The sequence below is a fragment of the Rhodanobacter sp. B05 genome, from assembly GCF_002001085.1.
Lineage (GTDB): Bacteria > Pseudomonadota > Gammaproteobacteria > Xanthomonadales > Rhodanobacteraceae > Rhodanobacter.
Genome location: NZ_MUNU01000015.1, coordinates 114,388 through 172,058, shown reverse-complemented (window position 1 = coordinate 172,058; position 57,671 = coordinate 114,388). Strand labels below are relative to the sequence as shown.

The 57,671-nt window shown below is 64.7% G+C and carries 47 protein-coding genes and 1 tRNA gene (1 of these 48 running past the window's edge); 23 read left to right on the top strand and 25 right to left on the bottom strand.

The window, feature by feature from the left end; all coding sequences use genetic code 11:
* Positions 1-1,236: the 3' portion of a prolyl oligopeptidase family serine peptidase gene (locus B0E47_RS09520; RefSeq protein ID WP_168171040.1), read on the top strand. Its footprint begins 867 nt before the window's first position; the window shows 1,236 of its 2,103 coding nt (coding positions 868-2,103); the start codon falls outside the window, past its left edge; its stop codon occupies positions 1,234-1,236.
* Positions 1,237-1,279: 43 nt separating this feature from the next.
* Here B0E47_RS09520 and B0E47_RS09515 read toward each other — a convergent pair whose 3' ends face one another.
* From B0E47_RS09515 to B0E47_RS09495, 5 genes are all read right to left on the bottom strand, one after another.
* A complete protein-coding gene (locus tag B0E47_RS09515) occupies positions 1,280-2,227 on the bottom strand; it encodes a MurR/RpiR family transcriptional regulator (protein WP_077514238.1) in 948 nt (315 codons plus the stop codon).
* 8 nt (positions 2,228-2,235) lie between these two features.
* Entirely contained in the window at positions 2,236-3,546 is a 1,311-nt protein-coding gene (locus B0E47_RS09510) for a peptide MFS transporter (protein WP_139351410.1), read from the bottom strand.
* A 49-nt stretch (positions 3,547-3,595) separates the two neighbouring features.
* Positions 3,596-4,621, bottom strand: coding sequence for a dipeptide epimerase (locus B0E47_RS09505; RefSeq protein ID WP_077514018.1), 1,026 nt, complete (start codon positions 4,619-4,621; stop codon positions 3,596-3,598).
* 57 nt (positions 4,622-4,678) lie between these two features.
* A complete protein-coding gene (locus tag B0E47_RS09500) occupies positions 4,679-6,712 on the bottom strand; it encodes a serine hydrolase domain-containing protein (protein WP_077514017.1) in 2,034 nt (677 codons plus the stop codon).
* Between the two features lie 259 nt (positions 6,713-6,971).
* Positions 6,972-8,309 carry a M48 family metallopeptidase gene (locus B0E47_RS09495; protein ID WP_217318912.1) on the bottom strand — a complete coding sequence of 446 codons (1,338 nt, stop codon included), beginning with the start codon at positions 8,307-8,309 and terminating at the stop codon, positions 6,972-6,974.
* Positions 8,310-8,405: 96 nt separating this feature from the next.
* Between B0E47_RS09495 and B0E47_RS09490 the strand changes: the two genes are divergently transcribed.
* The 6 genes from B0E47_RS09490 to rapA all read left to right on the top strand — a co-directional run bounded on the left by B0E47_RS09490 (position 8,406) and on the right by rapA (position 20,196).
* The gene (locus tag B0E47_RS09490; protein WP_077514015.1) at positions 8,406-9,089 is read left to right on the top strand and encodes a DUF502 domain-containing protein; all 684 of its coding nucleotides are present in this window, start codon (positions 8,406-8,408) and stop codon (positions 9,087-9,089) included.
* Positions 9,090-9,260: 171 nt separating this feature from the next.
* Positions 9,261-11,387, top strand: coding sequence for a M13 family metallopeptidase (locus B0E47_RS09485; protein ID WP_077514014.1), 2,127 nt, complete (start codon positions 9,261-9,263; stop codon positions 11,385-11,387).
* Positions 11,388-11,684: 297 nt separating this feature from the next.
* Complete coding sequence (locus B0E47_RS09480) at positions 11,685-13,802, top strand: M13 family metallopeptidase (RefSeq protein ID WP_077514013.1); 2,118 nt, start codon at positions 11,685-11,687, stop codon at positions 13,800-13,802.
* 298 nt (positions 13,803-14,100) lie between these two features.
* Positions 14,101-16,443, top strand: coding sequence for a catecholate siderophore receptor Fiu (locus tag B0E47_RS09475; protein WP_077514012.1), 2,343 nt, complete (start codon positions 14,101-14,103; stop codon positions 16,441-16,443).
* A 145-nt stretch (positions 16,444-16,588) separates the two neighbouring features.
* Positions 16,589-17,269 carry a Fe2+-dependent dioxygenase gene (locus B0E47_RS09470; RefSeq protein WP_077514011.1) on the top strand — a complete coding sequence of 227 codons (681 nt, stop codon included), beginning with the start codon at positions 16,589-16,591 and terminating at the stop codon, positions 17,267-17,269.
* A gap of 80 nt (positions 17,270-17,349) precedes the next feature.
* Positions 17,350-20,196, top strand: a complete 2,847-nt coding sequence (gene rapA, locus B0E47_RS09465) for an RNA polymerase-associated protein RapA (protein ID WP_077514010.1) — start codon at positions 17,350-17,352, stop codon at positions 20,194-20,196.
* A gap of 121 nt (positions 20,197-20,317) precedes the next feature.
* Here the strand turns inward: rapA and B0E47_RS09460 are convergent, their stop codons facing one another.
* From B0E47_RS09460 to B0E47_RS09445, 4 genes are all read right to left on the bottom strand, one after another.
* Complete coding sequence (locus B0E47_RS09460; RefSeq protein ID WP_077514009.1) at positions 20,318-20,965, bottom strand: rhomboid family intramembrane serine protease; 648 nt, start codon at positions 20,963-20,965, stop codon at positions 20,318-20,320.
* Between the two features lie 207 nt (positions 20,966-21,172).
* Entirely contained in the window at positions 21,173-21,895 is a 723-nt protein-coding gene (locus tag B0E47_RS09455) for a C40 family peptidase (protein WP_077514008.1), read from the bottom strand.
* 211 nt (positions 21,896-22,106) lie between these two features.
* Positions 22,107-22,814: a YggS family pyridoxal phosphate-dependent enzyme gene (locus B0E47_RS09450; RefSeq protein ID WP_077514007.1), complete on the bottom strand. Its 708-nt coding sequence runs from the start codon at positions 22,812-22,814 to the stop codon at positions 22,107-22,109.
* 16 nt (positions 22,815-22,830) lie between these two features.
* On the bottom strand, positions 22,831-24,255 hold the full coding sequence (locus B0E47_RS09445) for a M20 family metallopeptidase (RefSeq protein WP_077514006.1): 1,425 nt from the start codon (positions 24,253-24,255) through the stop codon (positions 22,831-22,833).
* Positions 24,256-24,471: 216 nt separating this feature from the next.
* On the opposite strand from B0E47_RS09445, the gene B0E47_RS09440 reads away from it, so the two are divergent.
* The 13 genes from B0E47_RS09440 (at position 24,472) to B0E47_RS09380 (ending at position 35,580) form a co-directional block, all read left to right on the top strand.
* Complete coding sequence (locus B0E47_RS09440) at positions 24,472-24,819, top strand: helix-hairpin-helix domain-containing protein (RefSeq protein ID WP_077514005.1); 348 nt, start codon at positions 24,472-24,474, stop codon at positions 24,817-24,819.
* An 89-nt stretch (positions 24,820-24,908) separates the two neighbouring features.
* Positions 24,909-25,388, top strand: coding sequence for an SET domain-containing protein-lysine N-methyltransferase (locus B0E47_RS09435; protein ID WP_077514004.1), 480 nt, complete (start codon positions 24,909-24,911; stop codon positions 25,386-25,388).
* A 12-nt stretch (positions 25,389-25,400) separates the two neighbouring features.
* Positions 25,401-25,940 (top strand): GNAT family N-acetyltransferase, encoded by a 540-nt coding sequence (locus B0E47_RS09430; protein WP_077514003.1) that lies wholly within the window; start codon positions 25,401-25,403, stop codon positions 25,938-25,940.
* A 179-nt stretch (positions 25,941-26,119) separates the two neighbouring features.
* The gene (locus B0E47_RS09425) at positions 26,120-26,809 is read left to right on the top strand and encodes a response regulator transcription factor (protein ID WP_077514237.1); all 690 of its coding nucleotides are present in this window, start codon (positions 26,120-26,122) and stop codon (positions 26,807-26,809) included.
* Positions 26,806-28,203, top strand: a complete 1,398-nt coding sequence (locus B0E47_RS09420; protein WP_077514002.1) for a sensor histidine kinase — start codon at positions 26,806-26,808, stop codon at positions 28,201-28,203. Before B0E47_RS09425 ends, B0E47_RS09420 begins: the two co-directional genes overlap by 4 nt.
* A 162-nt stretch (positions 28,204-28,365) precedes the next feature.
* Entirely contained in the window at positions 28,366-29,823 is a 1,458-nt protein-coding gene (locus B0E47_RS09415; RefSeq protein ID WP_254422878.1) for a TolC family protein, read from the top strand.
* Positions 29,823-30,953, top strand: a complete 1,131-nt coding sequence (locus B0E47_RS09410; protein WP_077514000.1) for an ABC transporter permease — start codon at positions 29,823-29,825, stop codon at positions 30,951-30,953. The genes B0E47_RS09415 and B0E47_RS09410 overlap by 1 nt, the downstream gene beginning before the upstream one ends.
* Positions 30,954-30,958: 5 nt before the next feature.
* The gene (locus B0E47_RS09405; RefSeq protein ID WP_077513999.1) at positions 30,959-31,711 is read left to right on the top strand and encodes an ABC transporter ATP-binding protein; all 753 of its coding nucleotides are present in this window, start codon (positions 30,959-30,961) and stop codon (positions 31,709-31,711) included.
* Positions 31,708-32,673 (top strand): HlyD family efflux transporter periplasmic adaptor subunit, encoded by a 966-nt coding sequence (locus B0E47_RS09400; RefSeq protein ID WP_077513998.1) that lies wholly within the window; start codon positions 31,708-31,710, stop codon positions 32,671-32,673. The genes B0E47_RS09405 and B0E47_RS09400 overlap by 4 nt, the downstream gene beginning before the upstream one ends.
* A gap of 62 nt (positions 32,674-32,735) precedes the next feature.
* A complete protein-coding gene (locus B0E47_RS09395) occupies positions 32,736-33,572 on the top strand; it encodes an alpha/beta fold hydrolase (protein WP_077514236.1) in 837 nt (278 codons plus the stop codon).
* A 2-nt stretch (positions 33,573-33,574) separates the two neighbouring features.
* Positions 33,575-33,952, top strand: a complete 378-nt coding sequence (locus B0E47_RS09390; RefSeq protein WP_077513997.1) for an EamA family transporter — start codon at positions 33,575-33,577, stop codon at positions 33,950-33,952.
* The gene (locus B0E47_RS09385) at positions 33,949-34,359 is read left to right on the top strand and encodes an EamA family transporter (protein WP_077513996.1); all 411 of its coding nucleotides are present in this window, start codon (positions 33,949-33,951) and stop codon (positions 34,357-34,359) included. The genes B0E47_RS09390 and B0E47_RS09385 overlap by 4 nt, the downstream gene beginning before the upstream one ends.
* 9 nt (positions 34,360-34,368) lie before the next feature.
* The gene (locus B0E47_RS09380; protein WP_077513995.1) at positions 34,369-35,580 is read left to right on the top strand and encodes a DegT/DnrJ/EryC1/StrS family aminotransferase; all 1,212 of its coding nucleotides are present in this window, start codon (positions 34,369-34,371) and stop codon (positions 35,578-35,580) included.
* Positions 35,581-35,728: 148 nt separating this feature from the next.
* Here the strand turns inward: B0E47_RS09380 and B0E47_RS09375 are convergent, their stop codons facing one another.
* The 12 genes from B0E47_RS09375 to uvrB all read right to left on the bottom strand — a co-directional run bounded on the left by B0E47_RS09375 (position 35,729) and on the right by uvrB (position 50,948).
* On the bottom strand, positions 35,729-36,892 hold the full coding sequence (locus B0E47_RS09375) for a hypothetical protein (RefSeq protein WP_139351409.1): 1,164 nt from the start codon (positions 36,890-36,892) through the stop codon (positions 35,729-35,731).
* A 235-nt stretch (positions 36,893-37,127) separates the two neighbouring features.
* Positions 37,128-37,955, bottom strand: a complete 828-nt coding sequence (locus B0E47_RS09370; protein WP_077513993.1) for a hypothetical protein — start codon at positions 37,953-37,955, stop codon at positions 37,128-37,130.
* 56 nt (positions 37,956-38,011) lie between these two features.
* Positions 38,012-40,759 carry a type VI secretion system ATPase TssH gene (tssH, locus tag B0E47_RS09365; RefSeq protein ID WP_077513992.1) on the bottom strand — a complete coding sequence of 916 codons (2,748 nt, stop codon included), beginning with the start codon at positions 40,757-40,759 and terminating at the stop codon, positions 38,012-38,014.
* Between the two features lie 102 nt (positions 40,760-40,861).
* Complete coding sequence (tssG, locus tag B0E47_RS09360) at positions 40,862-41,884, bottom strand: type VI secretion system baseplate subunit TssG (RefSeq protein ID WP_077513991.1); 1,023 nt, start codon at positions 41,882-41,884, stop codon at positions 40,862-40,864.
* A complete protein-coding gene (gene tssF / locus B0E47_RS09355; protein ID WP_077513990.1) occupies positions 41,848-43,731 on the bottom strand; it encodes a type VI secretion system baseplate subunit TssF in 1,884 nt (627 codons plus the stop codon). The genes tssG and tssF overlap by 37 nt, the downstream gene beginning before the upstream one ends.
* 6 nt (positions 43,732-43,737) lie before the next feature.
* A complete protein-coding gene (tssE, locus tag B0E47_RS09350) occupies positions 43,738-44,241 on the bottom strand; it encodes a type VI secretion system baseplate subunit TssE (RefSeq protein ID WP_077513989.1) in 504 nt (167 codons plus the stop codon).
* Between the two features lie 20 nt (positions 44,242-44,261).
* Entirely contained in the window at positions 44,262-45,053 is a 792-nt protein-coding gene (locus B0E47_RS09345) for a type VI secretion system accessory protein TagJ (RefSeq protein ID WP_077513988.1), read from the bottom strand.
* 200 nt (positions 45,054-45,253) lie between these two features.
* Positions 45,254-45,742, bottom strand: coding sequence for a type VI secretion system tube protein Hcp (locus tag B0E47_RS09340; protein WP_077513987.1), 489 nt, complete (start codon positions 45,740-45,742; stop codon positions 45,254-45,256).
* Positions 45,743-45,869: 127 nt separating this feature from the next.
* Positions 45,870-47,363 carry a type VI secretion system contractile sheath large subunit gene (gene tssC, locus B0E47_RS09335; RefSeq protein WP_077513986.1) on the bottom strand — a complete coding sequence of 498 codons (1,494 nt, stop codon included), beginning with the start codon at positions 47,361-47,363 and terminating at the stop codon, positions 45,870-45,872.
* A gap of 6 nt (positions 47,364-47,369) precedes the next feature.
* Entirely contained in the window at positions 47,370-47,891 is a 522-nt protein-coding gene (gene tssB, locus B0E47_RS09330) for a type VI secretion system contractile sheath small subunit (protein WP_077513985.1), read from the bottom strand.
* An 883-nt stretch (positions 47,892-48,774) separates the two neighbouring features.
* Positions 48,775-48,849 (bottom strand) — tRNA-Val (locus B0E47_RS09325).
* An 80-nt stretch (positions 48,850-48,929) separates the two neighbouring features.
* Entirely contained in the window at positions 48,930-50,948 is a 2,019-nt protein-coding gene (gene uvrB / locus B0E47_RS09320) for an excinuclease ABC subunit UvrB (RefSeq protein WP_077513984.1), read from the bottom strand.
* Between the two features lie 154 nt (positions 50,949-51,102).
* Here uvrB and B0E47_RS09315 point away from each other — a divergent pair, with 154 nt between their 5' ends.
* Positions 51,103-51,663 (top strand): GspH/FimT family pseudopilin, encoded by a 561-nt coding sequence (locus tag B0E47_RS09315; RefSeq protein ID WP_254422877.1) that lies wholly within the window; start codon positions 51,103-51,105, stop codon positions 51,661-51,663.
* A 64-nt stretch (positions 51,664-51,727) separates the two neighbouring features.
* On the opposite strand, the gene B0E47_RS09310 is transcribed toward B0E47_RS09315, so the two are convergent.
* Both B0E47_RS09310 and B0E47_RS09305 read right to left on the bottom strand, forming a co-directional pair.
* Complete coding sequence (locus tag B0E47_RS09310) at positions 51,728-52,609, bottom strand: hypothetical protein (RefSeq protein WP_077513983.1); 882 nt, start codon at positions 52,607-52,609, stop codon at positions 51,728-51,730.
* On the bottom strand, positions 52,602-53,669 hold the full coding sequence (locus B0E47_RS09305; RefSeq protein ID WP_077513982.1) for a GNAT family N-acetyltransferase: 1,068 nt from the start codon (positions 53,667-53,669) through the stop codon (positions 52,602-52,604). Before B0E47_RS09305 ends, B0E47_RS09310 begins: the two co-directional genes overlap by 8 nt.
* Before the next feature lie 68 nt (positions 53,670-53,737).
* Between B0E47_RS09305 and B0E47_RS09300 the strand changes: the two genes are divergently transcribed.
* Together B0E47_RS09300 and B0E47_RS09295 are read left to right on the top strand one after the other, a co-directional pair.
* Positions 53,738-54,010, top strand: coding sequence for a phosphopantetheine-binding protein (locus B0E47_RS09300; RefSeq protein WP_077513981.1), 273 nt, complete (start codon positions 53,738-53,740; stop codon positions 54,008-54,010).
* A complete protein-coding gene (locus B0E47_RS09295) occupies positions 54,010-55,242 on the top strand; it encodes a beta-ketoacyl-[acyl-carrier-protein] synthase family protein (protein WP_077513980.1) in 1,233 nt (410 codons plus the stop codon). The genes B0E47_RS09300 and B0E47_RS09295 overlap by 1 nt, the downstream gene beginning before the upstream one ends.
* An 83-nt stretch (positions 55,243-55,325) precedes the next feature.
* On the opposite strand, the gene B0E47_RS09290 is transcribed toward B0E47_RS09295, so the two are convergent.
* Together B0E47_RS09290 and B0E47_RS09285 are read right to left on the bottom strand one after the other, a co-directional pair.
* Positions 55,326-56,726, bottom strand: a complete 1,401-nt coding sequence (locus B0E47_RS09290) for an aminotransferase class III-fold pyridoxal phosphate-dependent enzyme (RefSeq protein WP_077513979.1) — start codon at positions 56,724-56,726, stop codon at positions 55,326-55,328.
* Positions 56,727-56,781: 55 nt separating this feature from the next.
* On the bottom strand, positions 56,782-57,477 hold the full coding sequence (locus tag B0E47_RS09285) for an MtnX-like HAD-IB family phosphatase (RefSeq protein ID WP_077513978.1): 696 nt from the start codon (positions 57,475-57,477) through the stop codon (positions 56,782-56,784).
* Positions 57,478-57,671: the final 194 nt, after the last annotated feature.

The window sequence follows — 57,671 nt, the reverse complement described above, 5'->3', positions numbered from 1 at the left end:
GATGAGTGGCAGGCCAATGCGTTCCAGTTCGCTGCCGGCAATCGCATCGTGTTCGCCTCGCAGCGGGACGGCTGGGTGCACCTGTACTCGATCGCGGCCGATGGCGGCAGCCCCATGTTGCTCACGCCCGGAAAGTTCTCGTTCCAGGGCAGTGTTTCACTGACTGGCCACGACAAGGCGTTGCTGTATTCCTCGAATGAATCCGATCTTGATCGACGGCACCTCTGGCGCGTGGCCGTGGATCATCCCGGTGCGACTGAGCTGACCCATGGCGCATCGATCGAATGGTCGCCCGTGGTCACTGGCGACGGAGCAGCAGTCGTTTTCCTCGGCTCGACCGCAACACGGCCGGCCATGCCATTTCGACTGACACGACGTGGCCAACAGATGATTGCCCCCGGCGCGCTGCCAGTGGACTATCCGTCGGCGCAGATGATCGTGCCCAGGCAGGTGGTCTTCAAGAGCCTGGACGGGCTGGAAATCCACGGCCAGCTGTTTGTCCCCAGGGGAACGCCGATGCACAGCCCGGCACTCGTGTTCACCCATGGCGGCCCACCGCGACAAATGGTGCTTGGCTTCCATCCGATGGATGCCTACAACTACATGTACGCCGCCAACCAGTATCTCGCTAGCCGCGGTTTCGTGGTGCTGTCGGTGAACTATCGGATGGGCACCATGTACGGCCGTGCGTTCCGACAACCGGCGCACGCTGGTCCGTTGGGGGCGTCGGAATATCAGGATGTCGTGGCAGGGGCAAAGTACCTGCAGTCGCTGCCTTATGTAGACGCGCAGAAGATCGGATTGTGGGGCGGCTCCTACGGCGGCTATCTCACGGCGATGGGCCTGGCGCGCAACTCGGACATCTTCAAGGCCGGCGTGGACTATGCCGGCGTGCATGATTGGACCAGCTTGCTCGGCGGCGCCCCGGGCGTGACCGCGCAGGTGAAGAAGGTCGCCTACGAAGCTTCGCCGGTCGCGTCGATCGCCAAGTGGAAGTCACCGGTGCTGCTGATCCAGGCCGATGACGACCGCAACGTGCCGTTTGCGCAGACGGTCGACCTGGTGCCATTGCTGCGCCAGCATCACATCCCCTGCGAGCTGATCGTGATGCCGGACGAAACGCACGACTTGCTACGGTGGCATTCATGGCTGCGCGTGTTCGACGCCACCGCCAACTTCTTCGAGCGGACGCTGATGAAGGGCGAGACGATCACGACGACACCCGAGGAGCGCTGATCTGACAAGATGCACTCGTCCGCGAAAGCACCGCGCCGGCAAATTACCGCCGCTCGCGACGCGTTGGTTTTTGCGGCGCGGCGGCGCGCTTGTCGTCGACACTCTTCTTCGCGTTGCCCTTCGCCGAGTTGCCGGGCTTGCGCTTCGCCGCCGGCGGAGCTTCGTCATAGCCGACAAACAGCTGTCGCAATGCCGTGACGTCGCCAATGCGCTCGAACATGTCACCCTGCACCCGCGTCACCTCGCTGATCAGGAGGCTCAGCAGGCTGGTGACGGCACCGAAGTTGTGCCAGGCACGATCCGGATCAAGCGGCAACATCAGCACGTTGTCGGTGAGTTGGCGAGCCCAGTAGCACTGGGTGTCGGTGACGATGACCAGCGGAATGCCGCGCGCGGCCACCTCCTCGGCGAGGACGCGGAAGTGCCGCGCATAGCGGCGGAAGTCGATCAGTACCACGCAGCTGTCCGCACCCGAATCAAGCAGAACGTCGGCGTAGGCACCGTCCGATCCGTCGGCATAGCGCGTGCGCGGCTTGACGTGTTGCAGCAGGCTGGCAAAACCAAGCCCGATGAAGCGACCATGGTGGAAACTTGCCACCGATACGCGTTCGGCGCTCACCAGCGCCTTGACGATCGAGGTCCATTCCGCGGTTCTGGCCAGCGAGTAGGCCTCGGTCAGCACACGGATGTCGGTCTGCAGGCTTTCTGCCACGAAATCCGCTTCGCGCGCGCGCGCGGCATTCTTGTACAACGGCAGCCAGGGGGCGTTGCCACGCAGGTCTTTCTTCAACTCGTTGAGGCCCGCGTAGCCGAGGTTGCGCAGGAAGCGCCCCACCGTCATCGGGCTTACTCCGACACGCTGGCCGAGCGATGCGGCCGTCTCGAACGGAATGCCGCTGATGTTGTGTAGAAGATAGGACGCGATCTTCCGTTCGGACGTGGTGAACGTCTCCCACTGGCGCTTCAACTTGTTCTGCAGGTCTTTGATCATCTCGATGCTCAACGTGAAAGCATGGCTTGCGCGCCAACGGTGGCGTGCTTCTCCACATCGCCCATGCGCAGGCAAAGGATGTAGAGAAGCACGGCGGACAACGCCGACACGCCGCCGATCAACACAAAGAACCAGCCGTGCGCGAACTGGCTCCAGAGCGTACCCAGGCCGCCAGCGAGCAGATTGCCAAAGAAGCCCGCGAAGAACCAGGTTGCGATGCTGGTGGCACGAAACCCCTCCGGCGCCATACGCCCGAACAGCGCCAGGCCAGTCGGCAGGATATACAGCTCGCCGATGGTGAACACCACGAACCAGGCAGCCAGCCAGACCCAACTGGCGCGCGTTCCGTGGGCCTCGTTCCATCCGGCGACCAGACCCAGCGCCACATAGGACGCCGCCACGATGGCGGCGCCGAACGCCATGCGACCCAGCAGCGGCGTCTCGATGCCCCGTCGTGCCAGCCGCGCCCAACGCGCCACCAACACCGGCGTGAACGCAAAGACCACCAGTGAGTCGATCGATATGAACCAGGTCATCGGTATGGTCCAGCCGGAGCCCAGCTGGCGATTGATGCCGGTATCCGCCCACAAGGCAATCGTGTTGCCCACCTGCTCGTAGGCGCCGCGGAAGATCACCACGATCGCGGCGATACCGATCAGCAGCGCGAAGCGATCGCGGGCGGCACGATCCATCGGCGGGCGGGCCGCCCGGGCGGCAGGCCCGCGCATCGGCTCGGCCGGCAGATAGCGACGACCGGCCAGATAGATCACCAGCGACAACAGCATGCCGAAACCGGCCGCGGCGAAACCCCAGTGCCAGCCGTACGCCTCACCGAGCGTGCCGCACACGAACGGCGCCATGAATGCGCCCAGGTTGATGCCCACGTAATAAATGTTGTAGGCACTCTTGCTGCGCGCATCGCCCTCCCGATAAAGGCCCTCGATCTGGCTGGCGAGACTGGGCAGGAACAGCCCGTTGCCCAGCGCGATCATGCACAGCGCGGGATAGAACAGGGCCTCCCACGACATCATGAAATGGCCAAGCGCCATCGTGGCGCCGCCGATCACCACCGCGCGTGCCTTGCCCAGCCAGCGGTCGGCGACCATGCCGCCGAACACTGGAGTGAAATACACGAAAGCCGCATAGGCGCCGTAGACCAGCGACGCATACTCCTGGTTCATGTCCAGGTGCTTGGTCATGTAATAGACCAGGATCGCGCGCATGCCGAAGAAGGAGAACATCTCCCACATTTCGGTCAGGAACAGGATGGTCAGGCCACGCGGATGGCCAAACCAGTCCTTCTCTGTCGATGAGCTCATTCCGAATGACATCACGCGGACGCGTCTCCTTGCTGACCGGACAGAACCACTATGATGCGAGCGGCGACGGCCCACCCCAAAGATTCTCGGGACACCAGATCATGCCGTCCTCATACACCACCGGCGGCGAATAATCGGCACGCAAGTTGATCGGACCATCGAGATCCACCACATCGCACAGCTGGCCGACCATGAACGACGGCGCCATCGCCAGCGACGAGCCGCCCATGTTGCCAACCATAAGCTCGAAACCCAGCTCGCGCGCTTCGTGAGCAATGGCCAGCGCTTCCGTGAGGCCACCGCACTTGTCCAGCTTGATGTTGATCACATCGACCCGACCGACCATCTTGGCGAGGTCAGCGCGGTCAAGCACGCTTTCATCCGCCGCGAAACGGATCGGCCGCTCCAATCCGTCTAGCCAGGCCTCGTTGCCGACCGGGAATGGCTGTTCGACCACATCCACGCGTGCCTCCACAAAGGTGGGCAGCAGGCGTGCCAACGACTCGCGGGTGAAGCCCTGGTTGGCATCGACCATCAACCACACGTCCGGGCGCGCCTTGCGCACGGCAAGGACCCGTTCGGCATTGTCGTCGTCGTCGGTGAGTTTCAGCTTGATCGCACGCGCGTCCACAAACTCACTTGCGCGCTTGGCCATCACCTTCGGGGTCTCGGCGCCAATGGTGTAGGTGGTGAGCAGCGGCTTCGGCACATTCAGCCCGGCCAGCTCCCACACCGGCTTGCCGGTACGCTTGGCCTCGAGGTCCCACAGCGCGCAATCAAGCACATTGCGTGCGCCACCGGCCGGCAGCCATCGCTGCAGCTCTTCGCGCGTGAGGCCGGCCTCGATCAGTTCACGCAATGCCTCGATCTGGGCCAGCATCGTGACCGGCGTGTCCTGGTGGTAATACACGCCCTGCGCTTCAGCGCAACCCACGTGGCCGTGTTCATCGGACAGCTCAACAATCAATGCATCGAACGCGGTAAACGTGTAGCCGGTGATATGGAACGGCGCGTTGATCGGCCAGCTCTTGAGGCTGGCCCACAGGCGCAGCCGCCCGCTCCCATGGGTATTCATGATGACTCCTGCGGAGGAAATGTGCGGCGGCAGCCCGCCGCCGCACGAATGGCTTTGTCAGAACCTGGTGTTGAAGCTGATCATCCGGAACGCCACGATCAGCCAGGCCAGGTAGACCGCGGAGCATGCCAGCAAGGTTTCGCCAAGCAGCACCCAGCGGCTGCGCCGCGGCGCCATCCAGCTGCGCACCGCGTGGTACACGATCAGCACCACGCCCACCAGCGCCAGTACGCCCACCGCGTAGAGCAGGTACATCCACGGTGCCGCGGTGCCCTCCAGCAACAGGCCTGGGTCGCTGCCGATGGCAATCATCAGGATCAGCCAGCCGAGCAGCGTGGTGAACAGCATCAGCGTACCCAGGCGGCCCCACAGCCGGCTGCGGCGCTGCCGCGGAGACAGTTCGAGAACGCGCTTGTAGTGGCGACGAACCAGCCAGCCTCCGAACCAGACCAGCAGGGCAAGGAAAGTGAACAGCAGCGCCAGCGTGCCCCAGAGCTTCACCGAACCCAAGGTGTGAAGTCCGCTCACGCGCAGGAAGATCATGACCGGCACCTCTCCATCCGTGGTCCAGTAGCTGATCCTGCCGTTCGCGTCAGTGATGAAGTCCAGCCGGGCCGAACCATTCACCTGCTGGTACTTCAACGGGCCGATCTCGCGCCAGTGCAACGGTTTGCCGGCGGGATTGTCGAAGCCTTCCGCGATGATCGTGCCGTCGGGAAGAGCCTGCACATGGGACTGGGTCATGGCATACAGCATGCTCATGCCACTGACATTGCGGCGACTGGACAGATACCAGCCCGCCACCCTGGCCGCATCGGCCTTGGCCGTGGCTGCCGTGGCCACCTCCTTCACCGGCGCGACCGGGAAATAGCGATCCAGGAAAGCCTCGAACAGCGCCTTGCGGATGACATGCGCACCGCCCGCGTTCCCGGCACTGTTGAATGACATGAAGATGCCGACATTCGCATCGAGCATCAGGTGCAGGTCGGTGTGGAAGTAATCCAGATCGCCGGCATGGCCGACGATGCGCTGGCCGTGACTGTCTTCACGATAGAAACCCAGCGCGAAGCCGTTGAGTCCGGGCGCCTCGGTGCGCTGCTGGGTATGCATCTCCACCGCGGTCGCCTGCTGCAGGATGCGGTTGTTGCCGTAAAGGCCATTTTGCAGCTGGGCGATCATGAAGTGCGTCATGTCCAGCGCGGTCGTGCTCATCGCACCAGCCGGCGCCGGATCGACGATCTCGAACGCCTTGGCCTTGCCGTCGGAGGCGGTCGCGTAACCGACCGCCATCATGGGCTCCATCGCTGCCGGCAGCGGTTGCCGGAACGTGGAGTGCTGCATGTCCAGCGGCGCGTAGATGTGTTGTTCGATGTAGTCGTCGAAGTCCTGGCCGGATATCCGCTGCACGATGTAGCCCGCCAGTCCGCAACCGTAGTTGGAGTAAGCCACCACCTCGCCCGGCGGAAAGATCCGCTCCGGCAGATGCGATTTCAGATAGCGCTCGAGATCGACCGGCTTGCCGTCGGTGGAAATGAGATTGCGGGCGACGTCCTCGAACCCCGGCGTGTGCGTCATCAGGTTGCGCAGGGTGATCGGCTTGCCCTGATAGGGCGGTATCTTGAAATCCAGATAATCGTTGATGTCGCGGTCGAGGTTCAGCTTGCCCTGCTCGACCAGCTGCATCACCGCGGTCCAGGTGAACAGCTTGGAGGTCGAGCCGATCCGGAACAGCGTACGATCAGGCAAGACCGGGGTGCGCTTCGCCAGATCGGCATGGCCATAGCCCTTGGCAAACAGCACCTTGCCGTCCTTGACCACGCTGACCACGCCGCCGGCGACATCGCCGCGCGCCAGCGCCAGTGGCACGAAACCATCGAGGAAGGCGGACAGGTCCTGGTTGGTCAACTCGTTCGTCGACGCAGCTTGCAGATCGCCGGCGGCCACGGCGGCAACAGGCCCGGCAGCCACGGGAATGGCCGGGGCAACCGCCGAGGTGGCAGTGGCTGGCGTCGACGTCGGCACCTGGGCCATGACGGCACCGCTGACCAGGGTGATGGCGAACGCCGCCAGCAATCCGGCGATCCGACTCATCCATCCATCCCCCGCGACGTGATGGCCTGCGCTCGATTGGCGCTGTTGCCGGCTGAAAGCGCAGACGCGGCGCGGCTCCCGCTGCACATGGCGAAGCTGCATGACGTTCCCCTCCGAATGATCACGTGGACGACCTACCGATTCATTGGTACATAGCTATCACGATATTGTCAATGTTATTTTGATAACAAGGCACGGAACAACGCCAGCGGCCGCTGCGCGACGCAGCGGCACGCTTCAATCTCGATGGTTCGCAGGCTCAGCGTGCGCCGGGTGGCGCGATCGCGTCGCCCCGTCGCACATCCGCATCGTCCAGGTGTTCGGCCTTCCAGATCATCGCGCGATGGATGCGCTGCCAGCCGCTGGGGTGGTCGTAGAACAGGAACTCCTCGACCGCGCCCGGATGCATCTTGCGGTATTCGGACAGTTGCACCGCCGCCTGGGCGAAGCCGTCGGGCTGGCGCGCCGCGTTTAGGCCGAATGCATCGGCCTCGGCCTCCATGCTGCGCGTGATCGTGTTGTTCACCGGCGTCATCACGAACATGAAAATCGCGAACAGCGCCATGATCAGCGGCAGCCCCGCCACGTCGCCGACGCCGCGCACATCCCAGCGCGCACCCCAGCGTCGTTCGGCCCAGCCGAAACCCCACTGCACGAAGGCAAAGCCGAGCACGATGATGATGCCGAAGAACACGATGCCCTTGTAAACGTGGTTGAGCACGTAGTGGCCCATCTCATGCCCCAGCACCGCCTCGATCTCTTCAGGCGTGCTGCGATGGAGCAGGTTGTCGTTGAGGCTGATGCGAGTAGTGCCGAACATGCCGCTCACGTTCGCGCTGATGCGCCTGCTCTGGCGCGATGCATCGAACCAGTACACGTCCGAGGCGGGAATGCCGTTGGCGCGCGCCATCGAGAGGATCTGCGCCTTGAGCGGACTGTCCGGCAGTGATTTGTAGGTATTGAAAAGCGGCGCGATGTACACCGGCGCGATCGTGGCGACGAAGATCGCGAACACGATGGCGACGCCGGCGCCCCACAGCCACCAGGTCCGCGTGGCCTTGCGCACCACCGCATAGATGATCACCAGCGCCAGCGTGGCCAGGATCAGCTCGACGATCAGTCCGGTGCCCTGCTCACCCAGCCAGGCGCCGAGGCTCATGTTGGACAAGCCGTACTGGTGTTCGCGGAAATAGCCTTCGTAGAGGCTCCACGGCAAGGTCAGCAAGGTCACGAGCACGATGTACTGCACCGCGTAGATCGCCGTCTGCAGCCAGCGCAGGCGGGTGATGCGCTCGGCAAGGTTGCGCATGCGTGCGGACAGCCGCGTGCCCAGCAGCAACCAGGCCACGCCCAGCGTGATCAGCAGATCCCACAGGATCAGCCAGTAACCGCCTTCGAAATAGGCGTCCGAGTTGGTCCGCTGCGCCGGCGTCAATTCGGCCATGTAGGCATTCGTGGCGGCTTCCACGTCAAAGGGTGGCGCGTGGACCGCGGCCGCCTGAACCGCAGGCGCGAGCGCCGACACCGGCACCGCCTGCGCCCGAACCACGCTCACGGTGAGAAACGCGAGCAGCAGCACGCCGAGCAGCTTGTTCATGAGAATCCCCATCCCCGAGAAAGCCTGCAAGCTAGCGCAACCCCGGGCACGCCGCCAGCCCGTACAATGACGGGGACCCGCACCACGGATTGCCCGATGCCGCCGCTTCGCGTCAAACGCTACCTGCTGACCGGCCTGCTCACCTTCATCCCGCTGTGGGTGACGTGGCTGGTGTTCAAGTTCGTGCTGGGCGTGCTGGCCGGCATCGGCGCGCCGCTGGTCGCCGCGCTGCTCGGCGCGCTGTCGCTGGTCGCGCCGCACGCCGCCGACGCGCTGAATGCGCAATGGCTGATCTTCATCGTGGCGTTGCTGCTCACGCTAGGTGCGCTCTACCTGCTGGGCTTCGTGGCGAACCGGGTGATCGGCCAGCGTTTCCTCAACGGCTTCGATGCCCTGCTCGCGCGCATTCCGCTGGTGCAGACGATCTACGGCGGCACCAAGAAGCTGATGGCAGTGCTGCAGAACAAACCCAGCGGCATGCAGCGGGTGGTGCTGATCGACTTTCCGCGGCGTGGCATGAAGGTGGTCGGCTTCGTCACCCGGGTGATGGTCGAGGAAGGCACCGGCCGCGAGATGGCTGCGGTCTACATCCCCACCACACCGAACCCCACCGGTGGCTATCTGGAACTGGTGCCGGTGGACGAGCTGACCCCTACCGACTGGACCATGGACCAGGCGATGGCCTTCATCATTTCCGGCGGTGCGGTGGCACCCGACAGCCTGCCTGCCCCGCCATCGGCCACGCTGCGCCACGGCGAACCCGAGACCGGCGCCCGATGAGCGCTCGCCGGGGCCGCAGCGGCTCATCCACCCCCTGACCTTTGACACTGTCTGACCCCTGCCGATTGGCCTAGCGTAACCGGCTGTGTCCGCGCCCGGGGGAGCACAGCGCGCAGCCAATTCCGACACCCAACCTGCCCGACGGGCAACATCACCTACCGAGGGATATCCATGACCAAGCAGTATCTGAAGCCCCTGGCCCTGGCGGTCAGCCTGGCCCTGACCCTGACCGCCTGCGGCAAGCAGGAATCGGCAACGACCAGCGCACCGACGAGCAGCGCCAGCGCCGCCCCGGCCACCAGCAGCACCACCGCCGCCAATCTCGACAAGAGCATCTTCGACGTCAGCGAGCTCGGCGACAGCACGTTGGCCTGCCAGGACTTCAACAGCTTCGTCAACGCCAAATGGGTCAAGGCGAATCCGATTCCGGCCGACCAGACCGTGTGGGGCGCTTTCAGTCTGCTGCACGAGAAGAGCCTCGCCGATCAGCGCCAGCTGGTGGAGAACGCGGAAAAGAATGCCGACAGCACCAAGCCCGGCTCGATCGAACAGAAGATCGGCTGGCTGTACCAGTCCAGCATGAACATGGATGCGCGCAACAAGGCCGGCTTCGATCCGATCAAGCCCGAGCTGGCCTCGATCGATGCATTGAAGTCCAACAAGGACCTGCCGGCGTGGCTGAACCAGTCCTTCGCCAAGGGTGACTCGCGGGTATTCGACTTCGGCTCCAGCGCCGATTTCAAGGACGCGAAGATGCAGATCGGCTACACCGAGCAGTCAGGCCTCGGCCTGCCTACGCCGGATTACTACATCGACGCCTCGCACAAGGACGTCCGCGACGCCTACGTCAAATACCTGGCCAAGCTGTTCGAGCTGACCGGGACGCCGGCCGCCGAAGCGGGCAAGCAGGCCGACCTGGCGATGAAGTTCGAGACCAATCTGGCCAAGCACTCCGTGCCGCGCGTGGAAATGCGCAAGCCGGAGAACCAATACCACTTCGTGACCGTGGCTGAAGCGGACAAGGTCACCCCGCACTTCGACTGGAACGCGTTCTTCAAGGCGCAGGGCGTTACCGTCGACAAGGGCTTTTCGCTGTCGCAGCCGAAGTTCTTCGCCGAATTCGACCAGCTGCTGGCCAGCGCGCCGATCGACGAGTGGAAGGCCTACCTGAAGGCCCAGGCCATCTCCAGCTCCGCCACCGCGTTGTCCGAGCCGTTCGTGGATGCGCAGTTCGATTTCTACGGCAAGACCCTGCGCGGCCAGCCCGAGCAGCAGCCGCAGTGGAAGCGTTCGCTGGGCTCGGTCAACAGCGCGATGGGCCAGGCGCTGGGCCAGCTCTACGTGGCCAAGTACTTCACGCCGGAAGCCAAGCAGCGCGCCGAGGAGCTGGTCACCAACGTGCGTGACGCGCTGAAGGCGCGCATCCAGAACCTCGACTGGATGAGCGAGGAGACCAAGACCAAGGCGCTCGACAAGTGGTCCAAGTTCCTGCCGAAGATCGGTTATCCGGACACCTGGCGCAGCTGGGATGGCCTGACCATCAGCAAGGACAACTACTACGCCAACATGGAAGCGGCCGGCAAGTTCAACTACGACTACGACATCGCCAAGATCGGCAAGCCGACCGACCGCAAGGACTGGGGCATGACCCCGCAGACGGTCAACGCGTACTACAACCCCACCGACAACACCATCAACTTCCCGGCCGCGATCCTGCAGCCGCCGTTCTTCGATGCCAAGGCGGATGACGCGATCAACTACGGCGGCATCGGCGCGGTGATCGGCCACGAGGCCAGCCATGGCTTCGACGACGAAGGTAGCCAGTTCGACGGCGACGGCAACAACGTCAACTGGTGGAGCGACGCCGACAAGAAGCAGTTCCAGGCACGTACCGGCAAGCTGGTCGATCAGTTCAACGCCTATGTGCCGCTGGCCGATCACCCCGAGTTGCACGTCAACGGCACGCTGACCCTGGGCGAGAACATCGGCGACCTGGGCGGCCTGAACATGGCCTACGATGCCCTGCAGGCTGCGTTGAAGAAGAACCCGGCCGAGGCGGACAGGAAGATCGACGGCTACACCGAAGATCAGCGCTTCTTCCTCAACTGGGCCCGCGTGTGGCGCGGCGATATCCGCGAAAAAGCGCAGATGGTGTATCTGAACGCCGATCCGCATTCGCCGATGAAGTTCCGCGCGATGGGTGCGCCGTCGAACATGCCGGCCTTCGCCAGCGCGTTCCAGTGCAAGCCGGGCGACGCGATGGTGCGTCCCGCCGATAAGCAGGTGAAGATCTGGTAAGCCTACAACCGCTCACCGTTTGAAAACCCCGGGCCCCGCATGCGAATGCGGGGCCCTTTTTTTCGAGCGCTCCCGCCACCGTGACGGCGCACTTTCGCATCGGCGAAATATCCGTCCTGCCACACGGCCAGGATCATGCCCGTCCCCCCGGCCGTCCCTGACCTTTGACACTGTCTCACCCATGACGTTTGACCTAGCGTGAACCGGTGGAGTCACGGTTGCCGACGCGTCCGTCAGGCCGTGGCCGATCAATCCATCAGACTGCCTGCGGGCAAACCCAAACGGGAGGCATACCCCATGAACAAGACCCCTCTGAAACCGCTGGTACTCGCTGCCTGCGTGGCGCTGGCACTCGGCGCCTGCGGCAAGCAGGAGTCCGCCAGCGCGCCCGCCGCACCGGCCAGCAGCGCCAGCACGCCGAAGGCGGCCGCCGCTCCAGCAGCGCCGAGCGTGTTCGACGTCAGCGAGCTTGGCCCGTCAACGGATGCCTGCGTGGACTTCAACCAGTTCGTCAACGCCAAGTGGGTCGCCGCCAACCCGATCCCGTCCGACCAGACCGTGTGGGGGTCGTTCAACCTGTTGCGCGAGAAGAGCCTCAAGGACCAGCACGACCTGGTCGACGCCGCGGACAAGCATGCCGACAGCGCCACGGCGGGTTCGATCGAACAGAAGATCGGCTGGCTTTACCGCTCCAGCATGAACATGGATGCGCGCAACAAGGCCGGCTTCGAACCGCTGAAACCGTACCTGGCCAGGATCGACGCATTGAAGTCGAACAAGGACATCCCGGCCTGGCTGAACCAGTCGTTCGCCAAGGGCGACAGCGCGGTGTTCCGCTTCGGCGCACGCGCCGACTACAAGAATGCCAGCATGGAGATTGCCTCGGCCAACCAGGGCGGCTTGGGCCTGCCCACGCCGGACTACTACACCGACGTCAAGTACAAGGACATTCGCGACGCCTATGTGAAGTACCTGGCCAGGCTGTTCGAGCTCACCGGCGTCCCGGCCGCGGAGGCGGCAACCAAGGCCGGTCTGGCCATGAAACTGGAAACCGAACTCGCCACGCATTCGATCCCCCGCGTGGAAATGCGCAAGCCCGAGAACCAGTACCACTTCGTCAGCGTGGCCGAAGCGAACAAGGTCACCCCGCACTTCGACTGGAACAATTTCTTCAAGTCACAAGGCGTCACCATCGACAAGGGCTTCTCGCTGTCGCAGCCGAAGTTCTTCACCGAGATGGACAAGCTGCTGGCCAGCGCACCACTGGACGAATGGAAGGCTTACCTCGCCGCTCACACGATCTCCGGCGCGGCCGATGCCCTGTCCGAACCGTTTGTCGATGCCCGCTTCGACTTCTTCGACAAGACCCTGCGCGGCCAGCCCGAGCAGCGCCCGCAATGGAAGCGTTCGCTTGCCGCGGTCGACGATGCCATGGGCCAGGCACTGGGCCAGCTCTACGTGGCCAAATACTTTCCGCCGGAAGCCAAGACGCGTGCCGAGGAGCTGGTCCACAACATCCGCGAGGCCTTGAAGAACCGCATCGAGAACCTGGACTGGATGAGCGCCGAGACCAAGGCCAAGGCAATCGACAAGTGGAACAAGTTCCTGCCCAAGATCGGCTACCCGGACAAGTGGCGCAGTTGGGATGGCCTGAAGGTCACCCCGGACGACTATTTCGCGAACATGGAGGCGGCGCAGAAGTTCGACTACGACTACAACATCGCCAAGATCGGCAAGCCGACCGACCGCCAAGAATGGTTCATGACGCCGCAGACGGTCAACGCGTACTACAACCCCACCGACAACACGATCAACTTCCCGGCCGCGATCCTGCAGCCGCCGTTCTTCTATGCCAAGGGTGACGACGCGATCAACTATGGCGGCATCGGCGCCGTGATCGGGCATGAGTCGAGCCACGGCTTCGACGACCAGGGCAGCCAGTTCGACGGCAGCGGCAACCTCGACAACTGGTGGACCCCGGCGGACAAGAAGCAGTTCGACGCGCGCGCGCAGAAACTGGTCGACCAGTTCGACAACTATGCGCCGCTGCCGGACCACCCGGACCTGCACGTCAACGGCAGGCTGACCCTGGGCGAGAACATCGCCGACCTGGGCGGCCTCAACATCGCCTACGACGCCCTGCAGACCGCGCTGAAGAACCACCCGGACGAGGCGAAGGAGAAGATCGACGGCTACACCGAAGATCAGCGCTTCTTCCTCAACTGGGCCCGCGTCTGGCGCGGCAGCATCCGCGACAAGGCGCAGATGGTCTATCTCAACGCCGATCCGCACTCGCCGATGAAGTTCCGCGCGATCGGCGCACCGTCGAACATGCCGGCGTTTGCCCAGGCGTTCCAGTGCAAACCCGGCGACACGATGGTTCGCCCGGACGACAAGCAGGTCAAGATCTGGTAGTGACATCGCGACAAGGCCTGCGTATCACCCCATCGGGGTGAACCCGGCACGGCATACCTCTGGATGGGTGCACGCGGCCCCGCGCACATGCGCGGGGCCGCGTTGTTTTGGATGCCCGGCCCTGGATGACGCCGGGCTTCTGTACCTCAATTAGTTATTGCAAATCATTCTCATTGGCAATATCTTGTGCATCGCCGCAGGCAATGCCAACGCTCCCTTGCAACAACCCGCCGATCTGGCAGCGGGCGTTTCGACGGTTCGCGCGACGTGCCAGCACCCCTTCATCGACAGGAATCCCATGAGTCCGATCAAGAGCAGGAAGCACCCCGTCCGCCGCGTCATGCCGTCACTTACCCCCGGCCTGCTCGCGACCGCCCTGCTCGGGAGTCTGGCCCTGGCCCAGCCGGCGCACGCCGCCGATGTGACGGAAACGTCCGGCGCGACCGACGCGCAGATCGCGCAGGCAAAGAGTCTGCCCCGCGTCCAGGTGGACGGCTATGCCGGTCCGGACTACCGCGTCGAGACGATCTCCTCCCCTAAATTCACCCAGCCGCTGCTCGACACCACGCAGACGGTCAACATCATCAGCCGCGACCTGATCCAGCAGCAGGGCGCCACCACGCTGACCGAGGCGCTGCGCAACAGCCCCGGCGTGGGCACCTTCTACGCCGGCGAGAACGGAACCACCAGCACTGGCGACGCGATCTACATGCGCGGCTTCGATACCTCCGGCAGCATCTTCGTCGACGGCGTGCGCGACCTGGGCACGATCTCGCGCGACGTGTTCAACATCGAGCAGATCGAGATAACCAAGGGTCCGGACGGCACCGAGTACGGCCGCACCGCACCGACCGGCGCGATCAACATGGTCAGCAAGCAGCCGCTGCTGGACAACGGCATGTCCGGCTCGCTCGCCTACGGCAGCGCGCAACAAAAACGCGCCACCGCCGACTGGAACCAGGCGATCGGCGACACGGCCGCATTCCGGCTCAACGTGATGGGTCAGGACAGCGGCGTGCCCGGACGCGACCACGTGGAGAACAATCGCTGGGGCGTGGCACCGGCGCTGGCCTTCGGACTGGGTACGCCGACGCGCGTCTACCTGGATCTGCTGCATGTGAAGCAGAACAACATCCCGGATGGCGGCGTCTCGACGATCGGCCTGCCGGGCTACACCAGCCCCGATCCGGCGCGGCCGTTTCTGGCCGATGCACCGAAGGTGGATCCCGAGAATTTCTACGGCACCCGCCAGGATCACGACCGGGTGCAGGCCGACATGTTCACCGCGATCGTCGAACATGATTTCTCCGACAGCCTTGCCCTGCACGACACGCTGCGCTGGGGCCGTACGCGGCAGGACTACCTGCTGACTTCATTCATGGCAACCGCGGCCAACCTGCTGACACCGGACCCGGCCGATCCCTCGACCTGGACCGTCGCGCGCAGCAATCCGAATTTCAAGCACCAGGCCAACCGCATCGTCACCAACCAGACGAACCTGACCGCCAGCTTCGCTACCGGCGCGGTCACCCACGACCTCAGTGCCGGCATCGAACTGACCCAGGAAAAGGCCACCACGCTCGGCATCGTCGCCCTCAACGGCAGCACCTGGCCGGCTGCCGACCTGTATCACCCCGACGCCGACGTCGGCGGCCTGCTCTATGGTCCGAACGGTACCTACACCAGCGGCACCACCGACACCGCCGCGGCCTATGTCTTCGACACGCTGACGTTCGGCGAGCACTGGCAGGTCAATGCCGGCGCGCGACTGGACCACTACCGCACCGACTACACCAGCACGGTCGTCTGTGGTGCCAAGAACACACCCGCATGTGGCGTGCTGCCGACCGGCAGCATCGTCCCGGGCATCGATGCGCGCGTGTCCGACAACCTGCCCAACTACAAGCTCGGTGTGCTGTACAAGCCGAGCGCCAACGGCAGCATCTATGCCAACTTCGCCATGGCGCAGGATCCCCCGGGCGGCAATACGCTGACCTTCAGCAGTTCGTCCAGCAGCCAGGACCAGCCCGACCTCGGCCCGCAGAAGGCCCGTACCGTCGAAGTCGGCACCAAGTGGAACCTGCTCGGCGACAAGCTGCTGCTCACCGGCGCGGTATACAGCACCACCGTCAACAACCAGCTGGTGCAGGACCAGGCCGATCCGACCCAGTACTACCAGGTCGGCAAGAAGCGCGTGCAAGGCGTGGAGATCAATGCCGTCGGCAGGCTGAGCAGGAACTGGGCGATCAGCACCGGCTACACCGTCATGGACACCAGGGTGCTCGACGGCAGCCCGGTCACCTCGGACGGATCCAGCGTGCTGGCCTACACGCCGAAGAGCGCCTTCACCGCCTGGACCACGTACCGTCTGCCGTTCAACCTCACGCTCGGCGGTGGCGCGCGATATTCGGGCGAACTGCACCGTGGCACCGATGGCGCGATCGGGACGCCGGCCCATACCGGGTCATACTGGGTGTTCGATGCGATGGCGAGCTACCCGGTGAACAAGCACTTCGCGCTGCAGTTGAATGTGTACAACCTGTTCGACAAACACTACGTCGCCGCGATCAACAAAAGCGGTTACCGTTACATCCCGGGCGTGCCCCAGTCGGCGATGCTGACCGCCAACTTCAGCTTCTGACGTTATGCTTTAGAGCCCTTCTCCCCTTGGGAGAAGGGTGGGAATGAGGGTTCGGTACGAAGCAGGATGCGCCGCTCCGGCCGAACCCTCATCCGTCCCTGCGGGCCACCTTCTCCCGTTGGGAGAAGGGAAAAGGAAGCCATCCATGCTGCTGCACATTCCCGACATTCTCAGTGCCGAGCAAGTCGCGTCGATGCGCGCCGCGCTCGAGGCGACGGACTGGACCGACGGCCGCGAAACGGTGGGTGCGCAGGGCGCGCGCGTGAAGCACAACCAGCAACTGCCCGATGGCTCGCCGCTGCGACGGCAACTGGGCCAGCAGGTGCAGGCCGCGCTGGCCCGGCATGCGCTCTACCACGCGGCGACGCTGCCCTTGCGCATGCTGCCGCCACGCTTCAACCGCTACGCGGACGGCGGCCAGTACGGCTTCCACGTCGACGGCGCGGTGATGGCCTTGCCTGACGAGGGCGGCCAGTTGCGCAGCGACATCGCCTGCACGCTGTTCCTCAATCAGCCGGACGATTATGACGGCGGCGAATTGATCGTCAGCGACACCTACGGCGAGCACGAGGTGAAGTTGCCCGCCGGCGACCTGGTCGTGTATCCGTCCAGCAGCCTGCACCGGGTCGCCCCGGTGACCCGCGGTGCGCGGCTGGCCTCGTTCTTCTGGGTGCAAAGCCTGGTCCGCGACGATGGCCGGCGCCGCCTGCTGTTCGAACTGGACACCTCGATCCAGAGTCTCACCCGCTCCGGTGCCGATGCCGCGGCGCTGCTGCAGCTGACCGGCGTCTACCACAACCTGCTGCGGCAGTGGGCCGAAACCTGAGGCATCGAACACCGGACAATGGTTCCCTCGGCGCCACGCACGGCGGATAATTGTCGACCCCCGACGCCGATGGCTGTGCAATGTTCGTTCCCGGTCAACGCTGGATCTCCTCTGCCGAACCCGAGCTTGGCCTCGGCACCGTGCTGCGCGTCGAAGGGCGCGGGGTGCAGGTGCTGTTCGCCAAGGCCGGCGTGCTGCGGCCGTATGCGATCGATTCGGCGCCGCTGCTGCGCGCGGAGTTCCGCTCCGGCCAGCGTGTCGCCGGCAAGGGCATCGCGTTCCTGGTCGAGCGCGTGGAGATCCGCAACGAACTGCTGATCTACCGCGGCGAAGGGCGTGAACTGGAGGAAGGCCAGCTCGACGACGAGCAAAGCGTGAGCCAGGCCGACGACCGCCTGATCGGTGGCCGCACCGATGCCGTGGCACATTTCGAATTGCGCCTGGAAGGACTCAAGCGCCGCGCCGAGGCGCGCCGGTCGCCGATGTGGGGTTTGGCGGCCGCACGGATCGGGCTGGTGCCGCACCAGCTGCGCGTAGCTGGCATCGCCTCCGCGCGGCGACCGCCGCGGGTACTGCTGGCGGACGAGGTCGGCCTGGGCAAGACCATCGAGGCCGGCATGATCATCGCGCGCCAGCTCGCCACCGGCCGCACTTCGCGGGTGCTGTTGCTGCTGCCCGATACCCTGGTCTATCAGTGGTTCGTCGAGTTGCTGCGCCGCTTCAACCTCAGCTTCTCGATCTACGACGCGGAGCGCTGCGAGGCGCTGGAACAGGCCAGCAACGGATTCGCCAGCAACCCGTTCGAGGATGAGCAACTGGTGATCGCCGATTTCGGCTTCCTGGAAACCTCGCCAAAAAACGCCCAGCAATTGCTCGACGCTCCGTGGGATCTGCTGGTGGTCGACGAGGCTCATCACTTGGCCTGGTCGCCGGAGGAAGCCAGCCCGCGCTATCGCATGGTCGAACAGCTGGCGCTGGCGATCCCCGGCGTGATCCTGCTCACCGCCACGCCGGAGCAACTCGGCCGCAGCGGCCACTTCGCCCGCCTGCGGCTGCTCGACCCGCAGCGCTACCGCGATCTGGACGGCTATCTTGCCGAAGCCGAGACCTACCAGACGCTGTCGAAAATCGCCGACCGCCTGCTCGACGGCGAGGCGCTGGACGACCTGCAGCGTGCCACCCTCGCCGACGCCTTCCACGGCGACGCGGCGCTGACCGCGCAGCTGGCCGACTCGACCAAACCGGTGAACGCGCGCGAACTGCTCGCCGCGTTGATCGACCGACACGGCACCGGCCGCGCGATGTTCCGCAACAACCGCGCCGGCGTGGGCGGCTTTCCGAAGCGCCTGCCCGTCTGGCACATGATCAATGCCGACGGTCTGGAGGAAAGCACCCGTCAGTCCCTGCTGGCCGAATTCCACGCCGACATCCAGCAACCGCCGGCCCTGATCGAGGTGGACTACGCCACCGACCCGCGCGTGGATGCCCTGGTCGACCTGCTCGACGCGCATCCGCAGGACAAGTTCCTGCTGATCTGCCGCAGCCAGGCCAAGGTGCAGGCCCTCGAAGAGGTGCTGCGCACGCGGAGCGGCATCGGCCTGGCGCGCTTCCACGAAGGTCTGGGCATCGTGCAGCGCGACCGCAATGCCGCGTATTTTGCCCAGCCCGACGGCGCGCGCCTGCTGCTGTGTTCGGAAATCGGTTCGGAAGGTCGCAACTTCCAGTTCGCCCACCGGCTGGTCCTGTGGGACCTGCCGCTGGATCCGGATCTTCTGGAACAGCGCATTGGCCGGCTTGACCGCATCGGCCAGAAGCACGCCATCAGCATCCACATCCTCGCCGTGGCGGACAGCGCCCAGCATGTGCTGGCGCGCTGGTACGACGAAGGCGTCGATGCGTTCCGCTCCAGCCCGGCAGATGGTCGCGAACTGCTGCGTCGCTTCGGCGAACCGCTGACCCGGCTTGCCGATGAACATGCCCGCGGCGACGACAATCGCGACCAGGAGCTCGAGGTGCTGCTGGCCGAAACCCGTGCCAGCCACGAACAGATGGCCGAACTGATCCGCGGCGGCCGCGACCATCTGCTGGAGCTCGCGGCCAGTCGCGACCTGCACGCCGACGAACTGCAACAGGCGTTCGCCCGCGAAGACCACGATCCCGCCCGCGATGCCTTCACCCAGCGCCTGCTCGAAACGTTCGGCGTCCACCCCGAGGAACTCGGCGGTCAGGTGCTGCTGCTGGACCCGCAGTACCTTTCCACCGATGCCCTGCCCGGCTTCGCCGAGGGCCCGCAGTCGGTGACGTTCTCCCGCGAAGTGGCGCTGGCGCGCGAGGACCTGCCGTTGCTGCGGCTCGATCATCCACTGGTCGCCGGCGCGCTGGATCTTGCCCTGTCCGGTGAACAGGGCAACGCGGCATTCATGGTCGACGACATGCTGCCGCCGCGCAGCGCCCTGCTGCAGGCGGTGTACCTGCTTGAATGCGTGGCCGATCGCCGCCTCGACGCCGAACGTTTCCTGCCGCCGCTGCCGATCGTGGTCAACGTCGACACCAAACTGGCCGAACGCGCCGATTTCGTGCCCAGCGACACCGCGCTGCGCAAGGCCGGCGACCGCAACATCGAGGTGACGCGCTACCGCAAGTTCCTCGGCAAGCTGGTGCCGCCGATGCTGGCCCGCGCGGAAGCGCTGGCCGGCGCGCGCAGCCAGGCCAGCATCGCTGACGCGCTGACCCTGGCCACCGATACGCTGGATGCCGAACTCTCGCGCCTGCTGGCGCTGCGCGCGGTGAACCCATCGATCAGCGATGCGGAAATCGCCGCCGTCAGCGACGAACGCACGGCCTTGCTCACCGCCTTGCCATCCTCGCGACTGCGTCTGGATGCCGTGCGCTTCGTGGTCAGCGCGGATTTCCTGGCACTGCGCTGATCCGAATCACCGTCGCGACCACTTTGCCGTAGGAGCCCGCTTGCGGGCGATGCTGTGCTCTTGCGATTCCCGATTCCAGTGAGAAGATCATCGCCCGCAAGCGGGCTCCTACGGGAAAACTTCAGCGCATCAGGCGCCGCTTCGGCTTGATCGGCAGCTTGCCGCGCCAGTACTGGATCAGCACGATGCCGCCGACCATTCCGCCAAGATGGGCGAAATGCGCCACGCCGGCCTGGGTGCCGGTGACGCCCATGTACAGTTCGAGCGCCGCGTAGCCGGTGACGAACAACCATGCCGGCATTGGCAGCACAAAATAGAACAGGATTTTTTCGTGCGGGTACAGCATGCCGAACGCGAGCAGCAGGCCGAAGATGGCTCCCGAAGCGCCCAACGTGGGATAGAAGCCATGGGTGAACCAGTGCACCACGACGAGTTGTGCCAGCGCCGCGACGATCGCGCAGACGAAGTAGTAGATGAGGAAGTTGCGCGCACCGAACGTGCGTTCGATGGCCCCGCCAAACATGAACAGGGCGAACATGTTGAGCGCGATATGCATGTAGCCACCATGCATGAACGCATAGGTCACCACCTGCCACGGTCGGAAGCCGATCGACGCCAGGCCGTTCGCGGTCTGGAAAATCTGGTCCGCCCCCCACGGCCACAACGCGAAATATTGCAGCAGCATGTTGCCGAAGAACTGCTGCAGCAGGAACACCACCACATTGGCGATCAGCAGGTTGCGCGTGACGGGAGGCAGATCAAAAGACATCGGTGGTTTCCCTGTGGTCGGACAAGCGTAACGGCGACGGCCCCGCGAAACCATGCAGCAGCCGAGGCAGCGGCGGCCGGCACCCTGCGTTGACCCGGCCTGCGGGGAATCGTTCATCACCGGTCGGCATGACTCGACTGGCAGGCGCTGGGGCAACATGAAAAAGCCGCCCGAAGGCGGCTTCTTGCCGGATCGCAGGAATCGACATCAACCCTTGCTGGCCAGCTCCATCGCTTGCGGACGCTTGGCGCCGGCGAAACGCTTGGCCCAGTAGCCATCGTCCAGGCTGGAAATCTCCACCGACTTGCCGGTGTTCGGCGAATGGATGAAGCGCCCATTCGAGATGTAGATGCCCACGTGCGAGATATGGTGGCGGCCGCGGGTATGGAAGAACACCAGGTCGCCCGGTTTCATGTCCGCCCGCTTGACCTTGATCCCGGCCATGAATTGCGCGGCCGAGTTGCTCGGCAGTTGCAGGCCGATGGCATGGGCGAACACATAGCGGACAAAACCGCTGCAATCGAAACCGGTGGCAGGGTTGTGGCCACCACGCACATAGCGGATGTCGCGCAGGCTCATGGCCGCAGCCAGCAGGGCCTTGCGCAGATCGGTGATGTTCTGTTTGGCAATGCTGGCCGCCGTGGGCTGGTCGCCGTCGGCCTGAACATCGATCCCCGCAGCAGCCGTCGAATCGGACGCCGCCATGCCGGCAAGAAGCGTCTGCACGTTGTCGGGAAGCACCGACTGGCCCAGGCCCGATGCCGGATTGAACGCCGGCAGCGGGTGCAGCAGCGGCGAGGCTACGCTGGCGGCGACGGATGCGCTGATGACTGGCTGGATGGCCGTCGGCGCGTCAGTGGCGTGGAGGGAACCGGAAAGGAGAAACACCGAGGCGAGCACGGCGAACACGGTCAATCGCTTGATGGGCATGCAGGGAAAATCCCCAGATATTCACAGGGTTGGCCGCCTGCAGACGCTGACGACGTGACGAAGCGGTGAAGTTAGCAAATGGGGATCGCCCAGTTGTTGGATCGAGGTTAACTGAACCCCGTCGTTTCAGAAAACCGGGACGCCGGACACATTCCGTACAAGTCATTGATCCATAGCGATTTACGCCGGGACTGACAGCTCCGGTCCGTATTCATGAATCCCGTTGGGGCCGCTTGCCGAAGATCGCCGTGCCGATCCGCACTTCGCTGGCGCCCTCGGCAATGGCAAGCGGAAAATCGCCGCTCATGCCCATCGAAAGTCGTGGCAGATCATGACCTTGTGCCACAGCCTCCGTACGCAATTCGCGCAGCAGGCGGAAGCAGGCGCGTACCGCAGACAGTTCGCTGGACTGGATCGCCAGAGTCATCAGGCCACCTACGCGCAAGGTGTCGTGTCGACGCAGCGCCTTCAGGAAACCAGGTAGCTGTTCAGGCGGCAGTCCATGTTTGCCGGGCTCCGGCGAGGTCTTCACCTGCACCAGCACGTCGATCGCACGGCCCTCGTGCTGCAGCCGCCGATCCAGCGCCTCGGCCAGTTCCATGCGATCCAGCGACTGCACCTCGCTGGCCAGTTGCGCGATGTCCTTCGCCTTGTTGGTCTGCAGGTGGCCGATCATGACCCAGTCGATGCCGCAATCGGCCAGTGACGGCGACTTGTCGCGGATCTCCTGCACCTTGTTCTCGCCGAAACGGCGCATGCCCAGCGCGACCCCGGCGCGGATCACCGCGGGGCCGAAGGTTTTGCTGACCGGCAGGATGCTCACCTCGGCCGGATCGCGACCCGCATCGCGACAGGCCTCGTCGACGCGCCGGCGGATCTGCGCCCAGTTGTCGGCCAACCAGCCGGTATCGGTGTCCATGCGCCGACGTCCGGCCTCAGGCCTTGCTGCCCTGCCGGTGATGTCGCGCGACCACTTCGGCCACCACCATGCTGACCTTCTTGCCGGTGGGGATGTGCAGGAATTCATTGGGGCCGTGCGCATTCGAATGCGGGCCCAGCACGCCGGTGATCAGGAACTGCGCCTGCGGGAATTTTTCGCCCAGCATGCCCATGAACGGAATGCTGCCGCCCTCGCCCATATAGGTCGCCGGCGCACCAAAGTAGTGTTCGGAGGCATCGCTGACCGCCTCGGCCAGCCACGGCGACAGCGCCGGGGCGTTCCAGCCGCTGCCATCCTTCTCCAGCGTGAAGCTGACCCTGGCGCCGTAGGGCGGGTCGGCCTCCAGCAACTGCTTGACGAAGTTGCCGGCCTTGGCGCCGCTGAGCGTGGGCGGTACGCGCAGGCTCAGCTTCACCGCAGTGAACGGGCGCAGCACGTTGCCTGCGTTGTCCAGCGACGGGATGCCGCCGATGCCGGTGACCGCCAGTTGCGGGCGCCAGGTGCGGTTGAGCACCAGTTCGGCCAGGTCATCGGTGACCGGCTGCATGCCGTCGACCCAGGGGAATTTGCTGTAGATATCGGTGCCCAGCACTTCGGCCGATGCCTTCGCCTGCTCGATCCGCTCGGCGGGAATGTCGACATACAGCTCCTTCGGCCTGATCTTGCCGGTGACCGGATCCTCCAGTCGCGACAGCAGCTCGCGCAGGATGCGGAAGCTCGACGGCACCACCCCGGACGCGTCGCCCGAATGCACGCCTTCTTCGAGCACCTGCACGCTGAGGTTGCCGCCGGTCATGCCACGCAGCGACGTCGTCAGCCACAGCTGGTCATAATTGCCGCAACCGGAATCCAGGCACACCACCAGCGACGGGCTGCCGATGCGCGACGCGAGGTGATCGACATAGAACGGCAGGTCGTAGCTGCCCGATTCCTCGCAGGCCTCGATCATCACCACGCAGCGCGCGTGCGGAATGCCCTGCTCGTGCAGCGCCAGCAGCGCGGCCAGCGAGCCGAAGATCGCGTAGCCGTCGTCCGCCCCGCCGCGACCGTACAGCTTGTCGCCCTTGAGCACCGGCGTCCACGGACCGAAGCCGTCGGCCCAGCCGGTCATCTCCGGCTGCTTGTCCAGGTGGCCGTACAGCATCACGGTGTCGTCGCCCTGCCCGGGTACCTCGATATAGATCAGCGGCGTGCGTCCTTCCAGCCGCACCACTTCCAGCGTGGCGCCGGGCAGCTGGCTCAGCTTGGAGCGCGCCCAGCCTTCCATCAGCTTCACCGCCGCATCCATGTAACCGTGCGCCACCCAGTCCTTGTCGAACATCGGCGACTTGTTGGGAATACGGATGTATTCCACCAGTTGCGGCACGATTTCGGCATCCCACAAATCACCGACGAAACGGGACAGGCGGCTGGTATCCATGGAGCACACTCCGGCTTGCGAACAATAGGCCATTGTAGCAGCGCGCCCCGACGGCACCGACACGCAACCCGGCCGACACCCACAATCGCGGGCACGCAATCCGCACGTCCGGGTGCACAGGCATCCGACTGCATGGCGCAGCGCTTTCGCGCATCGTGAGGTCGCGGCATCGACTCGCCGCACCACCAAGCCGTCATCCATTCAAGGAGGAAGACCATGTTCCACAAACTCGCCACACTTCTCATCGTCCTGGCCCTCGCCGCACCGGGCCTGCTGTTCGCGGCCACGCCGGTCAACATCAACCAGGCGGATGCCGCGACCATCGCCAGGTCGCTCGACGGCATCGGCACCTCGCGGGCCGAGGCGATCGTGGCCTGGCGCGACGCGCACGGCCCGTTCAAGAAGGCCGACGACCTGAAACATGTCAAAGGCATCGGCAAGGCCACGATCGAGCGCAACCGCAGTGCGATCCTGCTCGCGGACCCGGCGACTGGCGCGGTCGCCGCCGAAGACAGCGTGGTGGCTCCCAAGCCCCTGCACCACAAGGTGTCTGCGGAGGACTGAGCCGGCGCCGACGCCACGGAAGCGCAGGCAGCGCTCTGGCGCGCCGCCTGCGCTACACTCGCGCGCTTCCGCTGCCCTGACGCCCTGCCATGATCCTGCCGCGTTACCACATCGCGCCGTCCACCATCAGGGGCGCCGGCAAGGGCCTGTTCCTGGACGAAAGCGTGGCCGCCGGCCGCATCATCACCGCGCCGGACGGCATCGCGACCACGTTCCGGCACGCCGAGATCGAGGCATCCGAAGAGCTGCGCGCCCAGTGGCACGCCAGCGCGCGCTGGTTCGAGGATCGCTACACGCTGTCGCCGGACTGGCCGGACGAGTGCTACATCAACCACAGTTTCACGCCGAACGGGCTGTGGCATCTTGGTTTCGTGTTCGCGTTGGCCGAACTGCCGCCCGGCAGCGAGATCACGGTGGATTACCGCCACCTGCTGCCCCCCGGCCAGGCCGAGGATTTTGTCGATTCGGCCACAGGTGAGACAATCAGCGGGTTGTCCTGGCAAGAGAGCCTGGCCAGCAGTACCCGTGCCCTGGCCGAACTGCTGACAGCCACTCAGACCCGGGCGTGATGGCTGATCGTAATGTTTGAGATTCCCACCATTGAAACGGCGCGTCTGCGCCTGACTGCGTTGACCGAGCGGCACTTCGACGACTACGCCGCCATGCTGGCCGATCCGGAGAGCACGCGCTGGGTCGGCGATGGCCAGCCGCTGGATCGCACCAATGCCTGGCGCTCGCTGGCCATGTTGCTGGGCCACTGGCAACTGCGCGGCTGCGGGATGTGGGCGCTGGAACTCAAGGACAGCGGCGAGTTCATCGGTCGCGCGGGTCTGATGTACCCAGACGGCTGGCCGGATCTGGAGCTGGGCTGGATGCTCAAGCCAGGTCATCGCCACCACGGTTATGCCACCGAAGCCGGCAATGCCGTGCTCGAGTTCGCCTGGCACCAGTTGCACGCGCCGCGGGTGATCAGCCTGGTGCGCATCGGCAACGAGGCTTCGGACCGGCTGGCCGAGCGCCTCGGCGGCGAGCACATCGAGAACATGGATTTCTACGGCAGCAACAGCCACGTGTTCGCCTATTATCCGCCGCACCGCGAGCACCGCCGCGCCTACGCCTGAGTGTTGCGGGTCGGTCGGGCCACGATGCAGGCGGCGAATCCGGACCAGGGCGGGGAACTGATGACCAACTGCACGGTCTGCACAGACGCGAAATCGTAGCCGCCGGCGAGACTTGGCCCGCGTCGGTTTGCCGTCGAACGCCACGCCAATCACACTCAGGCGCTGACCGGGAATTCATGATGCGCATTCTGCTGGCCGAAGACGACGCTTCCATTGCCGAGGGCATCTGCGCTTCGCTGCGTCAAGGTGGACATGCGGTGGACCGCGTGGCCGCCGGCAACCTGGCCGACGCGGCGCTGCACGATCACGATTATGACCTGCTGGTGCTCGATCTTGGCCTTCCTGCGCTTGACGGCAGCGAAGTGCTGCAGCGCCTGCGCAACCGGGGCAGCGGCATACCGGTACTTGTGGTGACCGCGCGCGACGGCCTGCCGGAGCGCATCCGGGTGCTCGACCTGGGTGCCGACGACTATCTGGTGAAACCGTTCGCGCTGACCGAGTTCGAGGCCCGCGTGCGGGCTCTGCTGCGGCGGGTCGGCAGCCAGGGCAAACCCGAACTGGTCATCGGCCGGCTGCGGCTGGATCTGCCAGGTCATCGGGCATGGATCGACCAGGCTCCGCTGGAACTGACCGCACGCGAGTTCGGCCTGCTCGAAGCACTCGCGCTGCGACCCGAGCGGGTCACCAGTCGTGCCCAGCTGATCGAGGCGCTGTGCGACTGGGATCAGGAACTGACCGACAACGGGCTGGATATCGCGATCCATCGTCTGCGTCGCAAGCTGGATGGCAGCGGCACCGGCGTACGCACGATCCGCGGGCTCGGCTACCTGCTGGAAGAAGCCAGCGTATCCGCACGTGATCCCGGATGAATCCCGTGCCCGCCGTCCGTCGCCGCCCCAGCCTGCGCCGGCGCTTGCTGCTCGTGCTGCTGGTTCCGATGGCGATCCTGCTGATCCTGGATGCGCTGCTCACCTACGGCGTGGCCTTGACCTATGCCAACCGGGTACACGACCGCGACCTCAGCGACGATGCGGTGATGCTGGCGAAGATGCTTGCCGATCCCAGGCTGGGCACCCAACTGAGTCCGCAGGCGCGCTTCCTGCTCGAATACGACCGCGAAGGCCACAGCTATTTCCAGGTGAACAGTGCGCGGCGTGGCCTGCTCGCCGGCAGCGCCCAACTGCTTCCCGCCACCGCGGCGCCACCGCCGGACAACACGCCGCAGCTCTACAGCACACGCCTGGACAGTCATGCGCTGCGCGCGGCCGCGGTGCGAACGACGGCGCCGGGCGATCCTTCGGACAGCCTGGTCGTCACCGTCGCCGAAACCCTGCACGACCGCCATCAGCAGGCCAACGAAATCCTGCTGCTTTCGATCATGGTGCAGACCACGCTGATCGCCGCCGTGCTGTCGCTGCTCTGGTTCGGCGTCGGCCGCGGGCTGCGCGTGCTCGATCCGTTGACCGCCCGGCTGGCAGCCCGATCCCACGAACTGACGCCGATCGGCGGCCCCGACGTGCCGCAGGAAATCCTGCCACTGACGCGCACCATCGACGCCCTGTTCAGCCGCCTGCGCGGCATGCTCGCCTTGCATGACCGCTTCATTGCCGACGCCGCGCACCAGTTGCGCACGCCGCTGACCGGACTGAGCCTGCACGTCGACCGCGCGATCGCCGACCCGCGACCGGAAACCGTGACGGATGCACTGGCCCACATCCAGCGCCTGACCCAGCGCGCGGCCCGCACCTCGTCGCAATTGCTGGCACTGACCCGTGCCCAGGCTTCACCACTGGAGCTGGGCGAGCCCATCCTGCTCGACCTGGGCAAGCTGATACCCGAGGCGGTATCGCAGCGCGTGCACGATGCGTTGCGCGCCGGCGTCGATCTCGGCTACGAGGGCCACGACCAGGCGATGATGATCCTTGGCGACGCATCCAGCATGCTGGATCTGCTCGACAACCTGATCGACAACGCGATTCGCTACGCTGGCCGCGACAGCATGGTCACCGTGGCTCTGAGCGCACAGGGCGGGGGCGAAGTTTGCCTCAGCATCGAAGACAACGGACCCGGCGTGCCGCCCGACCTGCTGCCACGCCTGAGCGAGCGGTTCTTCCGCCTGGCCGGCAGCAACGAAGAGGGCAGCGGCCTGGGTCTGGCAATCGTCCAGCGCACCGCCGAGCGACACCACGCCAGGGTCATCTACCGACTCGCCGAGCCGCACGGCTTGTGCGTCGAGGTGCATTTTCCGCCGCCATCGGCATGACCATGGCTAACGACCTCCGCCACGCCCCGGCGCCGACTGGCGCAGTTCATGGCCACACCGTCAGAATAGGCAAAGACTTCGACGCGACAATGGCCCCCCTTTTGCTCATCACGAATCGGACGTTGCACAAGCGTCGGATCGTGCCTATGGACAATGCATAGCGTGCCCCTTCGATCCAGCAAACCCCATACCAACGTGCACCTGCGTAATTGCCTGGTGGGCGCGCTGCTGATCGCCCTGGCCGGTTGCGCGGAGCCGCTGCCCCGCCTGTCACCGCCGGTGCCTGCCCAGTGGCAGCATGCGGCGGCCTCGACCCAGGCCAAACCCACCGACCTGCACGGCTGGTGGCATGCCTTTACCGATCCCGAACTCGATGCACTGGTCGATCGCGCCCTGGCCAGCAACCTCGATGTGGCCGAGGCCGTCGAGCGGCTGCGCGCGGTGCGTGCCCTGCATGACCGCGCCGGCGCACGTTACCTGCCCAGCCTGCGCTTCGGTACCAACGACGTGGTTGATCCGAGTGCCAACGCCTCGTATTTCTTTGTCGGCTTCGACGCCAATTGGGAGCTGGGGCTGTTCGGCCGCGGCGAAGGCACTCGCCGCGAGGCGCGAGGCGCACTGGATGCCAGCGTGGCCGATCTGCGCAGCGCGCAGGTGTCGCTGGTCGCCGAGGTGGTGCGCGAGTGGATCGAGTTGCGCACGGCACAGCAGCAGGAGCAGTTGTTGTCGCGAATCAGCCAGGCGCGCCGAGAGGCATGGCAGATGCTGGGCGTGCGCCAGCGACTGCACCTGGTAGCGCCGGGCGCGGTCGACCAGGCGCAGGCGGCCTATGCCCAATCGCAGGCCGCGCTGGCGGCGCCGCGACAGGCGATCAACGCCAGCACGCAACGGCTGGCCGTGCTGCTCGGCAAGAACCAACCCGACCCGGCCTGGTTGCAGCCCGGTCCCCCGCCCGAGCTGGGCGCCTGGCAATTGGAAGATACGCCAGCCGATCTCGTCCGCACACGCCCCGAAATCGCCCGCGCGGAAGCCGCCGTGCTGCAGGCCGCTGGCGAGCAGGCGCTGGCGCATGCCGACATGTTCCCCAAGCTCGGCCTCGGCGGCTCGATCGACTGGGCCACCGATATCGACAACAACAAACCGCACTCCGACACACCCAATGGCATCGTGTCGCTGGGACCGGAAATCAGCATTCCGCTGTTCGACTGGGGCATACGGCTGGCCGCCAAGCACGCCAGGGACCATGAACTGAAGGCGAGTGTGATTGCCTATCGGCAGGCGGTCCTGCAAGGAGTGGCCGAGGTCGAGAGCGCGCTCGGCAGCCTGCAGCAGCAGGAGCAGCGCGAACAACAGGATACCCTCGCCTGGCATGCCCTGGCGCGCGTCGACCATTCCACACAGGCGCGGCAGCGCCTGCAGCTGGCCGGCCCGCTCGATCGCAGCGAGAGCCAGATCGCGGCTGACCAGGCCGCGATCGAACTGGCCGACGCCCGCGCCGGACACAGCCTCGCCTACGTGGCCTTGTTCAAGGCCCTGGGCGGTGCACCCCTGCCGACCGCCGACCAACTGGGGACACCTCCGACGGCCACCAGTGACAGCGACGGCGAGGCGCATCACTGATGGTTGCCCTCGCCCGCAAGACCCTGGTCTACGAATGGCGGCGTTTCCTGCCCGCCATCCTGGCGGTCGGCTTCGCCGGCCTGCTGCAGCTGCTGCAGCTGGCCCTGGTACTGGGTATCTTCGGCAGCACCAGCATGTACATCACCGGTTCGTCGGCCGATGTCTGGGTCGGCTATCCGGGCACCCAGAGCGTGGGTTCTGGCCGTTCGATCGATGCGGACGTGGAATCGCGCATCCTGATGGATCCGGCGGTGACGCGGGTCGAGCCGTACATCTGGGTCGATGGCGACTGGCGTGGGCCGCGCGAGACCGGCGGTGTGTCGGTCTTCGTTTCGGGCATCGACACGGCCACCGACGGCATGATGTTCTCCAGGGTATTGTCTCCGGCCTTGCGCGCCCGGCTGGACGAACCGGATGCGATCGTGGTCGACCGCTCGGCGCTCGATCAGCTCGGCGTGGGCATCGGCCAGACCGCCACCATCAACGGCCACCAGGTCCATGTGGTCGGCATCGGCAGCGGCCTGCGCGCGCTCGGTGGCGTCAATGTGCTGTGTTCGCTGGATACCGCGCGGCGACTGGACAGCGACGCCGAAGATGTCGGGCCGACTTATCTGGTGGCGAAATTGCGCCACCCGAACGAGGCCCGGGCCGTCGCGCGACGCCTGCGCGGCGACCAGGCCTTCGGCCCGTATACCGCCTGGAGCGCCCGTGATTTCGCCCGTCTCTCGGTGCTGTACTGGTTGTTCGATACCGGCGCCGGCGCTGGCGTGCTGTTCCTGGCCGGCATCGTGTTCCTGGTCGGCGCGGTGATCACCAGCCAGACCCTGATCGCCGCCGTGAACGGCTCGGTGCGCGAATACGCCACGCTCAATGCACTCGGCGTGGGCGTGGCGGCACTGCGTCGAGTGGTCCTGGAACAGGCGTTCTGGGTCGGCACGCTGGGCCTGCTCGGCGCCAGCGTGCTGGGCATCGTGCTGATGTTGCTGGCGCGCAGCCAGGACGTGCCGGTGATCCTGAATGTGCCGGCGGCGCTGGCCTGCATCATCCTGGTGATGGGCCTGGCGGCGGTATCCGGCCTCGCCGCGATGCGCAGCCTGCGCCGCGCCGACCCCGCGACCTTGCTGAGGTAGCCGCCATGCATCGCCCGGCCAGCATCGCCGTCACGGATCAGCCCGCCTTGCGCGCTATCGGCGTCAGCAAGGCGTTCGTCTCCGGCCACCTGCGCACCCAGGTGCTGGACGACCTCACCCTGGATATCGAGGCCGGCGAGCTGACCCTGATCTCCGGGCCGTCCGGTTGCGGCAAGAGCACCTTGCTGTCGATCCTCAGCGGCCTGCAGAAGATCGACAGCGGCAGTGTGCAGGCGCTCGGCAGCGAACTCGGCCAGCTCGACCTGCGCGCACTGGAACGCTTCCGGCTGGAGCACACCGGCTTCGTCTTCCAGGGTTTCAACCTGTTCCCCGCGCTGAGCGCGTTCGAGCAGGTCGAGTTGCCGCTGAACCACATGGGCCTGACGCGCGACGAGGCGCGACGTCGCGCCCGGCTCTCGCTGGAGGAGGTCGGCCTGGCGCACCGCATGCGCCTGCGCCCAGCCGAGCTCTCCGGTGGAGAAAAGCAACGCGTGGCGATCGCGCGCGCGCTGGCCAAGGAGCCGCAGCTGCTGTTCGCCGACGAACCCACCAGCGCGCTGGACGCCGCCAATGGCCAGATGATCATCGACCTCCTGCACCGCATTGCCGTCACCCACGGCACCACCGTGCTGTGCGTCAGCCACGACCCGCGCCTGGTCATGCACGCCGACCGGGTACTGGCAATGGAAGACGGCCACATCCTCAGCGACCGGCGCCCCGCCGCACCGGCCATCGACAGTCATGGAACTCCGTCATGAAGGCTTGCCGCATCGCCCCTCTCCCCAACCGCCCGTCGACTCGCCCGGACTGGCGACTCGGCGGCATCGCCCTCGGCCTGTCCCTGCTGCTGGGCGCCTGCTCGCGTGCGCCCGAGGCGACCACCGCAACCGCACCGCCATCCGAGTACGCTGCGGTGGCGCGTGGCCGGGTCGACATCGAGGGCGGCCTGCTGGCGCTGTCGATGCCGCGCGAAGGCACACTGGCCAACGTGACCGTGCACGAAGGCGATCACGTCAAGCAGGGGCAATTGCTGGCCCAGCTCGATATCCGCCCGGCCACGCTTGCGGTGGATGCCGCGCAGGCCCAGCTGGAGCAGGCACAGGCGCAGATGAAGCTGCTCGGCGTCAAGCAGGCTGCCGCCGCGCAGCGCGCGCAGCGCCTGGCGGCGGCAGTCGCGGCCGGCGCCGGCGACGGCCAGAGCGCGGACGACGCGCGCGAGGCCGCAGCCCAGCTTGATGCCGAACAGCAAGGCGCCCGCGCCAGCCTGGACATGGCGCGCCAGAAGCTGGACGAAGCCCGCTACGAGCTGAAGCAGCGCAGCCTGCTGGCCCCGTTCGACGCCGACGTGATCCAGGTGACGGCGCAGGTCGGCGCCAGTGTCTCGCCGTCATCCGGCCCGTTGTTCACCCTGCTGCCGAACAAGCCGCGCATCGTTCGCGCCGAGCTCAACGAGAGTTTCGTCGGCACGGTCAAACCCGGCATGCACGCCGAGGTTTCGGCCAGCACGAACAGCCCCGATGCGCACTGGAGTGCCCATGTGCTGCGCATCGGCAAGGTCTATGGCCCGGCCACGCTGGAAAACGACCCGCAGGTACGTGCCAATGCCCGTACGGTGGAATGCGTGCTGGCGTTCGACCAGCCGCAGAATCTGCGCATCGGGCAACGGGTTACCGTGCGCTTCGACGCCCGTGCGCCCGCATCAGCCACGTCGAAAGACTGAGGAAACCGCCATCCGGCATGCTTTGCCTCAGTGGCAAGTGCATTTCAGGCAAGGGCAGGCGCGTGATCCAGCAAACCGACTTCTTCTTCGAGGGTGGCCGCAGCGGCGTACTGCTGATCCACGGCCTCACCGGCACGCCGATGGAAATGCGCCTGCTCGGCAAGGGCCTGAACCGGGCCGGCTTCAGCGTGCACGGCATGCAGCTGGCCGGGCACTGCGGCAATGTCGATGACCTGCTCGCCACCGGCTGGCGCGACTGGTATGCCAGCGTCGAGAAAGCGGCCGACGACATGCTGGCCAAGGTCGATCATCTGTTCGTCGGCGGACTGTCGATGGGTGCGCTGCTGGCGCTGAAGCTGGCCGCGGATCGTCCGCAGCGGATCGCCGGAGTCGGCGTGTACGGGGCCACGTTCCGCTACGACGGCTGGAGCATTCCCCGGCTGGCGCGGCTGTCGTTCATGCTGCCGTTCCTGAAGGCGCTGGGCATTGGCCGCGGCCGCAGCTTCATGGAACAACCGCCCTACGGCATCCGCGACGAACGCCTGCGCGCCCAGATCAGCGCGGCGATGCTCGGCGGCGACAGTGCGGCGGCCGGCCTGCCCGGCAATCCCTGGTACTCGCTCGCCGAAATGTACCGATTGGCCGCGATCGTGCGGCGCCAGTTGCCGCAGGTGATCGCGCCCTGCCTGGTGGCGCACGCCAGCGACGACGATGTGGCCAGCGTGAAGAATGCGGCCCTGGTGACACGCGAGGTCAGCGCGCCGACCGAACTGCTGCTGCTGGACGACAGCTACCACATGATCACCATCGACAAGCAGCGGCGCACCCTGATCGAGCACTCGGCGGCGTTCTTCGACCGTGTCGTCGCGGGCGACAGCATCCAGCGCATCGCGGCCTGAGCATGCCTGCGAGCGGCCCCATCTCCGCCCTGGTCGCCGGCCTGTGGCTGTTCAACGTGATCCTCGACACGGGCGGTCAATTGGCCTTCAAGGCGGCGGCTGGCGATCACGCGGCCGGCGACGGACTGGCGCGCTGGAAATACATGGCGGCGCGACCGTGGCTGTGGCTGGGCGTGGGCTGCTACATCGTCGAGTTCCTGGTGTGGATCGCGTTCCTGTCGCTGCTGCCGCTGTCCGAAGGCGTGCTGCTTGGCTCCATCAATATCGTGGCGATCATGGTGGCGGGTCGCTTCCTGTTCGGCGAAAAGCTGACCCGCCTGCGCGTGGCCGGCATCCTGCTGGTGACGCTCGGCGTGGCGATCGTGGGACTGGCCGGATGAGGCGTTTCTACCTGTTCGGCTTCCTGCTGCTGATGGCATTCGACACGCTGGCGCAAGTCAGTTTCAAATATGCCGGCAACGGCGCCTTCCCGCCTCAGGCCAGCATCGCATGGCTGCTGCGCGTGTTCAGCCAGCCCTGGGTGTATGGCGCCGTGGTCGGCTACGTCGGCGCGTTCTTCACCTGGATGGCCCTGCTCAAGCACGCCCCGATCGGCCCCGCGTTCGCCGCCTCGCACCTGGAAGTGGTGTCGGTAATGCTGCTGTCGATCTGGCTGTTCGACGAACACCTGACCCTGGCGCGGGTGCTCGGCGCGATCGCCATCGTCGCCGGCATCGTCTGTCTTGGCCTGGCCGAAGACAGGGAGCATGTCGGGGACGCAGGAGATCAGCCTGCCGGCACCGGTTAAGCTGCCCGCATGCTCACGCTCCGCCGCCAGGAACTGCCCCCGACCGCCGGCCTGCCCCTGCGCGCGCGTGACCTGTTTCCCGGTCCACCGAGCCTGGCGGTCGACCTCGCTGCGTTGCTGGGCACGCCACCACTGCAGCTGGAATGTTCCGGTACGGCATGCCTGCTGATCGCGCTGACTGCCCTGCGCGAACTGCAGCCGCAACGCCGTCGGGTGGTGGTGCCTGCTTACACGTGCCCACTGGTCGCCATCGCGGTGCAGCAGGCCGGGCTGGAATTGCAGCTGTGCGATCTGCGCGCGGGACATTACGACATGGATCCACAGGCGTTGCGTGCGATATGCGACGAACGCACGCTGGCGATCCTGCCCACCCATCTGGCCGGCCGCGTTGCCAATGTGGGCGACGCGCTGAAGGTAGCGCGCGAGGTGGGCGCCTACGTGATCGAGGACGCCGCGCAGGCACTGGGTGCGCGTCACCATGGAATCAGCGTGGGGCTGGCCGGCGACATCGGCTTCTTCAGCCTGGCCGCCGGCAAGGGCCTGTCGATCTACGAAGGTGGCCTGCTGCTGGCGCGCGATCCGGCCCTGCGCGCGCGGCTGGCCGAGACGGCAGCGCGCATCGTGCCGCGCCGCATGGGCTGGGAATGCCGCCGCAGCATCGAGTTGCTCGGCTACGCCGCGCTGTACCGCCCGCGCGGCCTGCGCTTGGCCTACGGGCGTCCGCTGCGCCGCGCCCTGCGTCGCGGTGACCTGGTCGCCGCGGTCGGCGACGACTTCGCGTTGACGATTCCACTGCACCGGGTCGGCCGCTGGCGCCAGGGCGTCGGCGCACACGCAGCATCACGTCTGCCTGGATTCATCGCACAGACGACGACCCGGGCCCAGCGGCGGCTGCCACGGCTCCGGCAAATCGAAGGGGTCGAGGTATTCGACGATGCCGCCGGCACACAGGGCGCCTGGCCGTTCCTGCTGTTGCTGCTACCCGATCAGACCTCTCGCGACCGCGCGCTGAAGCAACTGTGGCAAAGCGGCCTTGGCGTCAGCCGCCTGTTCATCCATGCACTACCCGACTATGCCTATCTGGCCGGCATCGTGTCGCCACAGGACGTACCCCACGCACGCGACTTCGCCGCGCGCAGCCTCAGCATCGGCAACAGTCCGTGGATGACGGACGAGGACTTCGAGACGATCTGCCTGGAGCTGGAAACAGCACTAAGTTAAATCGACAGAGCACCCCATGCAGCCGAGCGGACTGGCTCGCGATGCGCTCTGTCCATGCGAATCACTACTTGCCGCTGAAGCAGCGCAGGCCATCTGACCTGCGTTGCTTCGAGTCGGTCAAGCCTGCTTCAAGAATGAAATGCAGCTTTCAACCCAGTCCGAGACGCTGACAAATGTCTACCAACCTGGCAGCCGCGAGATCGTTCAGTTCGTAAATGTGCTTGCACTTTGTCTCATCGGCGAAATCTATCATCACGATGTTTGGCATGAACATCTTCAAGGTACCCGCTGATGAACGCGACATCTTGATGTTGCTCGGCAATGCCTCACCCATGAATACGTCAAACCCGCTCTGCCACACCGACTGCAATCCTCCACGATTCGCGTCGTTCCAGTTGGATGCGTCACGATCGAGAATGCTCTTCTTCATGCCGGTTGTGGTCCAATACATCATGCCCACGGCTTTCGGGTCTGCTGCAGCACATCCCGGGGTTACCTTGAAACCCCCAAACAGGCCTGCTTTCTTGTCTTTTACGCCAGTGAGAGCGCCCGAAATGATCTTTCGCTGCTTGGCTATATTCTCCTGTCGCTTCTCATCGAAATTCTTGTTGTTCCATGGGCTGGTTCCGCCAGCGCCCCAGTACTGCAACCCATGGAAATTCATGTCATAGCCCGCAGGCGGCTTGTAAAGATTCTTGATGGCCGTGATGCCCACCCGTGATTGCGGCGTCTTCAGATCGCTGTAGCCGCTCGGCATGAAAGCACAAATCACCTTGCCGGAAAGCTGCCCGATTGGCGTCGTATTCAAGTTTCCGCCGCCCGTGTAAATGCAATTGTCCAGGGTCGCCCGGCAGAGATCTGCTATGAGGCCCCAATTCGTGCACTTGTCGAATTTCAGGATCAGGAATTCACCTCGCGTATCGGCGGCCTCAACGAATTTCTTCGCGTCCAGAAGCATCTGGCGAAGGCCCATGCCTTCGGTACCCAGACCCATGCGGAGATTGGATACATTGATGTCACCCTTGCCGCTGAAACCGACCACACTGCTCGTCGCCTTGGTCTTGCCAAGAATCGGCTCAGCGGCGTGAAATGCCTTGATCTCCGCCTGTTTGGCACCGTAGGAAGTGTTGCCCGTGGCGAACGCAGCGACCCGGATATCGAAGAAGCGCACACCGGCGTCGGCCTGTCCGTAAATATCCAGGACCTGTGTCTGCGCGTTCCCGCCTCCCGTGGTGATCCCCGCGTCATGACTGCCCGCCACGACGATTTCGTTGAGGCACTTGCCTGCACCCAATGTCAAATACTTGATCATCTTCGTATACCTCATCCCTTTCAGATTATGTCGACCAACTTTCGACTGGAACCGGGGCGAAACAGGGACACGTTCAGTCATTCCATCCAAGCCATGGCGATGCTTGGAAAATAAATGAACCCGCCCCCATGTTTCCATGACCTTGAAACCGGAGGCCTCGGCGAAACGAGGCGGTATTTAGGCGAGCTTCGCCACGAGGCAAATTGAACTGATCGCCTTATTTCGCCATTTTTGATTACGGATAGAACTGTTCGGGAGTACCCAAGACAACACTCTGACCATATATGTCACGTGTAGTCTTGGAGATGATGCCTTTTTGGAGTCTGGCCGAAATTTGCACGGTCGACTGATACCAAAATTGCCAGCCATGTATACCGTGTCGATGACCCCAGACGAAACAGGATGACTCGGGCTTGGCGCTGGTTTCCGCAGCACCAAACTGGACAATCTTCTCATCCCATGAAGTGCGAAACCTCTGCCGAGCCGCCTTGAGATGGACTTCGCTGACATGACCGACATAGTTTGCCTTGCGGACAAATTTTTCGCCGGGCATCGCCGCACCGAACATGCCGTTGACGTGCCCCGTGGCCGCCGCCGAACCTATCGCATCCGCCGTAATCAGCTGGAGTCGAGACGGGGCGACACTGGTGGATACGGGGGTAAACACATTGTTGTATGCGGTCTTGCCATTCCCGTGTGTCACGCGAACACCACCGACTATCGGGTAGACGCGAACATGGCAACCCGTGAGGGTTGCAGTGAAGAACCAGTCCACCGAATTGTCCAGATCAACCGAGATCGCGGCGTCGGGTTCCCAAGGTAGATAGATGCAGCGCTCGCGCCCCGGTATCGCAGCTACTTGAGGCGTGAGGAGCGCCTCACCGTTGAAGGGCTCCATGGTCCAGTCAAGCGTATAGGTTGCAGTCACCAATACGAGATGGTTGCCATTTCCGGCGGCCGGCTTGAGTCCATTTGCGGCGGTGAGTTGACGATCATCCACGCCGATGGGAAGCCTGCTGGAAAATCCGAGTGCATCATCTCTGAAATCCGTCGTAAGGGTCATTGCGCTTCCCGAGATTCAGTTGAAAGCGAGAGGGGTCAAGAAAATTTTCAACCACCTCATCCGAACCCGTACGAAAACTCCCCATCCGTCACCCCCACCTGCACCTTCGCGATCTCCTCACCCGCAATCATCTTGGTGAGGAACGCCCGCGAGATATCCGGCAGCATCGAATTGGTGAGGATCGCGTCGATCATGCGTCCGCCCGACTCGGTCTCGGTGCAGCGCTCGACCACCAGCTTGACCACGTCCTCGCTGTATTCGAACGGGATCTTGTAGCGGGCCTCGACGCGCTTCTTGATGCGGTTGATCTGCAGCTTGACGATCTTGCCCAGCATTTCGGGACTGAGCGGGTAGTAGGGAATCGTCACCAGGCGACCCAGCAACGCCGGCGGGAAAATCTTCAGCAGCGGTTCGCGCAGCGCCTTGGCCATGCCTTCGTGATCGGGCATCAGCTCCGGGTCCTTGCACAAGCCGGCGATCATGTCGGTGCCGGCGTTGGTGGTGAGCAGGATCAGGGTGTTCTTGAAGTCGATCGAGCGGCCTTCGCCGTCTTCCATCACGCCCTTGTCGAAGACCTGGAAGAAGATCTCATGGACGTCCGGATGGGCTTTCTCGACCTCGTCCAGCAGCACCACCGAGTACGGCTTGCGGCGTACCGCTTCGGTGAGCACGCCGCCTTCGCCGTAACCGACGTAGCCTGGAGGCGCGCCTTTCAGGGTGGAGACCGTGTGCGCTTCCTGGAACTCGCTCATGTTGATGGTGATGATGTTCTGCTCGCCGCCATACAAGGCCTCGGCCAGCGCCAATGCGGTCTCGGTCTTGCCGACGCCTGAAGTACCAGCGAGCATGAACACGCCGATCGGCTTGTTCGGATCGACCAGGCCGGCGCGCGAGGTCTGGATGCGCTTGGCGATCATCTCCATCGCGTGGTCCTGACCGATGACGCGTGCGCCCATCAGCTTGGCCAGGTTCATCACGGTCTCGACTTCGCTCTTGACCATGCGCCCGACCGGGATGCCGGTCCAGTCCGACACCACCGAGCCGACCGCCTGCTGATCCACCGAAGCCAGGATCAACGGATGCTCGCCTTGCAGCTCGGCCAACTGGGCCTGCAAATCCTGGAGTTCCTTCAGTGCAGCGGCACGATCGTCACCGGTGAGCGCGGGCTCACCCGCTGGAGGCGCATCCTTCGCTTCCGCCTCCTGCTTGGCCGACTCCTCCAGCGCGCTGCCGGTGCCCTCGACCGGGGCACTGGAGCCACGCAGCTTCGAGCGGATACCGAGGATCTTGTCGACCAGGTCCTTTTCGGTGACCCAGTTCGCTTCCAGGGTTTCCAGCCGCGCCTTCTGCGTCGCCAGCTTCTCATTGGCGGCGTCCTCGCGCGTGCTGACGTTCACACCCACATTCTTTTCGCGCGTAATGATCCCCAGCTCGGTTTCCAGCGCCTGGATCCGCTTGCGGGTGTCGTCCACTTCGGCCGGCACCGCATGCTGGCTGATCGCCACGCGGGCGCAGGCGGTGTCGAGCAGGCTGACCGACTTGTCCGGCAGCTGGCGGGCCGGAATGTAGCGGTGCGACAGTTTCACCGCGGCTTCCAGCGCCTCGTCGAGGATCTGCACCTTGTGGTGCTTCTCCATCACGCTGGCGACGCCGCGCATCATCAGGATCGCCTTCTCCTCGCTGGGTTCGTCGATCTGCACGGTCTGGAAGCGACGGGTTAGTGCCGGATCCTTCTCGATGTGCTTCTTGTATTCAGCCCACGTCGTGGCACCGATCGTGCGCAGGTTGCCACGTGCCAATGCCGGCTTGAGCAGGTTCGCTGCATCACCAGTGCCGGCTGCGCCGCCTGCACCGACCAGGGTGTGTGCTTCGTCGATGAACAGGATGATCGGCCTGGTCGAGGACTGCACTTCCTCGATCACCTGCTTCAGGCGATTCTCGAACTCACCCTTCATGCTGGCGCCGGCCTGCAACAGGCCAACATCGAGCACGCGCAGTTGCACGTCCTTCAGCGGCGGCGGTACGTCGCCGATGGCGATGCGCATGGCGAAGCCTTCGATCACCGCGGTCTTGCCCACGCCGGCCTCGCCGACCAGCATCGGATTGTTCTGACGGCGGCGCATCAGGATGTCGACCAGCTGGCGGATCTCGTCGTCACGACCGACGATCGGATCCATCTTGCCGTTGCGCGCCTGCTCGGTCAGGTCGATGGTGAACTGCGCCAGCGCCTCCTGCTTGCCCATCTGCGCGGGCGACATCGCGCCACTGGCTTCGCCCGGCGCTGAACCGCCGCCCATCCTGAAACCGTCGTTGGCGCTCTGCCCGTCCTCGGGCGAGCCGCCGACCACCTCGGCAAACTTCTCCACCAGTGCTTCGGGCTTGATCTTGTCGAACTCGGCCGAGATGTTCACCAGGACATTGCGCAGGTTGCGCGTGCGCATGCAGCCGACGATCAGGTAGCCGGTACGCACCTGGGCCTCGCCGAACATCAGGGTCGCAAAAACCCAGCCGCGCTCCACCGCCTCTTCGACACTGCTGGAAAGATCGGAGATGGAGGACGAGCCGCGCGGCAACCGATCGAGCGCATCGGTGATGTCGCGCGCCAGGTTCGACGGATTGAGGTTGAACTGCTTGACGATGCGGTGCAGGTCGGAGTCCTGCAGTTGCAATATCTGGTGGATCCAGTGCACCAGCTCCACGTAGGGATTGCCGCGCAACTTGCAGAACACGGTGGCGCTCTCGATGCCCCGAAAAGCGAGCTTGTTGAGCTTTCCGAACAACGCACTCCGGCTGATTTCCGCCATGTCAATAATCCTCTGTGGTAAATGTCGATCTTGGTGTGATGGTGCAAATGCGATCCAGGCCCTCGAATCCGCTTCCCGCGCGACAATCAATCCGGCGGTTGCCTATCCGACCGGCTTCAATACAACCTGATCGGCGTCGATGTCCTGCTGCGGGGAGCCCATCCAGGTGGTCAGGCCCATTCTTCCGTTCTGTCCCAGTCGCGTTGCCGGCACGTCGGCCCTTTTCAGCACCAGCTGGACGTCCCAGGCCTTTTCCTCGCCGATATAGGTCTTGACCGCCGCGACCAGCTGGCTCAGCGCCTCGCCACCGGGCAGGAAATTGTTGAACTCGGCGCGGCTGAGCGGGCCCAGCCGCAGGCGAAAACGCTGCTGGCTGCCCCATACATATTGGCCAGTGACCGTGGTAAGCCCGAGGGACGCCACCTCGCCCGAGGCGCCCAGGCGCAGGAACGAGCTGGGCGGCAGGCGCATCCACTCGGCGACGAATTCGACGATGCCCACCGGGATGCGGAAGAATCGTTCCACCATGCCTTTGAGGCCCTCGGCATTGCGCGCCTGTTGCAGCAGGCGACCGGCAAAGAAGCGCTTGAACTGGTCCGGCAGCGCATCGCGATTGCCCAGATCCGGCGTGGCCAGGCCCACCATCGCCCCCAGGTAGAGCTGGAACCGATCTTCGTCGGGGCGATCCATCTGCACGGTCGGCTGCGCGTCGGCCCAACTGCGGTAGAACAGGCTCATCATGCGGTGATGGAAAATGTCGGCGAACGCGCGGAAGGTGCGGTCCTTGCCATTCAACTCGCGGTCGATGGCGTATTCGGTCAGGTGCAGCGGCAACGGTGCGTTCGGGCCGAACAATCCGAAAAAAAGACCATGCAGTCGCGCCGGCCTGCCGCCACCACCGGGCTGATACTGGTCCACCGTTTTCGGAGCAAATGACAACGACGGGGTCTGGCCAAGCCGCACGAAATCATCGCTGGTCTTGGCCGAATGTCCCAGTCGCGGACGCTCGGGAAATGCGCACTCCAACCGCCGGATCGCTTCGAAGAATTCGAAGGTTTCGGGGTGGTCGCGCAGCGCATTTTCCAGCGCTACAGCGTCTGCCGTGTTCCCAGCCGGGCGGGCCATCGTGCGACCTCGTTGCGTTCCAGCGTACGCAGAACGGTTTCAGTGAAAGAATTGACGGATACATAGCGGGCGAAGAACTGCTGCATCACGGCACCAAGCAGAAAGGCACCGGTGCCCTCGAACGCGCCATCGTCGCAAGTCAGGGTGATCTCCAGGCCACGACCAAAGGTGATCGGACCCGGCAACGGAATACGGCGCACGATCGACTGCGAGCTGACCGCCTTGACACCTTCGACCTGACGCAGCGCGCTGGAGTCGAACTGGTCGCAGTACAGCGTCAGCATCTCGCGCAGCGCTGCCGCACCTTCACCCGCGTTGTTCTCCATCAGCGACACATAGTTAAGCTGCAAGTGGCTCAGCAGGCGCCATGCGGTCTCGCCGGTGGCGATCGACGCACGCGGCTTGGTCGGGCCGGCGACGCAGCGGATCGACTCCACTGGTGCGCCTGTTTCCAGGGTGAAATCGGTCTTGGACTTGCCCACGGGCATCTGCAGCGGCAGGTCGCGGTTGGTGCACATGAGCTGCATGCCGATCTGGCGCAATTCGGTGGAGTAAGGCGCCTCGCTGGAATCGACCAGCGAAATGAACATCTCGTTGCCGATATAGCTGGAACGCGCGCCCTGGCGCTTCTGGCGCGACGAAAGCAGACGCGGTTCGCGGCGGATCGTGTAATAGGCGGAATGCTGGCTGTGCCACGTGCGCTCGTCGCAGCCGTAGAAGGGCAGGAATCGCTGTTCGGGCTCCTGCCGATCGCCGAAGCCTTCCACGTTGCCGATGCTGTGCACCTCGAAATCCATCGGCCGCGTGCGATCGGCGAGGATGTGGTATTCGGTCACGCCCTGCTGCAGGTGGATGCGGTCTGCACGGCGTGGAAACAGGTTGATCGCCGGGGTGCAGAACAAGCGGAAGTTGTTCGCGTCGACCGCATTGTGCAAGCTCGCCACGCTGCGATCGAACAGCACGACGATCTCGAACTCGCTGCCCCTGGAGCGCGCCAGCAGGGGCTTCAAGTCGGTGAACTCGGCGAACAGGAACCGCTCGGGACAGGCAAAGTATTCCTGTAGCAGGCGATAGCCACTGAACGAACGGCCCGAGTACGGGATCAGTGCCTCGCTGTCGTCGAAGCCCCGGCGGTTGATCCGGCTTGCGTCATGGATCTGGCTGATCTCGCCGCTGGCACCTTGCGCACGCACGACATAACAGAGCGCGTTGCCCAGCAGTTGCTCGTACAGACGCTTGGGCAATTCATCCGCGCCGGCGATGAACACCGGCAGCTTGTCCAGTGCCAGCATATTGGCCTGGGCGCCCGCGGTAACCCGGAACTTCAGGCGCAGGCCGGCACGCACCGGCTTGCCGGCGGGCAGCACCACGCCGGCTGCGGCGATCGCCGCCGGCGTCTCCAGATATTTCGCGTCGGTCAGCTCGAGCGGCCACAAGGTGACGTCGTGGGCCGTGCGATATTCGCAGGCGGTGCGGTCGTCCTTGCCGATCAGGCTGCGCAAGGAGGTATGCCGCGCCACGGTGTGACCGGCGAGCAACCCGCTCTCCTTCAGGTCGGGCTGCATCTGCACCACGGCCATCGAAGGCACTGGCGCCAGGTAATGCGGGTAGACCATTTCCAGCAGATGCTGGGTGAACACCGGGTACTGGGCATCGAGCTTCAGCTGGATGCGTGCCGCCAGGAAGGCGAAGCCCTCCAGCAGGCGTTCGACATAGGGGTCGGCGCATTCGAAGCCCTCCAGGCCCAGCCGACCGGCAATCTTCGGGTACTCGCGCGCGAACTCGCCGCCCATTTCGCGGACGTGTTGCAATTCCCGGTTGTAGTAGCGCAGCAGTCGCGGATCCATGGGCAATCAGCCGAAGCCCTCCGATACCTTGAAGCTGCCGGTTTCCAGGTCCACTTCGGTCTTCAGGTAGAGGTTCAGCGGAATCGGCTGCGCCCACATCTCCGACTCGATGTTGAAGATCAGTGCCTGCCGATCCATGCGCTTTGACAGCGCATTGACGGTGACCCTCAGGGTGTTGGCGGTCAACCGCGGCTCGAATGCCAGGATGGCATCCCTGACCTGACGCTGCAGCACGTCGGCATTGATGCCGGACAAGGCCACACCGGTCAAGTCCGGAATGCCGAAATTGAGCACCGAGCGCGCCACGTCAGGGTAGTCGTCCAGTTCGAGACTGGCGTCCAGGCTGACGCAGTTGAGCAGCCACGACATGTCGCGCGTCACGCAATCGCGCAAGCGGGTCGCGGAAATCACCCGCTTGTCGCGGCTCTCCTCCAGCTTGCCCGGTTCGTCGTCGGTGAGGCGATCAAGCAGCGAAGGCTGGAGTCTTTCCTGGGTGGTCAGTTCAGCCATGGAAGGTTCCGGTCCCCCGATCAGCCGGCATCAAAGGAAATCAGCCGCGCATCGAACAACGGGTAATCGGCGACATCGGTGGCCAGCATGCGCTGGCCCAGGCCGACCTGGAGCCCGGCGCCAACGTCGACCCACTCGGTCTTGCGCCCCAGCACGAGATCATGATCCTCGGCCCGCTCCGTGCCCGGATACCGGCTGGGAATGAAGCCGATCGCCTTTCCACTGTTGTTCCAGGTCACCTGGACCGGCACCCAGATCTTGTCGCGCAAGTCGCTGGGTGCCTCGAACTTCAGTTCGCGCAGGCGCGAGAATGGCACCCACGAGTAACCGCCGTTGACGATGATTTCCAGGCACGGGCCGATGCGCGGGTCCGCGTCGGCGATCCATTCGAACGCGTTTCCGTCGATGGTTCCGGCCACTGCAGGCGCCTGCTCGAACGCCTGCTCACGCAAGCTGGCGGCCTGCTCGTGCTGTCCTGCGGCGCCCAGCTTGAGAGCCTGCAGCAAGAGCGCCAGCCACTGCTCCGGCTCGCCGATGATCACCGGCATGCGCTTGCCCGCAAAAACCTCCGCGCGCACCAGCTCGCCGCGCAAGGCCTCGGAATAGGCGCCGACCATCATGGCGTTGAGCGGATCCAGCTCACCGCAGACATTCAGCTGGTTCTGTGCCCGCTCCCATTGTCCAAGCAGAGCCAGAAGCTGGAATAAAAAAACCCGGCGTTTGGCGTCTGCCGGGTTGTTGCGTACTTCTGCAGTGAGCAATTGCAGCGCCTCGTCAGGCCGACCTTCTTTGAGCTTGCTCTCGGGCGTCATGTCATCCCTCGGATACGAATCTGCGGACATGTCCACAGACAGGCCCATGGTCCGTGCCTGGCCCCGGAGCCACCCGCATGCAACGTCCACAGGCATCACGCCGCACGATCTTCACTCGTACGCGCACGTGCACCGATGGACGATCAGGACGGAGACCCCGGGGTTCAGGCCCAGCTAAAAGCCGTAAAGCACCGAGCAGATCAGGCGACTTCCTCGACGCTGTACTGCACCGTACCAGCCTCACTGACCTTGCCCTTGTCGTCCTGCGTGGAATAGGCAATGTCGAACTTGGCGAAGGCGAGCGAGATGTTCTCGGTAAGCATGTCTTCGCCACCCGAGCCACCGGTGCTGTAGCTGGTGATCATCACACTGGTCAGCGTGATCTTGAGATAGTCATCCTGGGTGCCGCCTGCCTTGGAGACATACAGGATCGCACTGTCGGCATGGGCACCGGTGGTCAGCGCCTTCATGAACTGCGTCGAGCTCTTGTCCAGGTACTTGGTGACGCTGATGTCCTGGATGTTCGCCTTGCCGGCGCCACCGCCACTGCCATGGCCGAACGAGCCACTCTGCGACATGCCCCACGACCATGCCAGCAGCTGGATCTTGCCTGCGTGCTTCTTGTGCTTCGACTCGCCGGTGTAGGTAACGGACCCGCCCTTCAACTCCAGGTGCATGTCTAATGCCATGAGAATTCTCCTTGTCAGTTTTGGTCAATTGAACCGGACCGCTTCTGCGTTTGTCAGGAACGATCCGGCGAACTTGCAGGGAACCACGTGCGTCATGAAGCCATGGAACGAAAGTCTGGCAGCGGCATCAGCCCTTTGCCGCCGACGGCAGGCGGGAGACCAGCCGCAAGGACACCGTCAAGCCCTCCAGCTGATAGTGCGGCTTGAGGAAGAACTTCGAGGTGTAGTAACCCGGCGCCCCTTCGACCTCTTCCACCACGACTTCCGCCGCGGACAGTGGCTTGCGTGCCTTGGTTTCCTCGCTGGAGTTGGCGGGGTCGCCGTCGACGTACTGGCCGATCCAGGATCCCAACCAACGCTCCATCGCATCACGATCCTTGAACGAGCCGATCTTGTCGCGAACGATGCACTTCAGGTAATGCGCGAAACGGCAGCAGGCAAACATGTACGGCAGGCGGGCGCCCAGCGCCGCATTGGCAGTGGCATCCGGATCGTCGTACTCGTCCGGCTTGCTCAGCGACTGCGCACTGATGAAGGCGGCCATGTCCGAGTTCTTGCGATGCACCAGCGGCATCATGCCCATCTTGTCCAGTTCGGCCGAACGCCGGTCGGTGATGGCGATCTCGGTGGGACACTTCATGTCCACGCCGCCGTCGTCGGTCGGGAAGGTATGCGACGGCAGGCCCTCGACCGCGCCGCCGGATTCGATACCACGGATGCGCGAACACCAGCCGTATTCCTTGAAGGAGCGGTTGATGTTCACCGCCATCGCATACGCCGCGTTCTGCCAGGTGTACTTGGAGGAATCGGCGCCACTGGTGTCTTCTTCGAAGTTGAATTCCTCGACCGGATCGGTCTTGGCGCCGTAAGGCAGACGCGCCAGCGTGCGAGGCATGGTCAGCCCCACGTACTTGGCATCGTCCGACTCGCGCAGCGAACGCCAGGCGGCATAGTCCGGGGTGGAGAACACCTTGGCCAGGTCGCGCGGGTTGGCAAGCTCGTTCCAGCTGTCCATGCCCATCAGCGTCGAGGCGGCGGCAGAGATGAAGGGCGCGTGCGCGGCAGCGGCCACCTGGGCGATGCCGGCAAGCAGCTCCACGTCGGGCGGGCTGTGGTCGAAATAGTAGTCGCCGACCAGGCAACCGTAGGGTTCGCCACCGAGCTGGCCGTACTCTTCCTCGTACATCTTCTTGAAGATCGGGCTCTGATCCCAGGCGGTACCCTTGTAGCGCTTCAGGGTCTTGGCCAGGTCCTTCTTGGAGATGTTCATCACGCGGATCTTCAGTTGTTGATCCGTCTCGGTGTTGTTGACCAGGTGATGCAGGCCACGCCATGCGCTCTCCAGCTTCTGGAAGTCGGCGTGGTGCATGATCAGGTTGATCTGCTCGCTGAGCTTGCGATCGATTTCGGCGATATAGGCATTGATGGTCTGGGCAACGTCCTCGGAAACGATGTCGGACTTGCTCAGTACCTGCTCGGCCAGCGTGCGAACCGCCGACTCCACTTCCTCCTTGGCACGATCACTCTTCGGCTTGAATTCCTTGCTCAGCAGCGCGGCAAAGTCACCGGCATCCAGGGTTTGTACCGCACCGCCCTGCTCGGCTAGTTTTTCGGTGGCCATGCGTGCTTACTCCCCGTCTTTGTTGGTGTTGTCGGACGGCTTCGGCGCTGAAACCAGCGACTGCAGCAGCGCCGGATCCTTGAGCGCCTGGGCGATCAGGTTTTCCGCGCCGGCCTTGCCGTCCATGTAGGTGTCGAGATTCGCCAGCTGGGTGCGTGCTTCCAGCAGCTTCGCGACGGCGGGCACCTTGCGGGCCACGGCGGCCGGAGAGAAGTCGTCCATGCTCTCGAAGGTGATGTCCACGGCCAGGTTGCCTTCGCCGGTCAGCGTATTCGGCACCGCGAAAGTCACCCGCGGTTTCATCGCGTTGAGCCTGTTGTCGAAGTTGTCGACATCGATCTCCAGCGCCTTTCGATCCTCGATCGGCGGAAGCTCGCCGGCATTGGCGCCGGAGAGATCCGACATCACGCCCATCACGAACGGCACCTGTACCTTCTTCTGGGCGCCGTACACCTCGACGTCGTATTCGATCTGCACGCGCGGTGCGCGGTTGCGTGCGATGAACTTCTGACTGCTTTGCTTGGCCATGCGACTCTCCCGTTCAGGGTTTTCGGTTTTCGAAATGCAACAACGATCGGTTCCGTCGTGGCCTGGGTCTGGCCCGCCACGGGGAAAAAGAATGTCATGCGGCGAATGTCGAGCCCGGAAGTCTGCGTGCGGTGCTCGTTACCGTCGTCTGTGCGGGTGTCGTCACCCTCGCGCCATCACCCCATGACGACGCGCCAGGCATCCGCACGGCCGCAGGGGCCACACGGCGACATCCTGAATCAGCGTTTGTTGATATGTTTGGGCCCGGACGCACCCCATGCCGGCCCCGAGGTGCGCCCGCCCAAGGCGAACCCCCTCGGATGAATCAAATTCAGATCCGGTGGTGAATATACGCGCAAGCTTTTACCCCCCCTTCCGTTCCCGACGGTGGCCTTGCATCGGCGACAAACCCCTCGCCATGGCAAGTTCGGCGCCAGGCACTCTGCATCGATGATGCGATGAACCCAAATTCGCCATTTCCAGACGATACCGGTCGCCACCCCGCCGCGGCACGAAACTCGCAAATGGCCTTGATGCCTGGCCTCTGGTCGCCTGTCGCAAGTCGACGTCAGTTCGCTGCGAATCGCGTCTGACGGTTCAGGCAATCTACATCCGTCATGACCTCGGTGCAAGATGAATCACCGCGCCCGAACCATCTCCCCGTGGACCCCTCGGCCATGCGTCGAGCGCACTCGCGAAAACCTGCGGTCCCGACCACGGATGGTTGCCCGACATGCTCCTGCGCCTGTTCGATCCCACCACGACCGCGAGCGGCTCGATGACTCATTCGCGCAGTCATCCGGGGGTAGCAATTCGCAACAAAAAGGGGAATCCGCGATGGATTCCCCTCTTCGGTCCCACTCGATCGGTGGGTGATTGAATTTGGTGGGCGGTACAAGGATCGAACTTGTGACCCCTACCATGTCAAGGTAGTGCTCTACCGCTGAGCTAACCGCCCGTCGCATCGGCCATGCCGCGCGAGCCGCGCAGTATACGGCAGGGTGCCGCCGCCGACAATATGTCAGGCACACGCGGGATTCAGCGCAAAGCCTGCTCGCGCAACTGGTGGATCTGGTCGCGCAGGCGCGCCGCTTCCTCGAATTCCAGGTTCTGCGCGTGCCGGTACATCTGCGCTTCCAGCTTTTTCAGCATCCCGGCGGCCTGCTGTGCGTCGAGCCCGGCGTAGCCGGCGCCCTGCTCGGCCACCACACGGCCGCGCACGGGCGACTTGCCGCGACGACTGCCGGCGTCGCTGCGTGCACCTTCCATGATGTCCGCGATGCGCCGCACCACGGTCTTCGGGGTGATCCCGCGCGCCTCGTTGTGCGCCACCTGTTTCTCGCGGCGCCGCGCGGTCTCGTCCATCGCCGCCTGCATCGAACGGGTGACGTTGTCGGCGTACAGGATCGCCTTGCCGCGCACGTTGCGGGCGGCGCGGCCGATGGTCTGGATCAGCGAGCCGGTAGAACGCAGGAAACCCTCCTTGTCGGCGTCGAGCACCGCCACCAGCGACACTTCCGGCATGTCCAGACCCTCGCGCAGCAGGTTGATGCCGACCAGCACGTCGAACTCGCCCAGGCGCAGGTCGCGGATGATCTCGCTGCGCTCGACCGTCTCGATGTCCGAGTGCAGGTAGCGCACCTTCACATCGTGCTCGGCGAGGTATTCGGTGAGGTTCTCGGCCATCCGCTTGGTCAGCGTGGTGACCAGCACGCGGTCGCCCATCGCGATGCGCTTGTGCGCCTCGCTGAGCAGGTCGTCGACCTGGGTGCGCACCGGGCGCACCTCGACCTCGGGATCGACCAGGCCGGTCGGGCGCACCACCAGCTCGGTCACCGCGTCGCCGGATTTGCGCAGCTCGTAATCGCGCGGCGTGGCGGAGACGTAGATCGCGCGGGGCACGCGCGCCTCCCATTCCTCGAAGCGCAGCGGCCGGTTGTCCATCGCCGAGGGCAGCCGGAAACCGAACTCCACCAGGGTTTCCTTGCGCGAGCGGTCGCCCTTGTACATGGCGCCCAGCTGCGGCACGGTGACGTGCGATTCGTCCACCACCAGCAGGCCGTCGGCCGGCAGGTAATCGAACAGGGTCGGTGGCGGCTCGCCTGGCTCGCGCCTGGTCAGGTGACGCGAGTAGTTCTCGATGCCCTGGCAATAACCCACCTCGGTCATCATCTCCAGATCGAAACGCGTGCGCTGCTCCAGTCGCTGCGCTTCCAGCAGCTTGTTCTCCCGATACAGATACTCCAGCCGCTCCTTCAGTTCGACCTTGATCGTCTCGATCGCGTTGAGCACGCTCTCGCGCGTGCTGGCGTAATGCGTACGCGGGTAGACCGTGTAGCGCTGCACCTTGCGGATCGTCTCGCCGGTGAGCGGATCGAACAACGACAGGTTCTCCACCTCGCCGTCGAACAACTCGATGCGCAACGCCTCGATTTCCGACTCGGCCGGGAACACGTCGATGATCTCGCCGCGCACACGATACATGCCACGGCGCAGCTCCATCTCGTTGCGGGTGTACTGCAACTCGGTCAGCTGATGGATCAGCCTGCGCTGGTCGATGCGTTCGCCCGTGGCCAGGATCAGCCGCAGCGACAGATAATCCTCCGGATTGCCGAGGCCGTAGATCGCCGACACGGTGGCCACGATGATCGAATCCCGTCGCGACAGCAGCGCCTTGGTCGCCGACAGCCGCATCTGCTCGATATGCTCGTTGATCGAGGCGTCCTTCTCGATGAAGGTGTCCGACGCCACCACATAGGCTTCCGGCTGGTAGTAGTCGTAGTAGCTGACGAAGTACTCCACCGCGTTGTGCGGGAAGAACTCCCTGAATTCGCCGTACAGCTGGGCCGCCAGCGTCTTGTTCGGGGCCATCACGATGGTCGGCCGCTGCACCTGCTCGATCACATTGGCGATCGTGTAGGTCTTGCCCGAGCCGGTGACACCGAGCAGGGTCTGCGACGCCAGACCCGCCTCGAACCCCGCTGACAGGCGCTGGATCGCCTGCGGCTGGTCGCCGGCGGGCTGGTAGGGGGCAACGAGCTGGAAGCGGTCAGTCATCGGCTACAGATGTGGGCGCGGGCGAGCATTCTAAATCCTGCCTGCTGACAGGATGCGTCAGCAGATGCCGACACGCGCGCCAGGATCGAGCCACTGGGCGCACCACGCCAGCTCCCTAGCATGGGACCTCCCGCACATCGCAGGAGGCGGCAACATGGCGGCAACAGGAACCCCGGGCCCGCATCGGCGTCAACGCGGCATCAGCCTGGTCGAACAGATCATGGTGGTCTCCGTCATAGCCATTCTGGCCGGCGTCGCGCTGCCGCCGCTGCATCACCTGCTGAGTCGCAACCGGCTGCAGGTGGCGCAGAGCGACTTCATGACGGCATTGCAGCACGCTCGCAGCACCGCTGCGATCACCGGCAAACGCACGCTGTTCTGCCCCAGCCCGGATGGCCACCAGTGCAGCGACGATACCCGCTGGGAGCGCGGCTGGTTGCTCGGCCACGATACCGACGGCGATCATCAGCCCGACGGCGGTCCGTCGTATACGCGCGCCGCCTACGCCCCCGGCCTGCGGATTGCCAGCAGCAGCGGCCGTCACGAGGTTCGTTTCCAGCCGGACGGCAGTGCCGGCGGGAGCAACCTGACGCTGTTGTTCTGCGAACCCGGCAAACAGGGCCAGACCCTCAGCGTGGTGGTTTCGAGATCCGGTCGGATCCGCGGTGCACCGGCCACCGCAGCCCAGGCGGCCACTTGCACGCAGGCCGACTGAGCGATCGCTGCGCAGGCGCCCCGCAAGAAATGGCTCGCCGCCACGGAGCGGCAGCGCGGCAGGATCAGCCCGAACGAGCGGCTATCGCCTCCAGCAATTGCAGATTCAACGCATGCTGTTGCGCCTGCCAGTCCGCCAGCATCGCCGGATCGATCTCCGGCTGCTCGTCCATCGCCGACAGGCGCCGCTTCCACCAGCTGCGATAGCGATAGTGCGAGACCTCGCCATTGATGTCACTGCCGACCAGACCCGTGCGCAGACTGTCGATCAGGGCCAGCGCATGCGGCACCAGCAAGCGCCCCTGATCCCAGTTGGTATGCGCCACTTCGGGCGCGAATGCATCCTTGTCGATCGACAGGTAACTCGGCGTCGCCTGTGTGCGCTGGAAACCCACGAACGCATCCACCAACGCCGCGGGTGAATCGAAGTTGCGGAACGCCTGACCAAGCCCGAATCGCCGCGCCCAGTCGGTATCCACTCCGATGCTCCAGTAAGTGAGTTTGCGGCGGTGCAGCGGGGCCAGATAGTTTTCCCACGCATGGCCACGGCCGATGTCGGCCGAGGTAATGCCCAGCACATGCACGTGGCTGACCTGATGCAGCAGCGCCACCTTGCGCACCCACGAACCGCAATGCACGCCGAACGGAAAGCGCATGTTGTCCGGATGGTTGTCCAGCACCACGACCTGGAAGGGCCGGTGGGTCGGCAGCCGTGCGATCAGCGGCCAGCTCAGATGGTGGAAATCGCCGCTGCCCATGAACACGGTGCCGTATTCGGCCGGCAGCAATTCATCCAGCACCGCGCCGAAACGCCGCATGGTGGCCAGCGAGCAGCCGAAGCGGATCGTTTCCTGCCAGTGTTCCAGCGGCAGCACCAGCCGATCCGGCAGCGCACCGACCGACTGGTCGATGTCGAGCACGACTGGCCGTTTCGCCCGATCATTCATCGCGATGCTCCGTCGCCAGCAGTTGCCGGTCGCTTTCGAAATGGCCGCCGAGCCGGCGCAGCAAGGCGCGCAGCAGGGGATTGCGGGCATACACGGCGTGGCGGGTGAAGGTCATGCTGGCACCGAGGAAGGCCTTGACCTGCGGGTCGGTCCAGCCCGCCACGTAATGGGTCAGGCCGCGCTGGCGTGCGTAGTCGAGATTGTGCATCCAGCTGACGAAATACAGATTGTGCTCGCGTGCCTGCGGATAAGCGAAGCCGACGTATTTGTCGATCAGCTTGCCGGCGTGCTCGTAGCAAAGGTTCCAGCCGATCATCTCGCCGGCGTGGCGGTAGACAAAGACGATGCCACCGCTGGCCGCATCCTGCAGCACCGCGCGGAAAAAGTCGGCGCCCAGGCGATCGAAGTGGATCTCGCTCTGCGCGTAAACGTTGTCGAACAGCGCCTGGAACAGCGCCAGCGTCGCGTCATCGTGGAAGCGCGCATCGCCCGTGCCGACCGCCTCGATGTCCAGGTCGGCGCGCGAGCGCAACTTGCGCCGGATGTTCTTCCGGCGGCCGGATGACAGCCGCGCCAGGTACTCGTCGTCCGAGCCGAAATCGATCGGCACCCAGGCCAGCGCCTGGCCTTCCAGCAGCACGTAGCCCTGCGCTTCACAGGCCGTGGCGAAGGCCCGGGCATGCTCGTTTGCCGCGGCATCGAGCAGGGGCGAATCCTGCGCGATGTCCTTGACGATCAGCAGGCGGCATTCGCGCCCGTAGGCGCGTTTCAAGCCCTGCGCCAGCTCCATCGGCGTCACCGCCGGTGGCAGCGGCGCGTATTCGGACACCGTGGTACCGGCAAAGCGCGTGCGCCAGCGCAGCAGGCGACCCCACCAGCGATAGCCGGGCAGGCGCGTGAGTCGCCGCCGCAGCGCGTCGTCCGCCGTGGTCAGCAGGTCGAACGGCGCCTTGAAGCAGGGCATGCCCTGCGGCGACCGCTCCACCGTGAAACCCAGCGGCGGGTGCTGCATGAACGCGTCGATAAGCGCATCCGGCTCGAGTTGTGCGATGAAAGGCATGAGTAAGCCATTCTGCCTAGACTTGGAGATATGCAAAACTGTGGCCTGCAACCAGGAGCCGATCCGTCATGAGCGAAACCATCCAGCAGCAGATTTTCGAGATCATCGCCAAGCAGGCCAAGATCGACGTGGCCACGATCAAGCCCGAGTCCACCCTGAAGGATCTTGGCATCGCCTCGCTGGACGCGATCGAGCTGATCTTCGACATCGAGGAGCATTTCGACATCAACTTCCCCGACCAGCAGGGCGCCAACTTCGACAGCGATACCGCGCAAAGCCTGGTCGACGCGGTACAGAAGGCGCTGGACGAGAAAGCCGCCGCCGGCGAAGGAAACGCGTAATGTCCAGTGTGTCGTTGCGCCGGGTGGTGATCACCGGCATGGGCGCGATCAGCCCGCTCGGCGTCGGCGCCGAGGCCCTGTGGCAAGGCCTGCGCGAAGGTCGCAGCGGCATCGGCCCGTTGCGCCATCCCGACAGCGAACGTCTCAAGCTGAAGATCGCCGCGCAGGTGCCGGCGAGTTTCGACCCGGCCGCGGGCATCGACGAGCGCACCCTGCCCCTGCTCGACCGCACCTCCGAATTCGCGCTGCACGCGGCGCGCGAGGCGATCGCGCAATCCGGCATCGATTTCAGCCAGCCCGCGCTCGGCCTGCGCACGGCGGTGGTGGTGGGCACCGGCGTCGGCGGCGAGACCACGCAGGACGAACAGAGCCGGCGCCTGTACGCGGAGAACGCCCAGCGCACGCACCCGCTGACCATCGTGCGGCTGATGACCAACGCCTCGGCCAGCCAGATCAGCATCGCTTACGGCCTGCGCGGGCCGACCTTCGCCGTGGCCAGCGCCTGCGCCTCGGCCAACCACGCGATCATCCAGGCTGCCCAGATGATTCGTTACGGCATGGCCGACGCCGCCGTCACCGGCGGTACCGAGGCCTGCCTCACCTACGGCGCGATGCGCGCGTGGGAAGCGATGCGCGTGCTGTCCGACGACACCTGCCGTCCGTTCAGTGCGAACCGGCGCGGTCTGGTGCTCGGCGAGGGTGCCGCCATCTTCGTGCTGGAATCGCTGGAACACGCGCAGGCGCGGGGCGCGACGATCCTGGCCGAACTGGCCGGCAGCGGCATGACCGCCGATGCCACCGACATCGTGATGCCCAGCGCGGAAGGCTCCTCCGCGGCGATGAGCCAGGCGCTGGCCGATGCGGGTCTCGCCCCGCAGGACGTCGATTACATCAACGCCCATGGCACCGGCACCCAGGCGAACGACGCCACCGAGACCAAGGCGATCCGCCTCGCCTTCGGCGCACATGCCGACCGCCTCGCGGTGTCCTCGACCAAGTCGATGCACGGCCATGCGCTGGGCGCATCCGGCGCGCTGGAGCTGGTCGCCGTGATCGGCGCGCTGCGCGACGGCGTGGTGCCGCCGACCGCCAACCTGGACAAGGCGGATCCGGCCTGCGACCTGGACTACGTGCCGAACACCGCGCGCGCGATGCCGGTACGCGCCGCACTGAGCAACTCGTTTGCGTTCGGCGGGCTCAACGCCGTGCTGGCCTTGAAACGCGCGCCCTGAACTTTTCGCAGCTGGTTCCATATGAAGAAACCCGGCGGTGAACCGCCGGGTTTCTTTCGTGCACAGCCTGCACGCGGCCAAGCTCAGGCCTTCTTGGCCTTGGTCAACAGCTGATCCAGCAGGCTGATCGCCAGGTCAATCTCTTCATGGGTGATCTCCAGCGACGGCGCGAAGGTGATCACGTTCTTGTACCAGCCGCCCACGTCGAGCACGAGGCCGATCTTCTTGCCGTTGTGCTCGAGGTCGCCGGCCAGGCCGATGTCGACCATCCTGTCCAGCAGCGCCTTGTTCGGGGTGAAACCGTCGTCGGTGCAGATCTCCGCGCGCAGCGCGAGGCCCAAGCCATCAACGTCGCCAATTTCCTTGTGCTTCTTCTGCAGGTCGCGCAGGCCGTCGAGGAAATGCGCGCCCTTCTTAGGCACCGTGGTCTCGTAGTCCAGCTCGTAACCCATCTTGATCACTTCCAGACCCAGCGCGGTGCCGAGCGGGTTGGAGTTGAAGGTGGAATGGGTCGAGCCGGGCGGGAAGATCGTCGGGTTGATCAGCTCTTCGCGCGCCCACAGGCCGGACAGCGGATTCAGGCCGTTGGTCAGCGCCTTGCCGAACACCACGATATCTGGCGTCACGCCGAAATTCTCGATCGACCACAGCTTGCCGGTGCGCCAGAAACCCATCTGGATTTCGTCGGACACCATCAGGATGCCGTACTGATCCAGCACCTTCTTCAGCCCCTTGAAGAAGCCCATCGGCGGGATCACGTAGCCGCCGGTGCCCTGGATCGGCTCGACGTAGAACGCGGCGTATTCGCACTGGTTCGTCTTCGGATCCCAGATGCCGTTGTATTCGGTCTCGAACAGGCGCGCGAACTGATGCACGCAGCTGTCCGAATACTCTTCCGCGGTCATGCCCTTGGGGCGACGGAACGGATACGGAAACGGCAGGAACATCGCGCGCTCGCCGAAGTGGCCGAAGCGGCGGCGGTAGCGGTAGCTCGAGGTGATCGACGACGCGCCCAGGGTGCGGCCGTGATAGCCGCCCTCGAACGCGAACATCAGGCTCTTGCCGTTCTTGAAATTGCGCACCAGCTTCAGCGAATCCTCGATCGCCTGCGCGCCGCCCACGTTGAAGTGCACGCGGCCGTCCAGGCCAAACTTCTTCTTCGCATCCAGCGCCACCGTCTTGGCCAGCTCGATGCGGGTCTGGTGCAGGTACTGGCTGGCCACCTGCGGCAGGCGGTCGATCTGCTCCTTCAGCACGTTGTTGAGGCGCTGGTTGCCGTAACCGAAGTTGACCGCCGAGTACCACATCTGCAGATCGAGGAACGGCGTGCCGGCGGTGTCGAACATGTAGCTGCCTTCACCGTGACGGAAGATCTTCGGCGGGTCCACGTAATGCACGGTGTCGCCGAAGGAGCTGTACTTCGCCTCGTCGGCGAGCAGTTGCGCGTCGTCGATGAAGCCGGCGGCGGTCTTGTCGATTTTCATGGGGAACGTCCGGGATGATTCGGGAATTCGGAAGGGATAAGGCGGAACCGCGCGATCAGGCGTGCGCGTGCTCGCGGTGGACGTGGCTGACCAGGCTGCCGTCGACCAGCTTGGGCAGGAACTCCAGCGCATCCTCGAAGCCGGTGATCGGCACGTAGTCGATGCCGGCGGCGCGGCAATGCTCGATCAGCCGGTGCTTGGCGAACACGAAGTCGACGCGATCGGCCGCGCAGAAATCCGACGCACCGTCGCCGATCAGCAAGGTCTTCGCGCCGGTGGTGCGGGCCTGCGCCACGCAGGCGCACTTGCAGGTGCCGCTGCGGCAACCCTCGGCCTGGAACGGCGAGGTCAGCTGCCACTGCCTCGGCGGCTCGGCCGGGGCCAGATGATTCGCCGCCAGCGGCAGCGAATCCAGGCCGTAACGGCCCAGAATCCGGTGGATCGCATAGTCGAGGCCGTCGCTGACGATGCGGATCGGCACATTCAACTCGCGCGCCTTCGCCACGAATCCGGGAAACGCGTGATCGATCCACAGCCCGGCCAGATGCGTGTCCAGCTCGTCACGCGTCATCTGCAACAGATCGACCTGGCCGGCCATGCATTCGCGCGACCCAATGCGACCGGCGCGCCAATCCTGCTCCAGCACTTCCCAGCCGGGCCGACCGAAGCGATCAAGCAGTGAGTCGATCACGTCCTCGACGGAAATGGTGCCGTCGAAATCGCACAAAATGGTCCAGCCAGACACGGCCATCACAAACTCACGTCAGTAGCAATACCGGAGAGTTTAGAAAGGCTGCCTTTCGGGGTCCTTTCCTGCGCCAACGACGGTGCAGTGGCCGGTTGCCCGGTACGTCGATGCAAACTGAAGTTCATGCCGGCCCGTTTTGCGAGACAACATGCCAGTCTGTTTGACCGCGAAACAGGGGTTGCCGAGATGCGCGATTA

What these genes read in the sequence shown, in the direction of transcription:
- B0E47_RS09515 (WP_077514238.1), bottom strand. Translation starts at nt 2,227, where the DNA reads ATGATCAAAGACCTGCAGAACAAGTTGAAGCGCCAGTGGGAGACGTTC.
- B0E47_RS09510 (WP_139351410.1), bottom strand. Translation starts at nt 3,546, where the DNA reads ATGAGCTCATCGACAGAGAAGGACTGGTTTGGCCATCCGCGTGGCCTG.
- B0E47_RS09505 (WP_077514018.1), bottom strand. Translation starts at nt 4,621, where the DNA reads ATGAATACCCATGGGAGCGGGCGGCTGCGCCTGTGGGCCAGCCTCAAG.
- B0E47_RS09500 (WP_077514017.1), bottom strand. Translation starts at nt 6,712, where the DNA reads ATGAGTCGGATCGCCGGATTGCTGGCGGCGTTCGCCATCACCCTGGTC.
- B0E47_RS09495 (WP_217318912.1), bottom strand. Translation starts at nt 8,309, where the DNA reads ATGAACAAGCTGCTCGGCGTGCTGCTGCTCGCGTTTCTCACCGTGAGC.
- B0E47_RS09490 (WP_077514015.1), top strand. Translation starts at nt 8,406, where the DNA reads ATGCCGCCGCTTCGCGTCAAACGCTACCTGCTGACCGGCCTGCTCACC.
- B0E47_RS09485 (WP_077514014.1), top strand. Translation starts at nt 9,261, where the DNA reads ATGACCAAGCAGTATCTGAAGCCCCTGGCCCTGGCGGTCAGCCTGGCC.
- B0E47_RS09480 (WP_077514013.1), top strand. Translation starts at nt 11,685, where the DNA reads ATGAACAAGACCCCTCTGAAACCGCTGGTACTCGCTGCCTGCGTGGCG.
- B0E47_RS09475 (WP_077514012.1), top strand. Translation starts at nt 14,101, where the DNA reads ATGAGTCCGATCAAGAGCAGGAAGCACCCCGTCCGCCGCGTCATGCCG.
- B0E47_RS09470 (WP_077514011.1), top strand. Translation starts at nt 16,589, where the DNA reads ATGCTGCTGCACATTCCCGACATTCTCAGTGCCGAGCAAGTCGCGTCG.
- rapA (WP_077514010.1), top strand. Translation starts at nt 17,350, where the DNA reads ATGTTCGTTCCCGGTCAACGCTGGATCTCCTCTGCCGAACCCGAGCTT.
- B0E47_RS09460 (WP_077514009.1), bottom strand. Translation starts at nt 20,965, where the DNA reads ATGTCTTTTGATCTGCCTCCCGTCACGCGCAACCTGCTGATCGCCAAT.
- B0E47_RS09455 (WP_077514008.1), bottom strand. Translation starts at nt 21,895, where the DNA reads ATGCCCATCAAGCGATTGACCGTGTTCGCCGTGCTCGCCTCGGTGTTT.
- B0E47_RS09450 (WP_077514007.1), bottom strand. Translation starts at nt 22,814, where the DNA reads ATGGACACCGATACCGGCTGGTTGGCCGACAACTGGGCGCAGATCCGC.
- B0E47_RS09445 (WP_077514006.1), bottom strand. Translation starts at nt 24,255, where the DNA reads ATGGATACCAGCCGCCTGTCCCGTTTCGTCGGTGATTTGTGGGATGCC.
- B0E47_RS09440 (WP_077514005.1), top strand. Translation starts at nt 24,472, where the DNA reads ATGTTCCACAAACTCGCCACACTTCTCATCGTCCTGGCCCTCGCCGCA.
- B0E47_RS09435 (WP_077514004.1), top strand. Translation starts at nt 24,909, where the DNA reads ATGATCCTGCCGCGTTACCACATCGCGCCGTCCACCATCAGGGGCGCC.
- B0E47_RS09430 (WP_077514003.1), top strand. Translation starts at nt 25,401, where the DNA reads ATGTTTGAGATTCCCACCATTGAAACGGCGCGTCTGCGCCTGACTGCG.
- B0E47_RS09425 (WP_077514237.1), top strand. Translation starts at nt 26,120, where the DNA reads ATGCGCATTCTGCTGGCCGAAGACGACGCTTCCATTGCCGAGGGCATC.
- B0E47_RS09420 (WP_077514002.1), top strand. Translation starts at nt 26,806, where the DNA reads ATGAATCCCGTGCCCGCCGTCCGTCGCCGCCCCAGCCTGCGCCGGCGC.
- B0E47_RS09410 (WP_077514000.1), top strand. Translation starts at nt 29,823, where the DNA reads ATGGTTGCCCTCGCCCGCAAGACCCTGGTCTACGAATGGCGGCGTTTC.
- B0E47_RS09405 (WP_077513999.1), top strand. Translation starts at nt 30,959, where the DNA reads ATGCATCGCCCGGCCAGCATCGCCGTCACGGATCAGCCCGCCTTGCGC.
- B0E47_RS09400 (WP_077513998.1), top strand. Translation starts at nt 31,708, where the DNA reads ATGAAGGCTTGCCGCATCGCCCCTCTCCCCAACCGCCCGTCGACTCGC.
- B0E47_RS09390 (WP_077513997.1), top strand. Translation starts at nt 33,575, where the DNA reads ATGCCTGCGAGCGGCCCCATCTCCGCCCTGGTCGCCGGCCTGTGGCTG.
- B0E47_RS09385 (WP_077513996.1), top strand. Translation starts at nt 33,949, where the DNA reads ATGAGGCGTTTCTACCTGTTCGGCTTCCTGCTGCTGATGGCATTCGAC.
- B0E47_RS09380 (WP_077513995.1), top strand. Translation starts at nt 34,369, where the DNA reads ATGCTCACGCTCCGCCGCCAGGAACTGCCCCCGACCGCCGGCCTGCCC.
- B0E47_RS09375 (WP_139351409.1), bottom strand. Translation starts at nt 36,892, where the DNA reads ATGATCAAGTATTTGACATTGGGTGCAGGCAAGTGCCTCAACGAAATC.
- B0E47_RS09370 (WP_077513993.1), bottom strand. Translation starts at nt 37,955, where the DNA reads ATGACCCTTACGACGGATTTCAGAGATGATGCACTCGGATTTTCCAGC.
- tssH (WP_077513992.1), bottom strand. Translation starts at nt 40,759, where the DNA reads ATGGCGGAAATCAGCCGGAGTGCGTTGTTCGGAAAGCTCAACAAGCTC.
- tssG (WP_077513991.1), bottom strand. Translation starts at nt 41,884, where the DNA reads ATGGCCCGCCCGGCTGGGAACACGGCAGACGCTGTAGCGCTGGAAAAT.
- tssF (WP_077513990.1), bottom strand. Translation starts at nt 43,731, where the DNA reads ATGGATCCGCGACTGCTGCGCTACTACAACCGGGAATTGCAACACGTC.
- tssE (WP_077513989.1), bottom strand. Translation starts at nt 44,241, where the DNA reads ATGGCTGAACTGACCACCCAGGAAAGACTCCAGCCTTCGCTGCTTGAT.
- B0E47_RS09345 (WP_077513988.1), bottom strand. Translation starts at nt 45,053, where the DNA reads ATGACGCCCGAGAGCAAGCTCAAAGAAGGTCGGCCTGACGAGGCGCTG.
- B0E47_RS09340 (WP_077513987.1), bottom strand. Translation starts at nt 45,742, where the DNA reads ATGGCATTAGACATGCACCTGGAGTTGAAGGGCGGGTCCGTTACCTAC.
- tssC (WP_077513986.1), bottom strand. Translation starts at nt 47,363, where the DNA reads ATGGCCACCGAAAAACTAGCCGAGCAGGGCGGTGCGGTACAAACCCTG.
- tssB (WP_077513985.1), bottom strand. Translation starts at nt 47,891, where the DNA reads ATGGCCAAGCAAAGCAGTCAGAAGTTCATCGCACGCAACCGCGCACCG.
- uvrB (WP_077513984.1), bottom strand. Translation starts at nt 50,948, where the DNA reads ATGACTGACCGCTTCCAGCTCGTTGCCCCCTACCAGCCCGCCGGCGAC.
- B0E47_RS09315 (WP_254422877.1), top strand. Translation starts at nt 51,103, where the DNA reads ATGGCGGCAACAGGAACCCCGGGCCCGCATCGGCGTCAACGCGGCATC.
- B0E47_RS09310 (WP_077513983.1), bottom strand. Translation starts at nt 52,609, where the DNA reads ATGAATGATCGGGCGAAACGGCCAGTCGTGCTCGACATCGACCAGTCG.
- B0E47_RS09305 (WP_077513982.1), bottom strand. Translation starts at nt 53,669, where the DNA reads ATGCCTTTCATCGCACAACTCGAGCCGGATGCGCTTATCGACGCGTTC.
- B0E47_RS09300 (WP_077513981.1), top strand. Translation starts at nt 53,738, where the DNA reads ATGAGCGAAACCATCCAGCAGCAGATTTTCGAGATCATCGCCAAGCAG.
- B0E47_RS09295 (WP_077513980.1), top strand. Translation starts at nt 54,010, where the DNA reads ATGTCCAGTGTGTCGTTGCGCCGGGTGGTGATCACCGGCATGGGCGCG.
- B0E47_RS09290 (WP_077513979.1), bottom strand. Translation starts at nt 56,726, where the DNA reads ATGAAAATCGACAAGACCGCCGCCGGCTTCATCGACGACGCGCAACTG.
- B0E47_RS09285 (WP_077513978.1), bottom strand. Translation starts at nt 57,477, where the DNA reads ATGGCCGTGTCTGGCTGGACCATTTTGTGCGATTTCGACGGCACCATT.